Below are 57,671 nucleotides of genomic sequence, written 5' to 3' on the forward strand. Positions count from 1 at the left end.
TCGAAGATATGATCGAGCTGATGCTTCGGGATACCGTAGCCGTTGTCGCGAACGCTGATCTGCACATGAGCGTCATCGATCACCTCGCTGGCGAGACACAACTTTCGTTCAGGGGTCGGCGTCCGGTCCATCGCCTCCATCGCGTTGCGCATCAGGTTCAGCAGCACCTGTTCGATCTGCACCGGGTCGGCGGCGATCTGAGGCAAGTTGTCCATCAATGCCAGATCGATCTGGACCGATTGATGTCGCAGTTCGGGCTCGATCAACTCGATCGCGCCCCGTATCAGCTCATTTACGTCAACGAGGGTGCGCTGCGGTTCGCGTTTACGGACGAATCGGCGTAGCCGACGAATGATCTGGCTTGCACGGTCGGCCTGCGCCGCGACGCGGCCGAGCAAGTCGCGCGACGCCTCGGGGTCGAGCGGCGTATCGCCGATGCGGTTGAGAGCTCCTTGCACATAGCTGCTGATCGCCGCTAACGGCTGGTTCAACTCGTGTGCCAGTTCCGAGGCGAGTTCGCCCATCGTGCTCAGTCGGCTGACATGAATCAGCTCGGCCTGGCGTTGACGGGCGAGTTGCTCGGCTTGCTTCTGGGCGGTGATGTCGCGTTGGATCGAGACCCAGTGCGTAATTCGGCCGTGCTCGTCGCGTACTGGACCGATGTGCCAGCTGAGCACATACTCGCCGCCGTCTTTGCGGTAGTTGAATGTCTCGCCCTGGAACGGCTTGCCTTGTGACAGCTGCGTGCGGAGTTGGTCGAGCACCGCCCGGCTGGTACGCGAGCCCTGGAGCATACGCGGCGTCTTACCGATGACCTCCTCGCTGGTGTAGCCGGTCATCCGTTCAAATGCGGGGTTGGCGTACTCGATCCGCGGGCCTGGCCTTTCGAGTTGCGCGTCGGTGATCAGTACGGCTTCGTCGGCCTGCTTCACGGCCGACTCGATCAAACGCAACTGTTGCTCGGCCCTTCGCCGCTCGGTGATGTCGCGGGTCACGGCGATCAACTCCGTGACTGCGCCCGTCGCCGGGTCATTCACCGCCCGGCCGGTCACTTCCGCCCAGATGTAGCTGCCGTCGCGCCGTCGCTTACGAAACACCGCCGGCCCACCGATACCGGTGTCCTGCAACTGCTGGCGGACCTCGCGGAGGATCGGCTCGTCGTCTGGGTGAACGCCGGCAAACGCGGACTTGCCCAGCAGCTCTTCCGGCTTGTAGCCGAGCATCGGCAGGCAACTCGGCGAGACGTAACGGTACGAGCCATCGGGCCCGTGGCGAGAGATCATGTCGCTGGCGTGCTCGGCCAGCAGGCGATACCGCGCTTCGCTCTCGCGCAGCGCCTGGGCGACCGCCTCATGCGCGGCGAGCCGTTTTTCGAGCGCGTCGCGTGCGTCGGTCAGTTCCTGTGTGCGTTCGCGAACCCGCCGCTCGATTTCCTGCTCGACCGCCTCCGCATCCGTTAGCCGACCTTTCGACTTGACGCCCTTGCCCCCACCCGGTTCGTCGCGCTTCTGCGACATCAGTCTGCCCTTTCCACCCCCCCGTTAAGACCCAGGCTCGCTCGCCAGCGGCATTCACCGGCCAACTGCTTTGGCTCCACTGACGACATGCTGGCGTGCGCCAAACCTGAGAATACAAAAGCTCACTTTTAAATAACACTAGCACGCGCGTAAGGGTCGCACAACACGTGACGAATAAAGGTTTTCAGCAATAGCGATGGCGAAGCGTTATCATCCGCAGCCGGGGAAGCTGGCAAGCGAGGCACGGGCGAGGGTAGCCTTTCCGGAGCGATGGCATCATGTCAAACATGCCTGAAATCGAAGAGCCGGTGTGGCGGAAACAGTGGTTCCAGCGGCTGCTGGTGGTGCTGGTGGCAGCGGCGACGGCGGTGCTGGTCGTGCCGCCGGTGCTGGCGCTGCTGTATGCCGTGCGACCGGTGCTGCTGCCGGTGATGATCGGCCTGGCGCTGGCGTACACGGTGAATCCGCTGGCGACGTGGCTGCATCGGCGTTGGCGCGTGCCCCGGCCGGTAACGGCGGTGGTGACGATGGCGGCGGTCGTGGTGGCGGTGCTCGGGCTGAGCGCGTATCTCGTGCCGAAACTGGTGACGCAGACAAGGCAGTTCATCCGCGACTTGCCCGGCTATGCCGAGGCACTGGCAAACCATCTGGCTGGCCGATTCGAATTGGATCTCGAACAAGTCGTGGCCCGCATCGAAGAGCGAGCACGCGGGCTGCTGGCGGGCGATGGCCAGGAACTGGACTTTGGCGCGATCGGCGCTGCGGTGTGGCAGTGGCTGGACGTTGGGCTGGGCGTGATCGGCACGACGATCGGCCTGGCGACATATCTCGTCGTCGCGGCGGTGGTGGTATTTTTCTGCTTTTTCTTCTTCGTATGGAAATTTGACGGCATTGTGCGTTGGTTCGCACCGTTCGTGCCGGCCAGGCATCAGCCGCGCACATTCGAAATCGTGGGCATGATGGACAAGTCGGTGTCGGCGTTCATCCGTGGTCGGCTGATCCAGGCGACGGTTGTGGCGGTCGTGTTGAGTGTGGGGTGGTGGATCGTGGGCGTGCCCTACTGGTTGCTGCTGGGCATCGGGTCGGGATTTCTCAACCTGATTCCCTACGCGGCGGTGGTGGGCTGGCCGGTGGCGGTGGGGTTGACCTGGCTGGACAGCCTGACGGCGGGCGGGGCGAGCGAGGTCGCCAACGGAGCAGCGGCGGCGGGCGACGCGGCGGCGAGCGGGTTTGACCTGTGGGGCATTGTGATCTGGCCGAGCGTGGTGTACCTGATCGCACAGGGGCTCGACGGCTGGGTGATCGAACCGGTCGTGCAAGGCCAGGCGACAAACCTCGACCCACTGACCGTGCTGCTGGTGGTGCTGCTGGGTGGGTCGCTGCTGGGGCTGCTGGGGTTGCTGATCGCGATCCCGTTGGCGGCGTGCATCAAAATCCTCGCCAAGGAGGTGCTGCTGCCGAGGCTTCGGCAGTGGGCGGCGGCGGAGGCTTAGCAAGACAACGCGGTTTCACGGCTACAACATTTAGCCGCGGGCCTTGGCCCGCGCTCTTTGGGGCGATCGACCGAACGCGCGGGCCAAGGCCCGCGGCTAAATGGGGCCAAGCTGCGTATTCGCGACTAATGCGGTGAATGCATCATCGGCGGGCATCGACGTCGGCTTTGACGCGGGCCTAGAATCATGCATGGCCGAGGCGCTGACGATTGATTTTGACAGCCCGGTGCCGCTTTTCCCGCTGGCGAACTGCGTGCTGTTGCCGCATGCGGTCGTGCCGTTGCACATCTTCGAGCCGCGGTATCGGGCGATGACGCGCGAGGCGTTGGACGAGGCGGGGCTGGTTGCGATGGCGGTGTTTGCCGGCGATGGGTGGAAGCAGGACTACACGGGCAACCCGGCGATACGCGAGCATGTCTGCGTGGGCTACCTGGTTCGGCATGAGAAGCTGCCGGGCGGCCGATTCAATGTGTTGATGCAGGGCATTTGCCGAGCAAAGGTGGTGCGCGAGTTGGAGCATGAGCCTTATCGGCTGGCGATGCTTGAGCCGACGGAGGTCGAAGCACCGATGGAGATTGATCTGTCGGAGCATCGCACGCGGATCGAGTCGATGCTCAACGAGCCGGCGCTGAAGTCGCTGGCGTCGGTGCACGCGATGCACCGTTGGCTGAGCGAAGACCTGCCGACGTCGGCGATGATCGACCTGGCGGCATTGACGCTGAGTCAGATGGTGGACGAGCGTTACGCGATGCTCGCAGAGCCGGACGCGGACAGGCGGGCGCTATGGCTGGAGCAGTATCTGCGCAAGCTGCGCGAGCTGGTCGAGCAGGCGGATCGGCTGGGGTCGGGCAAGATGGAGGGAGAGCGGTATACGGTTTATCTGAACTGACCGCGGAGGTGGAATTGCTGATTGCTGATTGCTGATTGCTGATTGCCGGCGGAGCGTATGTGTGGGCATCAGTGAGGGGAAGGTGGGCTGGCCCGCTTGCCGGCGAGAGGCGACCTATAATGGTCGTCTATGCCTGCTTCCACTGCATTGATCGTCGGCTGCGGCTACCTCGGCCGTGGGCTTGCCGCCCGGCTCGTTGAGTTGGGGCAGGTTGTTTATGGCACGACGCGTTCGCCGGACAAGGCCCGCCAGCTTGCGGCGTTGGGCGTACGGCCGATGCTGGTGCACATCACACAGCCCGTCACGCTCGCAGCGCTCACGCCGGCGATCGAGGCGGAGTCATTGGACGTTTACCACATGATCCCGCCCGGTCGGCCGGGCCAGTCGCCGTCGCCGCGACAGGTCGTGCTCGGCGGGATTGCCCACGTCGTCAAGGCGCTGCGGCGGGCGAACGTGCGGCGGGCAGTGCTCGTCAGCTCATCCGCGGTGTACGGCCAGCGCAACGGTCAACTGGTGGACGCCGACACGCCGGCAAAGCCGATCGACGAACGGGGCCGGCTGTTGCTCGAAGGTGAGCAGCTCTGGCTCGCGGCGGGCGAGGCGTTTCACGTCGTTCGGCTGGCTGGGCTGTACGGGCCCGGCCGAGTCGTCGGCCTCAAGGCGGTGCACGACGGCTCGCCGCTGGTGGGCAACCCGCAGGCGATGCTGAACCTGTTGCATGTGGACGACGCGGTGGCGTTGCTGCTGGCGATGCGTGACGCCGAGCAGCCGGGGCGGGTGGAGCTGGGATGTGATGGTCATCCCGTGCCGCGCGTGGACTATTACGGGCATCTGGCGAAGCTGCTGGACGTGCCCCCGCCACAGGTGCTCGACGATGCCACAGCAGCGCGGATGCTGGGGCTGAACCTCGATCGGCTACGTCGCAGTTCGTCCAAGGCGCTGGACAACATCGCGACGTGTCGGCGGACGGGCTGGTCGCCTCGCTTCGCCAGCTATCGCGACGGGCTGGATGATGCGCTGAGTCGCAGCCGATCGTGATCGGCGGTGGCGGTTGTGGTTTGGGCGATCGGAAATCGAAAATCGACCGTGTTACACTGACGCGTTGCATGAGTGAACTCCCCCCTGCCAACTCGCCGACGACCGTTGAAGACGCCTTGCTGGACGGCTTGACGCCGCCGCAGCGGGAGGCGGTGACGCATGTCGACGGGCCGATGCTCGTGCTGGCCGGGCCCGGCTCGGGCAAGACTCGGGTGATCACACGGAGGGTGGCGTACCTGGTGCGCGGTGTGGGGATAGCACCGTGGAACGTGCTGGCGATCACGTTCACCAACAAGGCCGCGGGCGAGATGCGCGAACGCGTGAGCGAACTGCTGAGCGAGCGCGAAGCCCGCGCCGCCACGATTGCGACATTTCACAGCCTGTGCGCCCGGCTACTGCGACGGTACGCCGATCGGCTGGGCCTGCCGGCCGGCTATTCGATCTATGACAGCTCCGACCAGCAGCGCGCGATGAAGCAGGCGCTTAACGATCTGGAGATCAATCCGAAGAACTTTCCGCCGAACTCGATGCTGCACACGATCAGCAATGCGAAAAATGAGTTGGTTGATGCGGAGGCGTTCGCGCAGACGGCGGGCGACTTTTACAACCGCACCGTGGCGAAGGTGTACAAGAAATACACCCAGATTCTTACGCGAAATCATGCACTCGACTTCGACGACCTGCTGCTGAAAACCGTGCAACTGCTCAAGCAGCACCCCGAAGTGCTCGCCGAGCTGCGCGAACGTTACCAGTACGTTCTCATCGACGAGTATCAGGACACGAACCACGCGCAGTTCATGCTCGCCAACGCGCTGGCCAGCGGACATCAGAACCTCTGCGCCACCGGCGACCCCGACCAGTCCATCTACGGCTGGCGCGGCGCGAATATCCGCAACATCCTCGAATTCGAACAGCACTACCCCAATGCGAAAGTGGTCCGCCTCGAGCAGAACTATCGCTCGACGAAAAAGATTCTCGCGGCGGCGGACGGCCTGATCCGAAACAACAGCGCCCGCAAGCACAAGCAGCTTTTTACGGACAACGACGACGGCGATCCGGTGCAGCTTGTCACGATGCAGGACGAGCGACAGGAAGCTCATTGGCTGGTGGAACGGTTTCGCGACCTGCACGTGAACGAGAAGCTCGCGTGGGGCGAGATGGCAGTGTTTTACCGCATGAACAGCCTGTCGCGCGTGGTGGAAGATGCGCTTCGCGACGCGGGCATGCCGTACCAGATCGCACGGGGGACGGCGTTCTACGATCGCGCAGAAATCAAGGACGCGGTGGCGTACCTGCGCGTGATTGCGAACCCGGCCGACGAGGTGAACCTGCTGCGGATCATCAACACGCCGACGCGCGGCATCGGCAACCAGTCGATCAAGGCGATGCAGGCTCACAGCCTCGCGAGCAACCGCGCGGTCGATGACATCATCCGCGATCCGATGAGCGTACCGGGCCTGAGCAACCGGGCACAGAACGCGGTGGCGAAGTTTGCGAAAATGGTCGACGAGTGGCGCACCGCGGCGGGGTTGAATGAAGCGCCCGACCTGCTGTTGGGACAGCAAGGCCTGAGCCCCGCGGCATCGGATGATGAGATTTCGTTGCGCGAGTTGGTGGAGCGCGTTATTACTGAGTCGACGCTCGAAGAGCATTATCGTAAGGACAAGTCGGACCCGGACCAGGAACGGCTTGCCAACCTCGGCGAACTGATCAGCTCCGCGCAGCAGTTCGAGGAAGACTACCTCAACGAAGCAGCGGAAGACGGCAACGATGCGCCGACGCTGCGCGACAAGCTGCTGGCATTGCTGGAACGCATCAGCCTCGTCAGTGATGTCGACAGCGTCGACCAGGGCGAAGGCGCGGTGACGCTGATGACGCTGCACGCCGCGAAGGGGCTTGAGTTTCCGATCGTTGCCATGGTCGGCGTGGAAGACGGCCTGCTGCCGCATCAGCGTTCGCAGAACGAAGGCGAAAAGGGTGAAGAAGAGGAACGGCGGCTGTGCTTTGTCGGCATGACGCGGGCGATGCGTCGGCTATATATGACGAGCACGCGTTACCGCACGATCTTCGGCCAGACGATGCCGGTGATCCCCAGCCGATTCCTCAATGAACTGCCAACTGATGCTATCGAAGTCTGCGACGTGTCCGAAGACGGTGATGACCCGTTCGGCGATGACTTCGAGCCACATACCTCTGCACGCGAACAAGCGGGCGAGTTCCCGCCGGGCACGCGCGTGCGGCATCCGCAATTCGGCATCGGGCGTATCATCACGGTCGCACGGTCGGGTTCGCATACGCGGGCGCGGGTGGAATTCAACGCGGCGGGCGTCAAAACGCTGATCCTGCAATACGCCCGACTGGAAAAGGTTTGAAACACATGCCCCGCACGCGCATCAAAATCTGTGGCATTCACGATCTGGCCTCGGCGGACGCCGCAGTCGAGGCCGGCGCTGACGCGGTGGGGTTGGTGTTTGTGCGCGACTCGGCAAGGCGGGTGACGGTGAAGGTGGCGCAACAGATCGTACAACGCTTGCCGGCTTTCGTTGAACCGGTGGGTCTGTTTGCCGATGCGCCGACGCGGCACATTCGGGAAGTGGCGTCGGCGGTGGGGCTGCGGACCGTGCAGTTGCATGGTGAGGAACACCCGGGCGACGTAGCGGCGCTAAACGATCTGCGTGTGATCAAGGCGGTGGCGTTTCATCCAAGCCTGGTGGTGGAATCGGTCGGGCCTTGGCAGCGCGAGCGATTGACGAATCTGGCAGCGGTGTTGTTCGACACGCCGCCGCCGTTGGCGGTGACGCGTGAAGGTCAGTCATCTGCGGCGGGGAAACCGGCGTTGCTCGGCGGGTCCGGCCGAGCGTTTGACTGGCATGCGCTGGCGGAGCGTTGCGCGGACGAGACGCTGTCGGCGTTGCCGCCGCTGGTACTCGCGGGCGGGTTGACGCCGGAGAATGTGGCGAAGGCGATATCGGTGGTGCGCCCGTATGCGGTAGACGTATCAAGCGGGGTGGAGTCGTCGCGCGGGGTGAAGGATGTGAGTCGGATTCGCGCGTTTGTCGAAGCCGTGATGGGTGCGGATGCACAGCGCGGGGCGGTGGGGCATCGGCAGGGGTAGGCGCAACAAAGCCCAGGCATGCCATGCCTGGGCTTTACTGTTTGGTGTGCGTTGGCAAATCAGGCGTTCGATTTCGCCAGCACGCGTAGGCTCACGGGGAGGTTGAAGTGCATGTTTTCTTCGACCACGTGGGACTCTTCCGCCTCGCCGCCGTGCGTGTCGATCAATTCCTGAATGATTTCCTGCACGAGGTACTCGGGTGCGGACGCGCCGGCGGTAACGAGCACTAAATTGACGCCGTCGAACCATTCGCTTTGCAGTTCGCGTTTGTCGTCGAGCAGGTGAGCCCGCGTGCCGGTGGTTTCGCTGATCTCGGTCAGGCGGACGGAGTTGGAGCTGTTCTTTGAACCTACGACGAGGACGAGGTCAACGCTCTCGGCCAGGGCGCGGACGGCATGCTGGCGATTGGTGGTCGCGTAGCAGATATCTTCGCTGGGCGGCTGCTTGACCTGCGGGTAGCGGGCCTTGATCGCGTTGATGATGCGGTTTGCGTCGTCCATGCTCAGCGTGGTCTGCGTGAGGTAGACGAGTTTGTCATCCTGCGTGAACGGGAGCTTGTCGACGTCTTCTGGGCTTTCGACGATGGTGATCGCGCCGGGCGCTTCGCCGACCGTGCCTTCGACTTCGTCGTGGCCGGCATGTCCGACGAGCAGGATGTTGAAGCCCTGCCTTGCATAGCGAACGGCCTCCATGTGGACTTTGGTGACCAGCGGGCAGGTCGCGTCAATCATGGTGCAGCCACGGTCCTTGGCGGCCTGGCGGACAGCGGGGCTGACGCCGTGGGCGCTGAAGATGACGGTGGCGCCGGCGGGCACTTCGTCAATGGTGTCGACGAATGTGACGCCTTCATGGACGAAACGGTCCACGACGTGGCGGTTGTGGACGATCTCGTGATAGACGTAGAGCGGCGTGCCGACGATCTTGAGCGCCTCTTCGACGGTCAGAATCGCCATGTTCACGCCGGCACAGAATCCGCGGGGGTTGGCGAGGACAATTTTCATATTGCTCCATGGTAGCGGAGCGCGGGGTGGGAGATCAAAAAATTTGGTGATTTGGTGATCTGGCGATTTGGTGAAGCGCCGGAACGGAAGGCGGGCGGGGGTCGGGCCTCGAGCGGTCTTCGGCGTGCCTTTCACTTCACCAAATCACCAGATCACCAAATCGCCAAATCGCCAAATCAGATCTCGTACGCCCATTCTTCGGTTTCTTCGACTTCGGTGAGCTCGCGGTCGACGTCGAGGCTGGCGCCGACGAGGATTTTGGCGCGGTGCATGGCTCGTTTGGCGCTGGTGAACACGCCATACTCGGCGGGGAAGACGTTGTCCTCACCGATGAGTTTGACGAGGCCGAAGGCTTTGAGGCGGTCGTAGAGTTCGGGTCGCAGGCCGCAGAGCAGGACGTGGCCGCCCTTTCGCTGCATCTGCTGGACGAAGCGTTCGAGCACGCTCAAGACGGTGGCGTCGAGCGAGTGGGTGCGTTTGAGGCGGAGGATGACCACCCGTGCGCCGCTGTTGGCGACGCTGGTGAGGCGATCCTGCAACTCGTCGGCGAGGCCGAAGAACAGGTCGCCTTCGACCTGGAGGAACATGACTTTCTTCTGGCCAGCTCGATCGCGGACGGGGCGTTCGACGAACGGGCCGCCTGGCGTGCGGACCATCTCGGCGATGTGCAGTTGGCTGGCGCGGCGGAGGTAGAGGGCGATGTTCAGGAAAATGCCAATGAACACCGCATAGGCCAACGGCACGATCAGCGTCGCGACAAGCGTGCCGAGGCAGACCATCGCGTCGGCACGCTGGCTGTGCAGCAGACGGCGGATGTAGGCCCAGTCGATCAGACTCCAGGCGATGACGAACAACACGGCGGCGATGGCGGTCATCGGCACGTATCGCGCTGCCGGGGCGAACAGCAGAAAGATCACCAGCACGAACAAGCCGTTGTAAATACCCGCGAAGGCGGTGCGAGCGCCGGCATACTCCGCCAATGCCGTTCGCCCGAAACTCGCCGAACCGGGAATGCACGAAAGGAAACTGCCGGCCGTGTTGACCACGCCCTGCGCGAACAGTTCCTGGTTCGCGGAGATGCGTTCGCCCCCACGTCGGGCCGCGGTGGCTTTGCCGATGGCGTAGACCTCGATCAGCCCGAGTAGCGCTAGCGCAAGCGCCCCGGCGAACAGCGTTTCGACGTCGCTCAGCGAAAAGCTGGGCATGCTGGGCGCGGGCAGGCCGGCGGGGATTGCGCCGATCAACGTCATGTCAGCCTCGGTCCAGCCCATCGTCCAGACGATCGCAGCGGTGATGACAATCGCAAGCAACGGCCCCGGCATGAGCACGGAAATCGCCCGCGAGCCGATCACCACGGCCAGCGCCAGCAGGCCGAGCGCGACCGCCCACGGATTGATCTCATGCAGATGATTGGAAAGCCCCTGTGCGATGCCCAGCAGCCCCGGCCAGGTCACTTCGCCGCGATCGACACGAAAGCCGAGGAAGCCGCCGATCTGTCCCGCAGCGATGAGGATGCCCGCGCCGGCAGTGAAGCCGACGATCACACTCTGGCTGACATAGCGCACCATGTTGCCCAGGCGCGCCCCGGCCATGGCGAACTGGAGAACACCTTTGATCAGCGCCAGCGCGAGCACCATCTGCACGTAAAGCGCTTCGTTGCCGGGGTCGACCAGCCGCATGACGATGGAGGCGACGAGCAGGCTTTGCGTGTTGATCGGCCCGAGCGCAAGCAGCGGCTGAGAGCTGAGCAGCGAGCCGATCAGCGCGTAGAAGATGAGCGTATAGATGCCGTAGACCGGCGGCACGCCGGCGATGATGGCGTAGGCCATCGACTGCGGAATGGCGACCACGGCAACGGTCAGCCCGGCGAGGCCGTCGGCGCGGGCGGTGGCGAGACTGTAGTGGCGCACGGTATGACTTAGCCGATGGATCGGCCGCAGGATCGGTGTGATCAGGCTATTGCGCAGATTCGTCATGATCGCTACAACCCGGCGGTGTTCACGCTCATAAGACCCGTACGCCAGCGTAGCAAGTCGCGTGTGGGGATGCAGGTTTAACAATCGGCTCGTTCATCTCAAGCCGACCGGCGATCGGGCCGACCATAAGAGCAAGCCTCAGTCGACGACACGTTCACCCGCCACAGGAGGCGCAGCCATCGATCGGCTGGGCATGGCGAATTCAAGGCATGGGGGGGGGAAGCTCGCACGATGAGATCCAACGGCGTCAAGAACGACCTCGAACTGTACTTGCGACAGATCGACCAGACGCCGCTGCTTACGGCCGAGGAGGAGAAGGCCCTGAGTCGGCGGATCATCGAACACAACTGCCCCGAGGCACGCGAGCGGATGATCCGCGCCAACTTGCGCCTCGTGGTCAGTGTCGCCAAGCGTTACAACAACCGCGGCCTGCCATTGCAAGACCTGATCGAAGAGGGCAACCTCGGTCTGCTGCGCGGCGTGGAAGGCTTCGACCCCGACCAGGGGGCTCGCTTTTCCACCTATGCCTGCTGGTGGATCAAACAGGCGATCAAACGGGCGCTCATTAACGCGGTGCAGCCGATTCACATCCCCGCGTATATGGTGGAGCTGATCGCCCGATGGAAGCGTGTGTCGCGCGAGTTCGAAGAAGAGCATGGCCGATCGCCGAGCATTGACGAACTGGCCGTGGCGATGGATTTGCCGCCGCGCAAGGTGCGGTTTATCCGCAAAGCGGTGCGTGCATACCAGCGGCCGGCGCAGTCGGACGGCAATGGCGAAGACGCGCCGATGCTCTCAGAACTGTTGCAGGACAACAAAAACCTGCCGCCGGACGAGCAGGCTTTGCATCATGAAGACCTGGCTACGATCAGCCTGTTGCTCGAAGCGATCGACGACCGCGAAGCGACCATTCTCCGCCTTCGCTACGGCCTGGACGACGAGGAACCGCTGACCCTGAAAGAAATCGGCGAGCGTGTCGGCCTGACACGCGAGCGCGTACGGCAGATCGAGATCGCAGCGCTGCGCAAGCTCAACCAGCGCCTCAGCAGCGATCGACCGCTGGCCGCGATTCGTGCCATGCGGAACAGTGAAAAGAATCTGACCCAGTCGGCCTGACCGCCCCGCTCAAAGCGTGAGCGTGTACGGCGCGTTCACTCCAAGATGCGGCGCGAGCAACTCGACCGTTTCCACCCGGGTCACCACGGCCTCGAACTGGTAGTGGTGCGGGTCGGTGAGAACATTGACCGCATACGGCCGAGCGAACTCCACCAGCCGATCGTAGATTGACGCGGGCATGTCGGCCGTGGGCTCGATGCCCGCCTTGCCGTGCAGCGTGACCACATCCTGGTAATTGCGATTGGCAAAGACCCAGCACACCTCAGGCTGCTGACGGATGTGCTCAACTTTGTGCGTCGCGTGCGCGCTGAGGCTGTAGACCCAACCGAGCCCGTCATCGGCGGGCGCCGCGCCCATATAGCGGGCATACGGCCGACCGTCCGGGCCGATCGTCACCATGCAGCCGACGCCGACCTCGTCGATCAACTGGCGAGCGAGGTCCAACATGTCCTGATCGCTGGTCATTGCTGCTCCTTCCCAAGCATGCGTTCTCACGCCCCACCCGTCACAAGACTATAGCACGCTCGCATCATTCCTTGCCGTGGCGTTGCCACGAGCGATCACGGTATGATGCCGCGGATGAAGCAGATGCAGACGCTGACGTGGGCCGACGGCCCGATGACACTGGAAGGCGCGGTGTCGGTCGAGCCGATGGATGAGGGATGGGTTCGGCCGTGGCGGGTGTTTTATGATCGACTGCGCCTGTACGAATCGGCACTGCTCACACGGGCGTGCTTTGCCGCGGGCATACGGCTGACGCTGATCAGCGACACGTCGCAACTCGCGGTGCAGGTCCACACGCTGCCCGACCAAAGCCAGACGCCCGACTGCACGTTCGACCTGCTGGTCGACGGCCAACGCCACGAGCGGCAGCGTCTGTCCGCCAATGATCTCGAACAGCCGCGGACCCTCACCTTCGCTAACCTGCCCGCCGGCTCGCATCACCTGGAGTTGTACCTGCCCCAGAGCACGACCGTCTGCCTCGGGCCCGTGCAGATCGACGCCGACGCCACGGCCGACACATGGCGCGACACTCGACCGAGGTGGGTCGTCTACGGCTCATCCATCACCCAGTGCTCCGCCGCCGACGGCCCCAGCGAAACCTGGCCCGCCATTGTCGCCAACCGACTTGGCCTGCACCTGACCTGCCTGGGCTTCGGCGGGCAATGCCACTTCGATCCCATGGTCGGCCGAACCATCGGCCAACTGCCTGCCGACCGCATCAGCCTCTGCCTCGGCATCAACACACATGGCGGCACTTACAACGAACGTACGTTCCGCGCCGCGGTCATCGGCCTGATTCAACTTATCCGCGATCGCCACCCCGATGTGCCCATGGTCTGCGTGTCGCCCATCTGCTCCCCGCCGCGCGAAGACTCCCCGGGCGGCACGGGCATGACCCTCCAGCTCATGCGGACCTGGATCGCCGACGCCGTCGACGCGCTCCGCGCCCACGGCGACGACCGCCTCGCCTACGCCGACGGCCTGTCGCTGTTCGGGCCTGAATTTGTTCACCACATGCCCGACGAGTTGCACCCCGACGCCGAGGGTTGCCGCGTGCTCGCCGAGCAATATCTCGAACAGGTCATGCCCCGGTTCAACGCCGCCGCGGCGACGTCGACGGACTGACATATCGACAATGTGGCCTCATTCCTCCTCCCCATTTAGCCGCGGACCTTGGCCCGCGTGCATTCGGCCTGCGTGCCGAAAACGCCGTGCAAGCACCGCAGCCAAACGCTGCAAGCGTGAAACCGCATTGTCGTACACGAAGGTGAGACAGTCCGCTGTCGTGCATCACTGCCGTGGCACAATGTGGTTATAAACCGTAATCACAGGTCGGGCGATGCACCTTTGAGTGTATCCGGGTAACGCGATACAATTCATCAGCATGAAGCACAGGCGTTGGGTGATTCCGTGTTCCGCAACAGTGATGATGGCGGTGATTCTGCTCACCGGCTGTCAGGATCCGCTGTTCCCCACGGACGCACCACGCACGCCCTATGACCGGTACCGCACTTTACGGGGGGAAGAGCGGCCCATGACCGACGAGATGGCTCGCGGCACACCCCGTTCCGGTCGGCCTGCCTTGCGGGAGCGATTGCGCCCGCTTGACCAGTATTAACGGATTAATCGGTACAGACCACCAAAGGCTCCAGGCCACTACGGACAGAAATTCAAAGTTCACAGCAACATTGACCGATGACCAGAAGGTCGTCGGTCCACCGTTTGTGAACAACACCGGCTCGGGCGGACCACAGCGACGGCCAACGGTGCACGGAAGCAAACCCTTCGAGAGGGGGAGGCAGCTTGGTCCCGAATCAACGAACATTCATCGTGCTCGGCGCACTGATCGTGGGCATGTCCCTGGCAAGTAGCGTGCTGCTGCTGCTCGAACCCGGACCGATGGCCCCGTTCGCCGGCGTCACGCTGCAGTCCATCGACCGCGGCCCCACGTCCAGCAACGACCGCCTCTTCGACACCGCCAGCCCCCAGCATGACTGGCAGGCCATCGTCATTCACGACTCCGGCCAGCCGGAGGGCAACGCCCACACACTCGACCGCCTCCACGACCAGCAGGGCCGAGGCGGCCTCGGCTACCACTTCGTCCTCAACAACGGCCGCGGCGCGGACGACGGCCTCATCGAGCTCGGCTTCCGCTGGCAGCACCAGTTCGCCGGCGCTTACGTTGAAGGCGAGGACGCCAGCTGGTTCAACCGCAACGGCATCGGCATCTGCCTCGTCGGCGACGCCGACAACCAGCGGATGACCCGCGCTCAGCTTCGTGAGCTGGTCTGGCTGGTCCGTCAGCTCCAGCAGGCCCACAACATTCCCCGCGATGCGATTCACATCGACGTCGGGCAAGCGGCCGGCGACGAGGCGTTCCCCTTCGCCTGGTTCCGCCAGCAGTTGCTCGACATCCCCACGCCCTGATCGCTCAGCCGCTCATCCCACCCCCGTAAGCCCGCAGCCGGACGCTGCGAATCCGTCGTAGCACCTACACAACGCGCTTGACAACATCGGTCACGCGGGTGACGCTTTGGGCAGTATCGGCCCGCAGTCGGCCGACGGTGTGGCTCGTCAACCGCTTTCTGGTAAGGACCTGCACATATGGCTGAGGCGTCGGATGGCCGAGTCGCCTGCCCCAACTGTGGCAAGCAATATCGCTGGAAGCCCGACCTGGCCGGCCGGAAGGTGGTGTGCAAGTGTGGCCAGAAGATGCAGCTGCCCGGCAGCCCCCACGGCCAGATCGAGGCGATCGGCCCCCCGCCCGCGCCCGTCGACCCCAACGAAGCAAGCACCTACGACCTCGAATTCACCGAAGAGCCCGGTGCCGGCGATGCTCCCGCCCCCGCCGCCTCCGCCAGCCGGCCACGCCGACGCAGCAGTTCCGCCAGTTCATCCGGCTCATCCTCCTCCGGTGTCTCGCTGCTGAAATGCCCATCCTGCAATCAGCCGCTGAAGCCCGGCGCGATTCTCTGCGTCAAATGTGGCTACAACCTCGAGTTAGGCAAGCAGTTACAAACTGACATCGTCGAAGACCCCGACCCTGACGATCAGCCCCCCGCCGCATCCAAAGCACCCCCCGAGGCCCCTGCCGACATCGCGGCCATGGGCGGCAACAGTGCCGTCAGCCGGGCGTTGGAAGATCGCGAAGACGAGGTTCAGCCCAGCAAGCTTTTCGACCTGTACCTGCCGCTGGGCCTGATCATCCTCGGCCTGCTGACCCGTTTCGCGCAGGCGATGTTCTTCGGCGACGATGCCATCGACGGTGCGCTCCAGGCCGCGATCGTCACCGCCATCGACGTCGCGATTTCCATTCCGCTGCTGCTGCTGGCACTGATGGTCTCGGTTTATATTCTGAGCGTAAGCTTCGGCCCGCTCGGCGCGGCACTGTTCAAATTGCTGGCCATCCTGCTCGGCCCCGCAGCGCTGGGCGACATGGTCGCCTACATTACTGCGGTCCCCCTGGGCAGCAGCATCGCCGGCGGGTTTGCAGGCTTCCTCTTCGTCGTCGTGTCGATGTGGTTCCTGCTCTCGAAGTTCTTCGACCTCGATGGCTCGGACGCGTTCTACGTGTTGATCATCATGTACGTGGTGAACTTCATCGTCACCATCCTCGTCGCCATCTTCGCGTTCGGCATCATCCTCGCCTGACGCCAAGGCCGAACCGCCAACGCCTCACAACGCGTCGATCACCATCTGCGTGATCTCGTCGGTCGACCACTTCGGCCGATCCAGCCGCTGACCCTCAAACTGCGGGCAGACCTTGCGGATGGCCTGCTCAAGCTGCTGGCCCACCTTCGTCGCGGCGGGGTCGTTCTTGATTCGGCCGGTCTCGATCAGCAGCACGCTAAGCGACAAAATCGTCGCCAAGGGGTTGGCCTTGTTCTGGCCCGCGATGTCCGGCGCTGAGCCGTGCACCGGCTCGAACATACTCGGGGCGACCCCGTCGGGGTTGAGGTTGCCCGACGCGGCGATGCTCATGCCGCCGGCGATCGCAGCGCCGAGGTCGGTGATGATGTCGCCGAACATGTTGGGCACGACGATCGTGTCGTATCGCTCGGGGCTGGCGACCATGTACATGCAGCACGCATCGACATGGTGGTACACCCGCTCGATTTCCGGAAAGTCGGCCTTGCCGATCTCTTCAAACGCGCGAAACCACGTGTCGCCCGCGTAGGTCAGTACGTTCGTCTTGTGCACCAGCGTGAGTTGCCCCGGATACCCCGCCGCCTTCCGCTCGCGGGCGAGGTTGTAGGCGTATCGCAGGCAACGTTCCACGCCGAAGCGGGTGGTGATCATCTCCTGCGTCGATATTTCCTGGGCCGTGCCCTTCCGCGCGATACCGCCGTTGCCGCAATAGAGGTCTTCCGTATTTTCGCGGACGCAGACGAAGTCGATATCCTTCGGCCCCTTGCCCGCGAGCGGCGTGGGTACGCCCTCGTACAGCTTCACGGGACGAAGGTTGATGTACTGATCCAGTTCGAACCGCAGCTTCAGCAGCAGGCCCTTTTCGAGCACGCCGGGCTTGACGTCGGAGTGGCCCACCGCGCCGAGGAAGATCGCGTCGTAGTCGCGTAGCGCAGCGACTTCGTCGTCGGAGATGACTTCGCCGGTCTTGAGGTAGCGAGCCCCGCCGTAGTCGAGGTCGGTGGTGGTGTAGTTGAGGTTATGCGGCCCGGCAGCGGCTTCGAGCACTTTCAGCGCCGAGCCAACGACTTCCGGACCCACACCGTCGCCGGCGATGACCGCGAGTTTCAATGCCATGTCAATCTGTCCTCCGCGCGACCGAGGCGCTTTGATGAGCGTGCAACGTCAAAGCGGCTACATGTAGCACGACCAGCGGAAGACGGCAAATGCATGCCCCCAGCCCCCAAGCCCCACGCCCCAGCCTCCCCCCTACCCCTCACCGCCCGCCGGCCATCGCCAGTCGTGCCGGGGCATACTTCTGCTGAGCCAACTCCATCGCCCGCTCGAGTTCGCGTTGCTCGATCTCCGCTCGCACGATCGGCGACTCGCCCATCATCGCCTGCACCATCGGCTGCGGGCTCAACGACACCACGCCCCCAACGTGCAGCAGTACCGCCAACACCCCCACCATCGCAAACAACGAAATCGTGTCGAGCATCCGCATAATCGTTCTCCCGTGCTTCGAGTCAGTAGCTCCTCAGTGCACTGGTGATATCGTCGCCGACTTGCGTCAGCTTCAGCTGCACATCACAACATTGCCCATTCTGGCCGCTTCCACCCACGCACAGCCCGGCCAGATTCACCGGCTTAACACCTCGCAACGTCCATCTGCCGTTATCATCACGACATGCCACACCCCCCCGCCCTGCCGTTGCGTTGGCTTACCCTCCTCGCCGCAGCCTGCACCCTCGCCGCCTGCGCCGGCCCGTCGATCTACCGCCACGCCGACGACGCCACCGCAGAGCAGTTCCAGACCTACGTCGATCACCTCGCCCACCCCGACATGGAAGGCCGAGGCGTCGGCTACGCCGGCCTCGACGTCGCACGCGACTACCTCGTCGACTACTACACCACCCTCGGCCTCGAGCCCGCCTACCGCACGGCCGACGACGGCGAGCTCAGCTACATCCAGCCGTTCTCCATGGCGCACCACCCGCACCTCGACCACGGCGTCGAACGCGACCACGACGCCGACGACGTCCCCCACGACCTGCTCCAGACCACCGCCCACAACGTCGCCGGCTACATCCCCGGCCGCGGCGCGCTGGCCGACGAAATCATCGTCATCGGCGCTCACTACGACCACCTCGGCTACGGCGAAGTCGGCAGCCTCCTCCGACAGGACGATCTACCCGCTCTACACCCCGGCGCGGACGACAACGCCTCCGGCACAGCCGGCATGATGCTGCTCGCCGAACGCGCCATGCAACGCGCCGCCGACCACCCCGAACACGACCGCCGAACGCTGCTGTTCGTCGGCTTCTCCGGCGAAGAGTGGGGGCTCATCGGCTCGATGCACATGGTTAATCACCCCGACGAACTCGCTGTCGACTTCGACCAGATCGTCGCCATGATCAACCTCGACATGGTCGGCCGACTCGACCGCGAACTCACCGTCTTCGGCCTCGCATCAGGCGACCGCTGGCGGGAGCTGCTCATCACCGCCAACCGCGGCCTGGGCATGCACCTGATCGACGGCGGCGGCGGCATCGGCATGAGCGATCAGACCAGCTTCTACGTCCACCGCATCCCCGTGCTCCACTTTTTCACCGGCATTCACGAAGACTACCACCGCCCCACCGACACCGCCGACCGCATCAACGCCCCCGGCGGCGCGCTGGTCGTTCAGCTCATCGACCGCCTGACCACCCTGCTCGAACGCGAGCCTGAACGCATGGCGTTCACCGGCACCGGCGACCCTCACGCCGGCATGCGCGACGCCCACGGCCAGCCCATGCAAGGCATCGGCCGGGCACAACTCGGCGTGATCCCCGACTACACCACCCTCGACGGCGAGCAGGGCGCGGGCATCACCGCAACCATGCCCGACAGCCCCGCTGAGCGAGTCGGCCTCGAACCGGGCGACCTGATCAAACAATGGAACGACGAGCCGGTGCACAACGTCCGCACGCTCACCACCCTGCTGCGCGACGCCGAGCCGGGCGATCCCCTCACGCTCATCATCGAACGCAACGGCGAAACCCTCACGCTCGAACTCGAACTCGGCGAACGCTGATAACCACTGCAGACCCGGGGCGGATGCCAAACGGCATCGCAAGTCAATCGTCCGCATCATCATCAAGATAAGGCGACCCCGGCGGATGCGGCAGCGGACGCAAGCCCTCCGCATGACGCAACGTCAGCCCCGCCTCCGGATGCGCCGCCGCCAACGGCTCGAACATCGCGTGCCCACGAGCTTGAAACACCGCCACCGACTCGCCGCCTTCATGCGCCGGCCAGCTCTCGCCCGTATCGAAGTCATACAGAAACAGCACCTCGCTCGGCCGATGCTCCACCGCGAAGCCCACCAGCGACTTGTCGTCCATCTCATACCACTGAAACGTCAGCATCGGCGAGCCCGGCGGCAAGCTGCCGAAAAACGCCGGCTCGGCAATCACCTCGCCGCCCTGCTCCACCTGGTAGTAGTACGCCTGCCGATGGTCGCGCAGCAGCCGACCCATGATCCGTACCGTGCGGTCCTCGTCGATTTCGAGCACGCGCAGTTCACCCACGTTCGGCCCCGGCCGTTCGCCGCTGCGCGGGCGCAGAAACGACACGGCCGTGATGATCACGAGCAGGAAGATGATGATGCCAATCCAGCGACTGTCCATGGTTAACCCGACATCATAACCCCCTTTGCAGTTGATGTGGCGACCGAAGCGCACGGCGTCACGCCGTGGGCTTCCTGACGTCATAACATCGCCCACCTTGGCATCTTCCCTAGTCGGAAGTAAGATTTTCACCTGAATCAACTAAGGGATTTTCTTATTTTTCCGAAAGGGACTTCTGTGATGCAGGCACGCAGCGTGCAGTACGGGCGGGCGGGCGGCATTGAACTTATCGACGTGACCGTCAGCGACCCCGGCCCCGGCGAGGTACAGGTGCAGGCGCTGGCTTGCGGGATCTGCGCCTGGGACGTGCATGTGTTTCAGCACGGCTTCGCGTGGGACGTCATGCCAGGCCACGAGGGGGTCGGGCGGGTGGTTAAGATCGGGCCCGGCGTGACGGGGCTGGCCGAGGGCATGCGGGTCACGGGGCATGGGTTGGGTTTTACGGAGTATGCGAACCTGCCCGCGGCGCAGCTCCATCCCCTGCCGGTCGGCGGACATGCGGATGAGCACTGGATCGTCGAGCCGGTGTCCTGCGTGGTGACGGGGCTAGACCATTGCCAAGCCAAGGCGGGCGAGCGGGTGGCGTTGGTGGGCTGCGGGTTTATGGGGTTGCTGATGTTGCAGGGGCTCGGCCGATCGATGCTGGAGCAGGTCGTGGCGATCGATCTGGATGCCGGCCGACTGGCGCTGGCCCGGCAGTTCGGCGCGACGGAAACATTCAACGTCAGCGAATCGGACGCCGACGCGGTGGCCGAGGCGCTCGCCGACCGCGGTTTCGACACGGTCGTCGACACCACCGGCTCGCAGGCGGGGTTGAACCTCGCTTCCCGCCTCGTGCGGCCGGGCGGTCGGCTGAACCTCTTCGGCTGGAACCACGGCACGGCCAGCTTCCCCGGCGACCTGTGGCATATGAACGGCATCACCGTCGTCAACAGCGCGCCCAACGCCGCGCTGCGCGATCCGTTTCCCCCCGCGATCCGCCTGATCGAGCGCGGCCTGCTCGACCTCAAGCCGCTGGTGACGCACGTCGTCCCGCTGGATGACTACCCCGACCTGCTCGCCACCGCAGCATCGCGGAACGACGGCTACATCAAGGGCGTCGTCCGTCTGCATCACGACTGACCTCGTCCGGCGAGGTTTCGATCGGCTGACCAAACGCGTACACCATCGCCCGCTTGCTCGCCGTCTCGCGGAAGCCCGCGCCGCGGTACAGCCGGGTGGCAGGCTCGTTGCGTTCGTCCACGGCGAGGATCATGCTCCCCCGGCCAGCCGCGTGCACCAGGTCGAGCGCGTGTTCAAGCAACTGCTTGCCAAGCCCCTGGCCGCGGTACGGCACGGCCAGCCCGAGATAGACCAACTCGCAGGCGTCCATATGCGGCAGGTCGTTGATGAGCATCGCACCCACGGGCGTTTGATCGTCGTAGATCGCATGCCAGAGGTCGGGCCGGAAGACGCCGGCCGACTGGTGGCCGACGATGACATCGTCGATGCTGCGCAGCCCGCGCAGCCCCGGGCAATCGAGCGTCTGTTCATAGCTGTCGAGGATCGGCCGGGCGAAGTCGTCAACCGGGCCATCGTCCCAATGCAGCACACGATAGCCGGGCAAACGCCCGGCGAGCGAGCGCGGCCGTGGACGTCGGTTGAGGCGTCGGCTCATGTATTTCAACGTCGCCAGATCATGGAAGCCGGCGTCGCGCATCGCCCCCGCCAACCGGCGCTGCGGCGGGTCGAGCAGGCATTGAATCAGCCGCATCCGATCCGTCGACTGCGCCCGGCAGGCCGTCCGCAGCAGTTCGACCGCCAGCTGCTCGCTCGGCCAACTCGTCGCAGGCGAGCAGAAAAGCATGCCCGACCGCCCACGGCAAGGTACGATCAGCACCGCTGCCTGGAGCGTCTCGCCTTCGACCGCAACCCAGAGATCGTCAAGCACCAGGCTCTGCTGCCGGGCATAGTCGAGGAACGGCTGCACCGCCGCCTCCCGCCCCGACGCCCGGCCGCTGAGCAGCAGGCCGATCGCTTCGCGTTGCCGATCGGGGTCGACCCGCACAAAGCGAGGCCCGTCGGTTGGTTCGGGATTGCGAATCGCCTCTGTCATGTCGCCATGAGCCCCGTTCTTAAGAGTGAAGGGCGCATTGTAGCCAGTGCCGTCGGCGCTGTTGATGCTGATTTGGTTTTGAGCCGACGCGATCACGCCCCTGTGATGCGGATCGGGCATGAATCTCGGGTGTGCTCGAAGCCACGGATTCAATCCGTGGGCTTCGGCCTCATACACAAACCCCGTGGCCTGCCAAAGTCAAATTTTCCACTCTGGCACTTTGCCGTGAGCCGGGGTACAATGTGCGGCTTCCCATCGGTCGCGGTGCGCCCTGCGCGGGGCGTCGGTCGAATCGGGACAACCGGACAAGGCGGTCGGCGTGAGGCACGTCGGCGGCGACCCGTTTCTGCCTGGTGTGAGCCAGGCCGGGTATGTGCAGAAGCATTGGAACATTTTCTTTATGGTAGATCAGAACCTGATCGCGGAGCTGGAACTCGAAGGCAATGAGGCGGAGGCGATGCTCGCCGACGCGTTCGGCCAGGACGTGGCCGAGGGCAACCTCGACCAGTTGCTCGAGGGACAGATCGCCGACTTCAAGCCCGGCACGATTCTCCAGGGCAAGATCATCGGCAAGGCCGGCGACGACTTCATGGTCGAAGTCGGGCTCAAGAGCGAGGGCATCCTCGACAAAAACGAATTTGACGAACCGGAAAACGTCGACATCGGCGATACCGTCGAAGTCCTGCTCGAGCAGGTCGAAGGCGAATCCGGCACGGTTCAGATTTCCAAGCGGAAAGCTGACCGCATCCGCGGCTGGGAACAGATCGTCACCACCAAGGCCGAAGGCGACACCGTCGAAGGCCGGGTCATGCGAAAAATCAAGGGCGGCCTGCTCGTCGACATCGGCGTGCCCGTCTTCCTCCCCGCCAGCCAGGTCGACATCCGTCGCCCGAGCGATATCGGCATCTACATCGGCCAGACCATCGACGCCCAGATCCTCAAGATCGACGAGCAGCGGCGAAACATCGTCATCAGCCGACGTAAGCTCATCGAAGAGGAACGCGCCGAGAAGCGCAAGAAGCTGCTCGAATCCGTCAAGGAAGGCGACATCGCCACCGGCGTGGTCAAGAACATCGCCGACTTCGGCGCGTTCGTCGACCTCGGCGGCATCGACGGCCTGCTGCACATCACCGATATGAGCTGGGGCCGCGTCGGACACCCCTCCGACGTCGTCAAGATCGACCAGAAGATCGAAGTCAAGATCCTCAACATCGATTACGACAAGGAAAAGATCGCCCTCGGCCTCAAGCAGAAAGAGTCCTCGCCCTGGGAGGACATCGAGAAGAAATATCCGTCCAACACGCGCGTCAAGGGCACGGTTACGAACATCATGTCCTACGGCGCGTTCGTCAAGCTCGAAGAAGGTGTCGAAGGCCTCGTCCACATCTCCGAGATGTCATGGACCAAGCGCATCAACCACCCCTCCGAGATGGTCAGCGTCGGCGAAGAAGTCGAAGTCGTCGTGCTCGACATCAACAAGGACAAGCAGGAAATCAGCCTCGGCATCAAGCAGACCGAGGTCAACCCCTGGGAACTGGTCGCCGAGAAGTACCCCCCCGGCACGGTCGTCGAGGGCAAGGTCCGCAACCTGGCCAGCTATGGCGCTTTCGTCGAGATCGAACCTGGCATCGACGGCCTGCTGCACGTGTCCGACCTCTCCTGGACCAAGAAGCTCACGCATCCCAACGAGCTGCTTAAGAAGGGTGAAACCATCAGCTGCGTCGTGCTCGAAGTCGACCAGCAGAAGCAGCGCATCGCGCTGGGCCTCAAGCAGCTCACCGAAGACCCGTGGTTCGAAGCGATCCCGACCCACTACCAGCCGGGCATGATCGTCCGCGGCAAGGTGACAAAGATCACCAACTTCGGCGTGTTCGTCGAACTCGAAGACGACCTCGAAGGCCTGCTCCACATCTCCGAACTCTCCGACCACAAGGTCGAGAACCCGCAGGAAGTGGTGAAGGTCGACGAAGAACTGGAAGTGAAAATCCTCCGCGTCGACGTGGACGATCGCAAGATCGGCCTGTCGCTCAAGCGGGCGCAGTGGACCGCGGACCAGGAAGAAGCAGTCGCCAAGCAGGAAGCCAAGAAGGGTCCGGCAGCCGGCGGCGGCGGTGGACTGGGCGGCCTCGGCGACGGCGGCGCACTGGGCACGGACAAGATCACCTTCGGCCAGGGCGGCGTGAAGCCGTCGGGCGACTGATCGCGTCCATCCACAACTCGCAGTAACAACCCCAAGGGCGTCGGTGACATCACCGACGCCCTTTTTCTATGGGCATAGATCGCTTTCGGTTTAACCGGGGCGGGTCCCACACCGCATTCCGAAGGATGTCGCCCGCCAATCGAAACGTCCCACCAGACAGTCGCCGAGCGTGAGCATCAGATGACAGCCTCACTGGCCCTTCGGGACACCAGCGGTACGCGCGTGTCGCCAGCCACGCGAGAACGCGTTCGGCGGGCGGCGGTGGATCTGAATTATGTGCCGTCGCTTGCGGCAAGGTCGCTGGGCCGGGGCAAGACTTACTCACTTGGCTTTATCTGTGGCGATATATGTACGCTGTCATGCTGGTTATGGCTTTGGTGACAACCGCCATAGCGGATGACATCCGTTTCCGGGAGATTTTTCCGCTTCCACGCGTGGGGCATTACCAGGACGAGATCGTTCCGATCGGTGCGAACGTCTCACTTCAGAGTGCGGCCACATTCGACAGCGACAAGCTGGCGATGGCCGCTGAGGACATGAGCGACTACCTGACGCGCCGATATGGGCAATCCATTTCAATCACACATGGCGAGCCAGCCGATTCGGATGCCGACTTTCGCATAGCCGTGCTTCATCTTGACGCGTTGAGTTCGGAACTTCGAAAGAAACTGTTTACCGACACATACGACCCGGCATTGCTTCCGTCGGGCAACCTATCTCGACAACTTCTGGGAAAATCGTGATTCGATCGACCGCGAAAACTATCCCGACGCGCCGAGCCCGGCCGAGATCGACGCCAAGCGTTTCCGCCTGATGATGGACGCGATCTCGGAAACGAATCCCGAGGCGCATGTCACCCCGACGCTGCCGGTCTACTACGACGATCCGGACTGGTGGGAACGGCCGTTCGCCTTCGATATCACGCCCTATGTGAAGTGGGACGAGCCGAACGTCATCACCGTGCTGGTTAATGATTTTCACCTGGATGGCGGCATCTGGAAGTCGGTCTTTCTACACCTGATGGGTGGGCCGGGCATGTTCAGCCCGGAGCAGTGACGATGTCAATGCGACGCTCGAAGGGGGCAAATGGTCGCCGACGGAGTGTGTCACAAATCAGATCCGAAGGGTTGCCGGTTCATGCGGGCGTCCGGAACCCATCAATCTCAAACGCCCACTTTCAATGAACGTGACAAGGAGAAGTAAGATTATGATGAAACGCAACAGCTTTACCGCCCTGACCGCCGGCGTGTTGGTAACCGGCAGCCGTCTCAGACGAACTCGTCTATTTCGGGAGCCGTGACCAGCGGCTTTATGCCGTGGATCGCGACACCGGCAAGCGGCGCTGGATTTTCAAAACTGAGCACCGGGCGTTCTCATCGGCTGTGGTCTCTGACGGCATGCTGTTTTTCGGCAACCAAGACGGCCGCCTTTACGCATTGAAATGATTGTCGATTCGCCGCGCAACCCGACTCATCGGCGCCGCAGCGTTAAGGTACGGCTCGGGCGGCGTCCACGTGTGGAAGCATCACCCGGCGAAGGCGTGTAGGCAAAAGCCCACTCACCGCAAAGATTGATGAAAGGCGAAACAGGACTGTTACGCATCGACCTGTTCACTTTTTAATTGTGATCCATCACCGCGCCCACGTCGATCGTGTACATCGCCCGCCGTCCCTCATGGATCGAATCGATGCACACCGCACGCCCCTCAGGGTGCCAACGCGGATGCAGATCGCAACGGACCTCTATATCGAAGTGCTACATGGCCCCGGCGGTGTCCTTCGCTCGGCATAGGCCTATGGCTGCGGCTGCGGCCCATGCCGAGGCACCATGACCAAGGAGCGTCAAAGCTCGTATCTGGAGTGGGCCAAGGATGGGGCCAGGACCACCCCATGCACGCCCCCTTAAATGTAAATGGCGGGCCAAAGTGTATGGCCCGCCATTTGTTCGTGTTTGCAGGTTGTCTCACCTGTCGGTCAGCTTGTCGCAATTCTCGACTTGCGGCGACCCAGAAGCAGCATCGCGCCGCCGGTCAGCGCCAGCATCGCCGACGATGGTTCGGGCACGAGCGCACTCGTATGCCAGATCTCGTTACCGTTGACACTGAACATCAGGTGAAGATAGTCATTCCCGTCAATTGCGGCTTTGATATTTTGGACGTCGTACGTGCCTTCGGTGAGCAGAACGTTGTCGCCCAGCAACTCGCCGGTCTCGTCGACCCGCTGGAGCCAGAGCGCGTTATTTGTCGACTCATCTTCCGAATCGTACGGCGCGACGAAAAACACATAGTGCACGCCCGCCGAGTCAATGACCATGCTGACTTCACTGGCGTCGGATGCGTCGTAAAGGCGGATCGGTGTACTGTCGCCCTCTAAAACGTCGAGGTAAAGGGTGACATAGCCCGTGACCGAACCGCTATTGGTTGACGAGCCCCACTGCTGGATGGCGGCCAGGTCGATCGCGTCCCCGCGGAAGGCGGCGGACATCAGGTCAGCCGAGTACAAGCGCGATTCGCCGCCAAAGAGGCTCACCTGTCCCGTCGAATCGTTCCCGCCGCTGTGGGCGAAGTATTCCTCCGGCGGTACCGTGCTGCGGTCGAAATCCCCGGACGCCGTCTTTGCCCAGACGTACGGACTGTTGCCGGCCGCTCCATCATTATGGCTGGCGGCGAGGCGCGATTGCGTAAAGATATAAGCTTCGGAACTGCTGGCAGCGAGCAACGAGGCCCCCGCTCGCGTACGGAAATCGGTGGTACTGTCGAACATGATGCGTTCACTTTGCCAGTTTCCGTCATTGGCGAGCATTCGATACCGATGGTTGCGGGCCTCGCCGTTGGTAGCGGTCTGCCAGGACACGTGCACATTATCGTCGGCGTCGATGGCAAGATCGGTGGTGCCCCGGGTGTCGCCGATTTTCGTAGCCCCTTGCCAGTCACCGTTCTGCTGGTGGTTGTGATAGAGGTCGTTGTCCCCAGCCTTGTAGTAGGTGATATGTGCTTGGCCGGTGCTGTCGTAGGCAAGCCGCGGCGCGAAATTGTTCCATGCGCTGTGCGAGACGGTAGTCCCGCCGCTTACGCCGAGTTCGCGGTATTGGATGCCCTGCGCATCGTTGGTCGTGTGGACATAGCCAAGGGTGCCGTCGGGTTTCACGGCGATATCCAAGCCATAGAAGCGGTTGCCAACGCTGTAGACCGTGTCGAACGGTTCGAAGACTACATCCGCCGTGGCGATGCCGCTGATTCCCAATGACATGATCGCTGCAAGATACGCCTTTTCCATTCCTTCATCCTTTCAGAAAGTTCTACGAGGTGGATCTGCACCGGACGAGTCATGGCCCGAGACACTGCTCCGTGGGCCGAAGTAGTAACGCATGCCATACGGCACGAGGAGGGCACCCCCCTCCGCAAGCTTAACGTTAATCCTACGAAGACGAGATTAGCATAACGTTTAGCCTTGTCAAGGAAAAAACGCCCGCTGAGTCGGCCGCGGCCGCCGCCGTCAACCGCGATTCCGTTGGACCAGGGTCAGCCGACAAGACCGCAGTGGATCCTGTCGCACAAGCCGACGTACCTGGGAGGACGACACGCCTGAATCAGTTTGACGAGGACTCGCGAACGATCAGCTTGGGTTCGATGATTCGGACCTCGGGCTCCTCGTTCGCCGCTTCACCTTCGATCAAGGCAAGGACGCGTTCAACGATCTGCCCGGCGAACTGCTCGATGTCATAGCCGATGGTCGTCAGCGAGGGGCGGGCGTACTGAGAATCGATGTCGTTGTCCATACTGACGATGGCAAGGTCGCGTGGGACGACATATTTGGATTGATCGAGAGCACGAAGGACAATTCGGGCGCACAAATCGCTATGGACGATGAGGGCATCCGCGCCGCCTTGCTGAATTACACGGAGCACGATTTCACGCGTGGTGTCGAGCGACGGCAGCATGTCGTTGGGCAGCACGCCGATGAGGGCAGGGTCGGCCGCGTGGCCATGCGTTTTCTGTGCCTGCCGGTAGCCTTCGAGCTTTTCCTGAGGGGAAAGCGCGTTGCTGTCGAGCGTGATCATGCCGATGCGCTTTCGCCCGGTGTGAAGCAGGTGGTCATAAGCCATGTGGATGCCTGCGGTGTAGTTGAACGTCACGCAGTTGTATGGCTGTTCAAGACGTGCCCGCCCGACAAAGACGACATTGCTCATCTGGGCGAGAGCCTGGGGCACATGCCTGGCCAGGGTCGGGTCGGAGTAATCGTGGCCGAAGCCGATAACCCCATCGACGCCGCGCATGGAGAAGTCGTTGATGTAGTCGCGTACTCGCTCGAGGCTGTCGTGGAACTGGCCGACCATCATGCGGTAGCCATGCCTGGCGAGCGCCTGCTCGACCGCAGCGACGATCGCCATCTTGGCGGACGGAGCATGGGTGTCGAGGAACGCCCCGATCATCTGGGACTTGCCGCCGCGGAGAATGCGGGCGGCCATGTTCGGCCGATATCCCAGCTCGCGTGCAATGCGTCGGATCTTCACGATCGTCTCAGGGCTCACGCCCTGAGTCTTGTCGCCAGTGGCGTTTAGCGCTTTGGAAACGCTGACCATGGACACGCCGGCCCGCTGGGCAATGACAGCCAGCGAAACGGGGCGACCGCGACGTTTCGTCTGTTGTTCCACCATGCCAAGACCCCTTTTCGAGCAACCAGCCCATCAATCGCCACGGCCGCGCCCGCCGTAGATAATGCTTGTAACACAACTTACATTCATCATAAACAGCCATGCTTGACAAGGCTTAACCTTAAGCTTATCCTAGCAGAAAAGGCTCGGCGAGAAAAGGCTTAGGCTTGATTTTAAGCTTTTCAAGGCAAGGGCAGTCGCCCTTAACAGTACATATTTGCATCGATCCCTTTTGATCCCGAAAGGATAATAGCATGGCCAACAGCTGCGGTCCTGGGCACTTGGGCGGAGCCGTGCCGGTCGGCGACGTCATGCTGCGGCGTAGATTGCCATCACCCAAACACCTGCTCGGCGGTCGCTTGGACAGGCAGCGGGCCAACGCTCTCCAAGCCGGCTTCACACTCATTGAACTGCTGGTGGTGATTTCGATCATCGCGCTATTGATCGCCCTGCTACTGCCCGCGTTGCAGTCGGCACGGGAGTCGGCGCGAAACGTCCAGTGCGGGACACATCTGCGATCGCTTGGCATGGGGTTGTTCTTATATGCCGACGATTACCGGGACACGTTGCCGCCCGGGTTCGGCTTTCGCGAAGATGGTAGTGCCCGGGGGCCATGGCAGGACGCGCAGAACCCGCAGAATGTCGCGAACTGGGCCCGCGGCGTGTCGGGTTACGCCGGGTTCAACCACAATACCAATCTATGGTCCGGCAATCGCACCACAACCGGAATATTTGAATGCCCGACTGCAGCACCGGAGCATCATCTGCCAAACACCTGGTATGCGATGCCCCGTGCGCTTTCGACGACCTCGGCGTTTGGTGGCCAGTGGCGCCCCCTCGCTTCGCTTGAGCAGCCTGGCGCCACGGTGGGCTTACTCGATGGATTTCGAAATCTGCCCACGCTCGATTGGTGGGTTTCGGAACTTGGCAACGTCGTCTCCGACGAAACGAACCGCCGCATCTACCGCCATCGCGGTATGACGGACAACTTTCTTTTCCTGGACGGACATGTCACCCCGCTTGGGGAAGGTTCGGAGGGGGAAGGCGAAGAACTCGAAGGCCATTACATCGCCTGGTATCGCTAATGTCCGTTGATCATCATCAGGCCGAACTGCACGCGCGGTCGTGAAACACCGTCGTCGCGCGGTCGTGCATAGACAGTCAGCCGCAATAAAAAAGGAACTTCGACCGATGAGAAAGATTCGCCTCGACATCATGTGCATGGCCATCGTGACTGCGACGGGAACCTGGGCCGCGAGCACGTCGGCTGACACACTGGCGTCGCGCATCGCCATCGTCGTCGCGGAGCAGGCCACGCCGGCGGAGCGAAATGCAGCGGATCAATTGCAGCGATACCTCGGCAAGATCTATGGCGTTGAATTCGACGTGATCGCAGAGCCCGCGGAAGAACGGGACCACATCTTCGTCGGTCGTTCACAATGGACGCAAGGTATTGACTTGGGACCGTTGGGGACCGAGGGGATCGTGATACAGACGCGCGAGCGAGACATGATCCTGATCGGCGGTCCGCCGAGGGGCACGCTGAACGCCGTGTTCACGTTTCTTCAGGACGAGATGGGCTGTCGCTGGTATGCGCCAGACGAGCAACTGATCCCCGAAAGGAAGTTGAGCGAAAGCGATCTTTCGCAAGGGCTTCGTTCGCTCGTGGGTGAATTGGACGTGCGGTATATGCCGCCTTTTACGCATCGACAATATTTCGGACAGTCAACTCAGGACGTCGAATTCGCGGTAAAGAACCGGCTCAACGGCCGTAACTGGCAACGCCCGATTCCAGAGGAATGGGGCGGGAATGTCTACATGGCCCAACCCACCGGTGGGCATACGCTGATTCGAAGTTTCCTCAAGCCGGACGATCACTTCGACACCCACCCCGAATGGTTTGCCTGGCGGGAGGAGGCCGGTGAGCATCAGACGAGCCAACCTTGCCTGACCCACCCCGAGGTGCACGAGCAGGTGACGGTTGAGGTGTTGGCCTATCTTGAGGAGCATTATCCGACGTGGGAAGCGGGGCCGAAGATCGTTTCGGTCAGCAACGCTGACAATGACCGGTATTGCGAATGCGAACGTTGTACGGAGGTGTACGAACGCGAGGGCGCGAAATCCGGCGCTCTGCTGGAACTGGTGAACGCGGTCGCGGACGCCGTTGCGGAAGATTATCCCGATGTGCTGGTGAGTACGCTAGCCTACTGGAAGACATCGACGCCCCCGGCTCGCTTGCGAGCACGGCCGAATGTCCTGATCCATCTAGGCACCATGCAGCGTGATCATAAAGTGGGCGTGGATCAAACCAAATATGGCGACTATCTGCAGCGGTGGGGTCGGGTAGCGCAACATCTCTACATCTGGGACTACGACACCAATTATCACAACTACATGCGCCCGCACCCGAGCTATCGCGCGGTGCCGAGGAGTTTGAAGTTCTTCCGTGTCCGAGGCGTGACGGGCGTATTCGTCCAAGGCGGTTGGGGCAAGCCGGAGCTGCACAACATGCGTGCATGGGTCAACGGCCAACTGCTCTGGGACCCAAGCCGCAACCCGCGGGCGTTGATGCGTGAATTCGCAGAAGCGTACTACGGTGAAGCCGCGTCATACGTCCTTGACTACATGGAAACCATCTATCGCGCCGTACAACGAGCGGAGAAAAGCTACCTGAGTGTGTATGGCACAACCGATACGTGGCTGAAACTCCCAGACATGAACCGGGCCCAGGAACTGATCACCCAGGCTCGAACAGCCGTGGAAGACGACGAACGTCTTCGTGAACGGATCGACCTGCTGCAGATGGGCCTCGACATGATCTGGCTGGAGCGTTACGAGGAACTCCGCAACGCCGCTGAAGAAACGAACGCGCCGTTTAACGGACCTGACGACCCGCTCGCCCTCGTGGACCATTACGCGGAGAATCCGCTGAATGTGGCGACGATGAGAGAAGGCCAATCGGGTGATTACGGCCAGTTTCTTTCCCGCATCCGAGAGACACTGACTTCGGAGTGAAGACGTCGGCCTCAAAAATAGTTAAACAACGGATCAGGGATATGGGACATGGCGACCAGGATGTGACGGCGGCGATTGCAACAGGCGTGAGGCTCGCCGATAGTCATGCGATGAAGGTCGCAGTCCGTTGGATCAGCGACGTGAACCTCGACGCCGCCGCCGGTTGGTTCTCCATGTATTGAAATTCAACCCGCCCCTGCCAGCCGACCCGCTGGCGGGGTCGCGGCCGATCGGCCGCGGTTAAATGCCAACAGGATATCGAGCCGCTGCCGGTTGCTGGCCTGACTTTCGTCACGACCGAGTCGAAAGTTCTTCGGCTCGACCTTGCCGTCGGAGGCTGGGTGCTTGCCGAGGCATCTGCGGCAGCTGCCGTCGGCCACCTGTGAGATAGTGGCTTGCAGGCAATCGGTATCCATCCGGCTTTTACAGCTCGACATATTGCATGTCAGTCAGCTGCTTCAGCGCGATCGGCGGGTGGTGCACGTCGGTCACGAATGCATCGCCCATCTCACGGCGAAGCGCCTTCACGTCATATCGCTGACGCTCAGCCGCACCCACCGCGGCCAGCAGGTCGAGGGCGATCTGCCCCTCGTTCTTCGCCAGCTCAATCACGGGGATCGCCTGGTTAAAGCTCTGCAGTCGATGCTTGTGGTTCTCGAACGTGCCGGCCTTCTCCGCCCACGTCGCACCGGGCAGCATCACGTCCACCTTCTCGTACAACCCGCTCGGCAGCGTGTCGATCAGGACGTTGTAGCGATCACCACTGGTCAACGCCTCGACGAATTCCGGCGTCGTCCAGTCGCTGGGGTAGTTGCCGGTGATCAGCGTCGCGGCGATCTTGCCAGTCTTGAGTTGCTTGAGCAGATCGTCGTACTCGATGACGTTGTCCGAAAGTTGGCCCAAGGCTCGGCGGACACCGCGAGCGTTCGGGGCTTTCTCCGCGAGCACGGTGTAGCCGCCGGGGAAGGTCTTGTCCTGGCCCTTCGTGGGCACGGGGCCGACGGCGAGCGTCGCCTGCGGATCGACCGCCAGCGCCAGCTTGCCCAGCAGGTACGCTTCTTCGCAAGGCAGCATCGGGCTGACCATGACGGCCAACGAGCCTTCGCCCTTGTCTTTGACGATCTGCTGATACTTTTCGATGACCTGCTTGTACGCCTGGTTCCAGTCGCATTCTTCGTGCGTCCCCTGGACCTTGTGCGTGGGCGAGCGGAAGCGGTCTTCGTGGTTGATGAACTTGTAGCCGAAGCGGATTTCGTCGCTGATCCACCACGTGTTCACGTCCATGTTCGTGCGTGGCTTGATGCGATAGACCTTGCCTTCGAACTTGTTGTATTCGATGGAGATGTTGTCGCCGCTGGCGGTGATGCCGTCGATGCTGGCGGCCTTCTCCAGGTTCCACACGCGCATGGACATGAGGAAATCTTTGTCGAGCAGAGCGCCGACGGGGCAGAGGTCGACGACGTTGCCGGACAGCTCGTTTTCGAGCGGGTTGCCGGGGAAGACGTCGATCTGTTCGTTGTTGCCTCTGCCGAACACGCCGATTTCGTTCGTGCCGGTGACTTCGCGGGTGAAGCGGACGCAGCGGGTGCACATGATGCAGCGGTCGGCGTAGAGCAGCACGTGCGTGCCGAGGTTTTTCTTCGGCTGTTTGATTTTGGTTTCGTCGAATCGGCTCTTGGCCCGACCGTACTTGTAGCTGTAGTCCTGAAGCGAGCACTCGCCGGCCTGATCGCAGACGGGGCAGTCCAGCGGGTGGTTGATCAGCAGGTACTCCATCACCGCCTTCTGGTTGGCGACGGACTTGGGGCTGGACAGGTGGACTTCCATGCCGTCGGCCGCGGGGGTCTGGCAGGTGGGCACGAGCTTGGGGACCAGCTCTACCTTGTTGTCATTGCGCGGGTTAGGCTGCGAGATCTCCGCAAGGCATATGCGGCAGCTCGCCACCACCGAGAGGCCGGGGTGGTAGCAGTAGTGAGGGATTTCGACGCCATTGTCCAGGGCGACCTGGAGGATGGACTTCTTGCCTTCGAATTCGTATGTCTGGCCGTCAATGCTGAGCTTAGGCATGGCGGAATGCTTCCAAAGCGGATCGTTGTAATCAGAGGGAAATCGTAAGGTGAACGGGGGCGGGCGTCCAATGAGGGGGTGGTTGGGTTTCTGGTTTGTGGTTTCTCGTTTCTGGTTTAGGGAAGCGGATCTCCAAGCCGAGCCCTGAGCGAGTCCGCGAGCGAAGGGCCAGGTCGGGCGGAATTGCAAATCGCTGATTTCTAATTGCTGATTGCATCGGCGAGGCTCCCCCAGATTAGCGATCCGCAATCAGCAATTAGCAATCCTCCCCCTTACGCCCGACTTTGCATGATCTCGCCGCAATGTGCCGATAACGGGAAACGTGTCTCGTGACCCGGACCATCCTGTGGAACGTCTGTTCGCCGCCCTGCCGGGGTGGATGTTTCTGCTGGGAGCGTTGTCGCTGATGGCGATGACGCTGATCACGCCGCCCTGGTTGCACGGCCGCGACCTGGCGTGGAAGCAGGAACTGATGCACGCCCAACTGGATCGGCTGACACGTCAGCAGGATCGCTACAAGCAGTTTCACGCCTCGCTGGTGGCGGACGATCCGATCCTGCTCGAACGGCTGGCGTTCACACAGCTTCGGCTGAAGCCGACCGATCGCGAGCTGCTCGATCCGATGGGCGGGCGATCGGTCGCCGGCGTCCCGCTGGGCCACGGCGAAGCCGGCGGCGCGACGATCGAGGCCTGGCTGGCCGAGCCGATGCCGGTGGTCGGCGTGGACGTGCCGGCCCGGACGCCGATCGAGACACGGCTGACCCGACTGACGCAGGGCCGCAATCGGCTGGGCCTGCTGGCGGCGGCATTGCTCTGCCTGCTCGGAGCGCTGTGGTACGGGCCCGCGTCGACCGGCCGCAGGTCACGCGACTGAAGCCAACGGGCGTGCTTCGAGATGTTTCGTGACTACCGATAAAAACTTTCGTGTCAATTGTGTCAATTTCCCTAATCCTTCCGCGACGTCAGGCCGATGGACCGTTAAAAGTTGTTTGACCACCCCAGGTCCATGGTGCTGGAGTCATTGAATGGAAAGCCAACAAGTCGGTCGGTTTCTGGTCGAACGCGGTGTATTGACGCAGACGCAGCTTCAGCAGGCGAACCGCCGCAGCGGACTGGACCGCCGGCCGATCTGGCAGCACGCCGCCGAGTTGAACAATCTCACCGAATCCGAGGTCTGGAACCAGTGCGCCGCCGAGTTGGTTCGGCAGTGCCCGCACGGAAACCTGTTCCGCGAACGACGCGAAGACAACTGCATGGCAGTACTGTCCGCCCGCGATGCGTGGGAGAACCTGGTACTGCCGCTGCGGGTCGAAGACGGTCAGATGGTCTGTGCTACAACGGAAGAGACACTGGCCCAGGCGCTACCGCTGATGATGCGGGCCAGCGACCTGCCCTGCCGGTTCATCCTGGTGGCGGTGCACTCGATCGAGCAGTTCATCGCTGAGCTGTACCACTACGAGGGCATCGAAGTCGAAGACTGACCCCTCGCCACGCGAAGGCGGCATGGCCGGCCCGAGCCAATCAAAAAAAGACGGGGCCTGCCGCCGCAAGCCCCGCCCGATGCCACAACCCGTCGCCGGGTCACGGAGACTGCCCCCTCGCCTGGCTTTCTCCCTCCGGTCCCAGTCCGCGATTCCTTTCGCGAAGCATTCCGCCGAACCACTCCCCTGCCGCCCCGGCCCCAACCTCACGGCCCGTCGGCTGCTGTCGGGAGCTACTTTGCAAAAACCGTGCCACATCTCCAGCAACCCGCGATCGCTGATTTTGATGCGATCAACGCCTACGCGATAAGCGTTGCGGCACCTATATGCCTGCAAGTAGGGCAACGATGGTGAAGGGGGTGGCGGGGGTCGCGAAAAATGCAAGTCGGCTTAACGACAACGCTGAACCGTCGCCGTCAATGCACCTGAACAGTGCCGACGGCCACTTCGCCGCTGGTCGGGTCGACCGTGAGCGTGACGGAGCGGTTGTCCACGGAGAGGGTGATCGGCAGCGGCGTGTCGTCGGCCTGCTGGATCTGGCCGAAGCGTCCGAAGCGGAGCACGGGTTCGCCGTCGATGGTGGAGCTTTCGATGGCGGAGCTGTCGACGGTGACGCCGACGAGGTGCTTCGCCTGGCCGACGCCGAAGCGTACTTTGTAGGGGCGGTGGTCGATCGGGTGGCCGATCGGCTCGTCGGTGTCGTGTGCGTAGGCGAGTTGGTAGCCCTTGCCTTCATCAATAAAGACCACGACGGTCGGCTGGTCGGCCCGGGTGATCGAAGCGACGCGGGCGTGGTCGATGTCGGCGGCGAGCACACGTGCAGCGGCGGCGAGCCGACTGTTGGCCGTGCCGCCGAGCATCGGCACCGCGAGTGCTGCGACGATCGCAACGGTCGTCACCACCATGATCAGTTCGATCATCGTGTAGCCGGGGCCGACGGTACGGAGGCGGGTATGCGGGCGTGTGTCTGTCATCCTCGCCTTCATCGGCCGATCGTCACCGCGACTTCGCAGCAGAGGGCGACAGATCACGCCGACTGTTGCATCCGTGACGGTTGTAGCGATTGCGTCGGCAAACCATCATCCCAAACACCCTGACACACAAGGGTGCGTTAACCCCACCCCCCTGCACGGACGATGCAACGGGTGATGATCGCCGATCACACGTCGGCGTCGTCATGGGGAGAACGTATGCCCGACCCGTCCGCGAATGCGAATCATGCCCACCGCGCCGCGCCGCCGGCCTTGCGCCGTCGTTGTCGACGTATGGCAGGCTTTACGCTCACCGAGGCATTGCTCGCATCGACCGTGCTCGCATTCGCAGTGGCGGCGCTGATGCAGGCGATCGTCGCCGGCCAGATGCAGACCTACCACGCGTTGCACGAAACCCGCGCTACCGCCCTCAACGAAGCGCTGCTCGACGAACTGCTCAGCGTGCCCTACTCCGAATTGCCTTCATGGGACGGCTTCAGTCAGTCGGCCGGTGAAATTCAGGACACGCACGGCAACCCGCACGCCGACGCATACCAACGCTTCGAACAAAACGTCGAAGTCAGCGCGGAAGGCTCGATCACACTGCCCGGCATGGGAACAGTGGTTGGCCGAAGCATCACCATCACCGTCAGCGACGATCGCGAAGGTGAGTGGCGCGTGCAACGGTTCGTCTTCAACCCCGCCGCGGCCGGCCCCGGCGACGAGATGGAGGAGATCGACCCGTGATAGCCAACCGTCATCGTGGCATGACACTCATCGAGCTGATCCTGGCGGTGGCCATCACCGCCGTGGTTGGCATGGCGGTGGTCGCCATGCTCAGCGCGGTCGACTACGGCACGAACTCCAGCCGTGACCTGCGCGAGCTGGTTGTTCGCAGCAAGACGCTCACCGAGCGTATCAACGACCTCGTCCACCAGGCCGACGAGGTGCTCGCCGTCGGCGAAGACTACATCGTGCTCTGGGTTCGTGACGTTGAAAACCTCGACGGCGACACCGTCTACCGCCACGAGTTGCGTCACCTGGCCCATGATTCAAACACCAACGAGCTGCACCTATACATCGCCGCGGACACCAGCCCGAACACGACCTACGACGCAACTGCCGACTTCAGCAACCTGCTCGCCACCGAACAATCCAGACGGCTGGCACGCGGCGTGGCGAGTTGGCAGGTCGAGCTCGATCCGGCCGAACCGGCCGACGCCCGGCTGGTGACATATCGGCTTGCCCTGACCGTCGGCGGCCTGCAGGAGTCCATCATCAGCTCCGCCGCGCTGCGCAACCGCTAACTTTCCGGAACGCCCCGCTATGCACCACGCCACCACAACCCGATCAGCCCGACCGTCGCCCGCCACACACCAGCGCGGCGTCGCGTTGATGCTGGTGGTGGTCGCGCTGGCGATGGCGACCATGCTCGCCGTGCCGTTCCTCATCGCGCAGGGCACGTCCGCCGCGGTGGGCAAGAACATCAGCGACCACCACCGCGCCCGCGCGATCGCCGAGTCGGGCATCGAAATGGGGCTGGCGTACATCCATCAGCATTCAGACTGGCGTAACGCCCAGACGCCCGGCGTCTGGCTGGCCGAGATGCCATACGCCAACGGCACCATTCACATTCACGTACAAAACGAAGATGACGACGCGTCGCCCGACGCGCTCGGCGATGTGGTCATTCTCATCAGCACCGGGCGATACAACAGCACAAGCCACACCGCCCGCGCCCGCGTGCAAGGCCAACCCCCCTCACCCGGCGGCTCGCCGTTCACAATGCCCTACGGCATCGCGCTGAAACAAACCTTCAACCTCGTCGGCAATGCCGAGGTCAACGCCATGGACTCCCGCGTTGACAGCTTTAGCCCGCATGTGAGTGCGGACCAAGCCGCGACACACGACGCCCTCGTCGCCACCAACAGTAGCGGCCAAGGCCATGTCCAGCTCACCGGCAGCGCAACGCTATACGGCAACGTGCACGTCGGCCCCGGCGAACATGTCAACCCCGACCAGGTCGTCAACGTCACCGGCAACACCAACGTGTTCCGCGTGGGAACCAAAGAAAAACTCGAACAGGCGATGGAGATTCCTGACATCACCATGCCGCCGAACATGCCGCCTTCCCAAGGCGATTACGTCATCAACAACTGGGCCGGCACGGAACAAACCATGACCGCCGGCACATACCGGTACGATGATTTCGAGATCGGCGGCGACTCAACGCTCTACATCGAAGGCGACGTCACCATCATCGCCGACGGCACGTTCAAAGCAGGCAACTCCGGCCGCATCTTTCTCAAGGAAGGCGCACGCCTGAACATCTACACCGAACGCCTCTACGTCGACGGCAACGCACGCATCAAGCACACCAACCACTACGACCCCACCGCCATCACCGTCTTCCAGACCGGCAGCGACTCGGTCTGGATGCGCGGCTCCGCCGAGGTCGCCGCGGGCATCGTCGCCCCCAACGCCGGCCTCGACATGCGCGGCAACACACGACTGTTCGGCGGCTTCTACGGCGACAGCGTCCAGATCCACGGAAGCTCACGACTGACGCAGGACATCGCCCTATACGAAACCAGCCAGACAGGCGGCGGCCCTGGCACCGGCGGTTCAGGCGGCAACTATCGCGTCCGCTGGCTCAGCACAACCCACCACCACTGAAGTCACCCCACCCCCATCCCCATCCCAAAGCCGAGCCCCGAGCGAGTCCGCGAGCGAAGGGCCGGATCTTCGGAATTGCTAATTTCTGATTGCTGATTGCTAATCGCTGATCGCATCGGCGTGGGGCCCCAATTAGCGATCAGCAATTAGAAATTAGAAATCAGACCCCCTTGCCCCCCACGGCAAATGCGGTAACACTGCGCACCATGTTCGTCTACGCCGGTATTGATGAAGCGGGCTATGGCCCCCTGTTTGGACCGCTGCTCGTCGGCCGAGCGGTGTTCGTGCTGCCGGACCATCCCACCCCGAACGAGCCGCCTGCGTTGTGGCAAACGCTCGCGAAAGTCGTCTGCCGTAAGCCCAACGACAAACGAAGACGCATCGCTGTCAACGACTCGAAAAAGCTCACCACCCCCGCCGCCGGCCTCCGCCATCTCGAAACCGGCTGCCTCGCGTTCGCCGGCGCAGCGGGCCATGCACCAGCCACGCTCGACAACTGGCTGGCCTGCCTCGGCGAGCGATGTCACGAAACGCTCGACCACTTGCCGTGGTATGCACCCTGCAACGATCGGCCGTGGAACGCGATACCGACCTGTGTCGACGCGGGCGAGCTAGCCATTGCGCGCAACATGCTGACCGCCGGCTGCAAACATGCGGGCGTCACGGTCGCCGACGTCGGTGCTGCCGTCGTGCTCGAAGATCGCTTCAACAAAATGGTCGCCGCCACGCGATCCAAAGCCGCCACCAGCTTCACCTTCGTCGCCAACCATCTGCAACACATCTGGCAAACGCATGGCCAACACGCGCCCTTCGTCGCCGTCGATCGGCAAGGCGGCCGAACGCATTACCGCGAACTGCTGGCGATCAACTTCCCCGACACCGCCATGACCGTGCTCGAAGAAACGCCCCGCCGCTCGGCCTACCGCCTCCAAACCGGCGACCGGAGCATGACCGTCACCTTTGAGGTCGACGCGGAACAGGCCCACATGCCCGTCGCCCTCGCATCAATGATCAGCAAGTACACCCGCGAGTTGCTCATGACCCGCTTCAACGCTTACTTCACCAGCCACCTGCCCGACGTCGCCCCCACCGCCGGCTACGCCACGGACGCCAAACGCTTCTACCGCGACATCGAACCTGCGCTCGCCACACTCGGCATCACCCGCGAAATGCTCTGCCGCCAGGCGTGATGCTCATCCCCGAAAATGTTTAGCCCCCGCGCCCACGCGGGGGTACTGGGACGAGGAGGCGCGGGCGTGCCCCGCCGTGGGCGGCGGGGCTAAACGTTCCCGTTCACAGGCAGCCGCTCATACTTCCAGCAGCACCTTCACCACATCCGACCGCCGCGCGGTCCGCAGCGCGTCTGCACCATCGCTGAGGCGCATCCGCCGACTGATCAGGCTCACCACATCGATCTGCTGCGCACTGAGCGCAGCGAGTGCATCGGGAAACGGCCCGCATCGACTGCCCACCACGTTCACTTCGTTGATCACCAACGGCGAAAGGTCGATCTGCTTCCCGTCCACCTGCGGCGCAACGGTCGTCTTCAACACGATCGTCCCGCGCGGGCGCACCATCTGCATCGCCATCGGCAGGCCGGTCGCCGAGGCAGTGCAGTCCACGACAATGTCCTGATCCTGTCGCAAACCCACTTCGCTGACCAGCCGATGCTTCACGCCCCACTTTTCGCAAAGCTGCAACTTTTCAGGATGCTTGCCGAGGCAGCGCACCGTCGCGTTGAGTTGGCTGAGCACCTGGGCGCACAGCAGGCCCAGCCGACCATCGCCGAGCACGGTGATGTAAGGCCTGCCTTCGACCGTCAACTGTCTTACGATCTGGTACGCCGCCGCCAGCGGCTCGGTAAACACCGCCTGGTCGTCGTCGACGTGTTCGGGCACTTCCAGCAGATTGCGAGCCGGCAACACGAACTGCTCAGCAAAGCAGCCGTCGCGGCCGGCGATGCCGAGCACCGTGCGATCCCGGCAATGTTCCTTGAGGCCTTTGCGACACATATCGCAGCGCCCGCAGGTGCAGTTGATCGTGCCCACCACGCGCTTGCCCACCCACTGCCGAACCTCCCGCCCGGCCTTGGGCGCGACCGACTCGACCACGCCGACGAACTCATGCCCCAACACGCCGGTGAAGCCCATGTAGCCGCGGCAGATCTCCAGATCTGTCGAGCAGATGCCCAGGCGCGTCGGACGAATCACCACCTCGCCGCTCGTCGGCTCGGGGTGGGGGCGGTTGGTGACGAACTTCGGCTGCTTGCCGTCGAAAGTAATGGCTTGCACGCGTTGGGGTTCCTGGGCAGGGCTGCTGCGGCGGGGTTGATAAACGATACCTATCGTTACTGTCGGCTGTTCCGGGGCATGGCCTTTGATCGCAACCGTGCATCGGCCGTCGCCGCCGCGCCCGGGCCTGCCTGCTCCGGTACACTGGAGCCATGACCGAACTGCCCATCGCCGACGCATCGCCGCTGCCGCGGCCGATCCAGCACGTGCTGATCCTGGCCAACAAGGGCAAGCCGCTGGTAACCCAGGCGCTGCGCGAGTTCCGCCCCTGGCTGGACGAGCGCGTCAACATCGCCGCCGAGGTCGACACGGACAAGCTCCAGCCAAGCGATGCGCAAGACCTGCCCGAAGCGGACCTGGCCATCGTGCTCGGCGGCGATGGCACGTTTCTCTCGCAGGCCCGCGCGTTCATCAATCGCGACATGCCGCTGCTCGGCGTCAACTTCGGCAAGCTCGGCTTCCTCGCTGAGTTCACCATCGAAGACCTCAAGCACCACTGGCCCGAGATCGCCGACGGCAGCTGCCGGATGAGTCGGCGAATGATGATCGACGTGTTCGTCTACCCCGAAGGCGCACCGGAATGGGGCGGCAACGGCGCGACCATGCCCGCCCCGTCTTTTTACGCCATCGCCATGAACGACGCCGTCATTACCGCCGGCCCGCCTTACCGCATGATCGAACTCGAACTCGCCATCGAGCCCCGACACGCCGGCACGAGCGCCACCACCTTCACCGGCGACGGCGTCATCGTCTCCACCCCATCCGGCTCGACGGCTTATAACATCGCCGCCGGCGGCCCCATCGTCTCACCAGGCATCGACGGCCTCTGTCTCACCGCCATCTGCCCCCACACCCTCGCCTTCCGCCCCATCGTCTTCAACGCCAACTGCGAAACTTGGCTCGCCCTGCGACGCGCCAACGCGGGCACATCCCTCGTCATCGACGGCCAGGTCTCCGCCCACCTCGAAGCCGGGCAGCAGATCCTCGTCAAAAAACATCCCCGCGCCCTGCAACTCGTTCACAACCCCGACATCAACTACTGGAAGATGCTCGCCCACAAAATGCACTGGGCAGCCCGGCCGCGGTCGGTCTGATAGCAATCACTGATTCCTAATCGCTGATTGCTGATTGACAACGTGAGGTCATCGCGCAAATACCAATCAGCGATCAGAAATCAGCAATCAAAACCCTTCCTGCACCACCACCATCCGCTCGTCCGCATCCATCGGCACATGAACGGTCATCTCCACCGACCGCCCTTCGCCAAGCTCAGCCGTAATGCGATGCGTCCCGGCAAACACCCGCGTTCGCGCGTTGCCCAACTCATCGGTGTGCAGTGTTTCATCCGTCCACCACAACTCACTGAACAGTCGGTCCACCAGTTGCCCCCCGTGCGTCAGTTCGCCGTCCGCATCAAACAGCTCGGCGTAAGGCGTGCCCACCTCCTCGGCCGACATGTCGCCGAACCAGATACCGCCCACGTTCTCATCCGCGAACAGCAGCCGCAACAGGGTTTCCAGATTCATCGCCGCCGCCGCGTCACTCACCCCACCGACCTCCAGCCCCACGAGCACCACCTGCACATCCAGTTCGCTCAACCACGACAGCGCCCGCTCCACCGGCGCTTGCGCGAGCGTGCCGCGAACGCGCTGCTCGATCGCCACAACGTCCACCGGCACGAAGCTGTGCCGCCAGTCGGTGATCGCCCGCACCAGTTCCTGCAAGCGGTCGCCGACGAGTCGATCGTGCACGCGTACGCCCAGCTTGAGGTTCGGGCTGTCCGCGCGGGCCTGTTCATACAACCCGCGCAGCGCTGGCAAGCCGAACCGCCGTTCGATCAGGTCATGATCGAGGGCATGGGTGTAAAGGTCGAGCTGATCAACCTGCCAGCCGTAGCGTTGCACTATCTGTCGCGCGTGTGCTTCGATGGCAAGCCGTTGATCGTCGGCCGCCACATCCGAAAGCCAGTCCGGGTTGCGCGCCATGTCCGCCGCGATGCCGCCGCCCCACCGCACGAACATCCCGCGCTGGCGTGCTTCTTGAATGACCTTCGCCAATGCATCGCGGTCGGCCTCGTCATAAGCGGACCAGCCGGTCACGCCGTCGATCGCGATTGCATTAAAAACCCGCCACAGCGGCGCGTCGGCGTTGTACGCGCTCGGCCACGTCGTGTCGCGCAGCGTGAAGCCGACCGGAAAGTCATGCCGCACCTGCTCGACGCGCACCGGTGCGTCGACCACCGCTCGATCGTTTGCATCGAGCACGACGACACGCAGGTCCGTCTGCCGTGCGTCCGCGATGCGCTGCTCGCTGCGTCGCACCCACTCGCCGTCGAGCACCTGTGCCGTAGCCGGCGTCGCGACAAGCCATGCAACAACGATCCACATCCAGCGCACGCGAGTCATATTGCTTTCCTTGGTTCAAATCGGTCGACGACACACAGCCCGTCGGCCGCTTCAATGCAATCGTCAAACCAGTTCCTGCAACGCGCGGTCCAGCGTCGGCACGGCGACGAGTTGCGTGCCGCTCGGCGGTTTGATGTCCGTCGGCGGGCAATAGATCAGGTTGAACCCAAGCCGAGCCGCTTCGTGTATGCGCTGATCGAGTCGTTGGACGTGACGCAGTTCACCGCCGAGGCCGATCTCGCCGATCGCCGCCACGCCGCCACCGAGTTGCCGGTTGTGATGCGCCCCGGCGATCGCGAGCGCAACGCCCAGGTCAGCTGCCGGCTCGACCACACGCATACCGCCGACGCTTGAGGCGAACACGTCCTGGTCCGCCAGCCGCAGGCCCGCCCGTTTTTCCAGCACAGCGATCAGCATCGCCAGCCGGTTCGAGTCCAGCCCGCTGACCTTCCGCTTCGCGGCGCCGAGCACACCGGTGGCGGTCAGCGCCTGCACCTCGACGAGCAGGCATCGCGAGCCCTGCATCAGCGGGCACACTGCCGAGCCCGGCCGCGACTGATATTCCGCCGCCGCGACACCCGCGCCGTCTTTCACTTCGCGCAGGCCGTCTTCGCCCATCTCGAACAGGCCGACTTCCAATGTCGTGCCAAAGCGGTTTTTCGTGGCGCGGATGACGCGATGGCTGTGATAACGATCGCCCTCGAAATAGAGCACCGTGTCGACCATGTGTTCGAGCAGGCGCGGGCCGGCCACCGTGCCCTGCTTCGTAACGTGGCCGACAAGCAGCATGGCTGTGCCGCTCGCCTTGGCATAGTAGACCAGTTCGAGACAGCACGAACGCAGTTGCGTCACGCTACCGGGGGCGGCGGGAAGATCACCCTTGTAGATCATCTGGATCGAGTCGATGACCATGACGTCGGGCTTGACCTGCCGTGCCTGCTCGACGATGCGAGCGAGGTTCGTGTCGGCGAGCACGTAGAGGTTGTCGCCGTGATCGCGGAGTGCGCCGAGGCGTTGGGCTCGTACGCGAAGCTGCTGGCCGGACTCTTCGCTGGTGACATAGAGCACGCGCTTGCCGGTGCGGGCCAGCTCATGCGCAGCTTGCAGCAGCAGTGTCGACTTGCCGATGCCGGGATCGCCGCCAAGCAGTACGGCACTGCCAGGCACGAGCCCGCCCCCGGCCCCGTTCGGGTCGCTACTGGCGGTCATAGCACCACCGGTGGAGGCGATACTGCCGCCGAGCACGCGGTCGAACTCAAAAATATTTGTGCTGATGCGAGCCCCGGCGATGTCGTCGGCCACCTCGTGCAGCGGCACTGCCTTGGGCGCATTGACACTGTCGCTCTCACCCGCGACGCCACGCTGCGTGTCCCGTTTCGAGCCAACCGAGGCGGTGCGGTACTCTTCGAGCGTGTTCCACTGGCCGCAGTCCGGGCACTTACCCAACCACCGGGCATGCACGCCGCCACACGATCGACAGATGAATTGGACGCTGCTGCGGGCCATAGACCGTAAGCATAGCAGCCAGCGGCGCGGGGTTCCTGTCGATTGATTACGCTGATGGGATGGCTCGGCCACAAACGCGAAAACCCGGTTGGCGGCGGTCGCATCTCATCGCGCTGGTCATCAGCGTCATGCTGTCGCTGACGCTCGTGCTGCCGGGCGTGTACTGGTTCGGGCCTGATGTGCATCGGTGGATGATGCTCCGCGACCTGTCGGCCGACGATCTCGAACGACGCGAGCGGGCACTGAACTTCGTGTTTCGACGCGCTGCCGACGACGAGCGGGTCCGCCACGGGGCGGTGCGCGAGCTGGAGCAGATGACGGACGAGGACCACTTTCAGGCGCTTGTGCGGGCGCTGGATCTGGCAGGCGTGTGGCGGCGGCCGACGGTGACGGACGAGCCGTGGCTGCGGTGGTTGAAGTCGATCGCGGAACTGCCCGAGCCGACGTCACGGCTGCGCGCGGCGCAACGACTGACGGCGCTGGCGGACATGGCCGATGACGAACGTCTCGCCGAACTGCTCGAAACACTGGTGAACGATGACGATGCAAACGTGCGTTACAACGCCCTCGCAGCCACGGCGGAACTGGCCGGCGCGACAAGCTCCGCGGAGGCTCGGCTGCCTTACGAATCGCTTATCGTCGGGCGGACGCATGATGGTGAGCCTGCGATCGCGCGCGAGGCGTGGCTGCTGGTGGGGTTGCTAGACCCGGTGTTCGGCCGATCGGCAAACTGGCGTGACGCCCAGCCGAGCGTTGCCGAAGCGATGGTGTGGGCATCGGTCCAGACGAACCCGGATCGTCCGCTGGTCGCAGCCGAAGCCATGAACGACGTCGACGTGCCGGCGCGCGTACGGCGGGCGGCGGCGTATGCGCTGGCGTTTGCGGAAGCCGACGCCGCGGCCGAGGCGCTGCTGCCGATGATCGAGACAGCGGTGGCGGGCGAGCAGGTGGACGGCGTCGTGCTGTGGCGGGCCGTGCGGGGTGTGCCGACGACCGAACAGGCCATGGCGCTGCTGGCGGAACTGGCCACGCAACGACGAGAGTCGGGCAAGGCGGACCGCATCGAACTGGCGGCGCTGCATCGCGGCGCGACGAAGTCATTACATACAAGCGATGGGGATGACCAGGCCAACGCATTGCGCGAGTTGGCGGTGCTGGAGCATCATTGGCTTACGGGCACATCGCCTGACGCGATGCCCGACGCGCCACCGGCGGGCGATATGGTTCGACTGCTACGTGTGGCGACCGCGGCCGAGCCGAACATGAGCGACCTGCGCCCGTTGCTTCGGCATGGCGAAGCGAGGCTACGCGACCTGGCGTGCGTTGTCGCAGTCGAACGATTCGATAACGACGTGCTCGATGCAACGATCGCTGAGCTGCTGGTGGACTATCACGACGGCGCGAAAATCAGCGGAGCCATGCTCGCGGGCATGACGGGTTTACAATTAGAGTTGCTGCGCGAGCGGGCGAGTCGGCAGTCGAACTGGGCGGTCGGGCAGATGATGCGACTGGGGTTGTGGATGCAAGGTGCAGAGCCGACGCTCGACGGCCGAGCGTCGCGGTTGCTCGCTCGGCGTGAGCTGCCGAAGTCGAGCATGCTGCTGGCGCTGCTGCATCGCGATCCCGCAGCCGCGTGGGACGAACTGCTCGCGCCGCAGGGTGAGCCCACGATCGACCTGGTGCAGCTCTTCGATCATTATCGTTGGTGGTACATCGCCCGACGAAGCCTGCCCGACGACGCGCCGCCGCTGTGGTGGTGGGCCGACCGGCCGTTGCAGCAGATGCAGGTGGATGTGCTGCGTAGCTGGTACTTGTTGCACCGCCACACGCTTCGCAGCCCAGCGCACGAAGCGGCCCGCTTCACACCGTGAACCTTCGCCCTACACTGTGGCGACGAGATCATCGACCTTGAACTGATACGACAACCATGACCCAACACCCCACCATTCATCAGCAGCAGGAACGCGCCGGCGCGGAAACCATGAACTACGGCCCGCCGCCGGACCATGGCGGCATTGAGATCGTCGAAAGCTTCGGCCAGTTTCCGCTCGAATACGCCGCCATCCGCCAGCGTGTCGGCATCATGCACCTGCCGCAGCGCGGCATCCTCCGCTTCACCGGCGACGATCGGCAAGACTTCCTCCATCGCATGCTCACGCAGGACATCAACGGCATGACCGGCGGCGCGACCCGCCGTGCGTTTCAGTTGAACAACAAAGGACGCATCGTCGCCGACGTTGTTGTGCACCATGGCGATGCATGCACCTGGCTGGAGTTGGATCGCCTCGACATCGTTGCATTGAAAGAGCTGCTTGAAGCCAAGCTGTTCGCGGAAGACGTCACGATCGAAACATTTTCCGACGAGCGTGTAGCGATGGCGGTGATGGGGCCGGCCGCCGTGGCGCTGGTCGAGTCATTGCGTGAAGATGGCACGGAAGCCGGGCAGATCGAGCCGGGCACGCATCACGTGCTCAAGTTCGGCGACGCCTTGACAACCGTGTACCGTTGGGACGATGTCGGTGCGCCGGCGTTTCGCCTGTTCGTGCCCAGCGATGCAGCGGACGCGGTCTATGCGAAGCTGCTGGACGCCGCGGGCTACGACGCCGAGCGTGATGTCGAGCCGGACGAAGCTTACGCCCGCGAACGGCGTGAGGGGCTGCGTGGTCGGCCGGTCGGGTGGTCGGCATATAACACGACGCGCATCGAAGCCGGCTCGCCGCTGTTCCACATCGACTTCGGCGCTGACTCGCTGCCGGCCGAGACGGGACTGCTCAAAGAAACGGTCAGCTTCAACAAAGGCTGCTACCTCGGGCAGGAGATCGTCGCACGGATGCACAACCTCGGCCATCCGCGCCGCGTGTTGGTGGGGCTGAAAGTGATCGGCGAAGCGCTGCCGGTGGCCGGCGCACCGGTATACGAGCCGACGGCGAAGGGTGAGGGCATGGCCAAGAGCAACATCGTCGGCGGCGTGACCAGTTCGACGTTATCGCCCTTGCTGGGCAACGTGCCGATCGCGTTCGCGGTGATCAAGTGGGGCAACCACACGCCGGGCACAAAGTTGGCGGTGGTGGCCGAAGGCGAACTGGTTGACGCCGAGGTGCAGGCGCTGCGTTTCGTCGCGGGCGATGACGCGGGTGGTCAGTAGGCTCGCCGTTTCAGTTCACTTGATGGGCAAGCGTCAATCCTGAACCATTTCGTCCGCCGCTGCGGGCGCGGGTTTCGCCGGCGGTGTGGCGATGACGGGCACCTGCACGCGCTGCCGACATTGGCGACACCGCACCACCTTGCCGCGAGCCGCGGCCGGAACGGACAACACCGACCGACATTTAAGATTCGGGCAGATCATGCGAAGCGTACTGGAAGCCATCACTCATTCCCCAATGTGGTGTTCATCAATCCGTGGCCGCGTTGCCGCATGACACACCAGGCATGCTAAGCACCAACCACCGGGCCACATGCTGAATATCGAGCCGATCGGCCAACCGCTTTACCTGCACGACGCCTCCCTCGCGCGCAAGCCCGCACCGCAGACGTTACAGCCGGCACAAACGGGCAAGGCGGTCGCGCCTATACTGGCCGACCGTGCGTGCGATCAAGATCAACTACTTCCTCGGCTACGCGTTGATGGGCTCGGTGCTGCCCTACCTGCCCGTCTACCTCCGCGCCCAGGATCTCACCAACACGCAGGTCGGCTACATCCTGGGCATGATGGGCATCGCCATTCTGCTCAGCCCCGTGGCGTTGACGCTGCTGGCCGACGCACACCTTGAGGGGAAGACGCTGCTGGCGGCGGTTTTCGCAGCCAGCGGCTCGGCGCTGGCTGCCATGCTGCTGGTTGACGGGTTCTGGCCGATCTTCCTCGTGCACGCGCTGTTCTGCCTCGCGTTCGTGTCGATGATGCCGTTGCAGGATGGCTTGAACTTCCAGGTGCAGGCGCAGCGGCAGTCGGCCGGGCGCATGACCGTGCCGTACCATCGCGTGCGGGTGTGGGGCACGGTGGGCTTCATCCTGCCGTCGCTGATCCTCTACCTCGCGCTGGTCAACGGCGCGCCGATCGGGGCGATCCTCGTCGTCGGCGGCGCGTTCGGGCTCATCGGCATGCTTAACACCACCGCCCTGCCGCACACACGCTCCACGCCACGCGGCGGCGGGCCCGCCTCGGATGTGCCCCTGCCCACGAATAACAATCAACCCGAAGCAAACAACAACAAACCGCTCGCCAACGGCAACAACCGCCTGCCCACGATCGACGCCCTGCACGCGATGCTCCGCCCGCATGTACTGGTGTTCTGCGCCGCGATGTTCCTGGCCCACATCGCCAACAGCGCCTACTACGCCTTCTACCCGCTGTACCTCACCGAACAGGTCGGCGTGCCCAACGAATGGGTGGGCCTGATCACCAACCTCGGCGTGGCGATCGAAGTATTCTTCATGCTCGGGTTCGGCCTGCTGATGGCACGGTTCGGCATCCGCTGGCTGATGGCGATCGGCATCATCGCCATGGCGCTGCGCATGCTGCTGCTTTACACCTGGCCGAGCGTCGCGATGGCTGTGGCCACGCAGCTGTTGCACGGCCTGCATGTGCTGGTGATCCACGTCGCCCCGCCGATCTTCCTCAACCGGCAGGCCGACAACCGCTACCGCAACTCGATCCACGGCCTGTACGCCATGACCGTCTACGGCGTCGGCCGCATCATCGGCGCCGTGCTCGGCGGCTTTATCGCCGACATCTCACTGCTGGCGGTGTTCGGCTATTCCGCCCTGGTCTGCGCCGCCGCCGCCGTACTGTTCGCCTTGTTCTACCGCGAGCCGACTGCCCAGCCCGAGGTCAGCCGTTAGGCAAACACGCGAACGCCTCGACGATTCGCGGCTTCCTGCACCGCTTCAATGCCCAACGCCTTCAGCATGAACTGATGCAGATCGGTGTTTTTGGTGAACGGGCCGACCTGCTCCGCGCCGGGGCCGGTGGCCGCGAGTTCGACATAGTCCGCCGAGTGCGATCGGCCGATCCAGTTGAAATCCAGGTGGTTCGCGACAACTTTCGCGACCAGGCTGCGGATGTGGTTCGTACGGTGATAAGGCAGTTCATAGTCGCCACGGACGAAATCGTAGATCATGTCCGTTTCGCGGTCGCTGATCTCCAGTTCGAGCGTTTCCTTGAACCGATCACGAATCGTGTCACGGCTGACTTCCTCATTAAGCTCAGGGACAATGTGCGTGAGGCCGGTGCCCTTGAAACGCGAGAGCTTCTCGAACTGCCCATGCCCCAGGTCCGGGCCCGCCTGAAAGCCGGGGTTCGCATTGCCGTGGTCGGTCGTGATGATCACCAGCGTATCCGGGTGTTCCTGCTGAAACGCTAGCGCCACGCCGATCGCGTCGTCAAACGCAAGCTGGTCGAACAACAGGCCGCCCAGGTCGTTGCCATGTGCGGCGTGGTCAACCCGGCCGCCTTCGACTTGAAGCACAAAGCCGTCGCCGATGCGATTCAGCCGCTGCAAGGCGGCATCGGTCATCTCGGCGAGCGTGGGGACGGATTGCTTGCTTTGTTCATTGTGAAGCCGATCAATCTCGTACGGCAGATGCCAATTACTGAAGGTTCCAAGCACGCCGACGTCGCTGTCGGATAGTGCCAGCAGCGCATCGCGGTCACGGATGATTTCGTGCCCGGCCTGCTCGAACTTGCCGTACAGGTCCTCGCCGTCGTCGCGTCGTTCGGGGTCGAAGTAGTGGTTGCCGCCGCCGAGGATCACGTCGTAGCCGCGTTCGTAGTACTGCTTGGCAATGTCTGCCTCTTGCCCGCGGCTGGCTACGTTTGCGCCGAAGCCGGCGGGGGTGGCGTGCGTCACGGTCGTGGTGGTCACCAGGCCGGTTGCCTTGCCCGCTTCGCGGGCGATTTGCAGAATCGTCGGGTATTCTTCGTCATCGGGGCCGATGTTCACCGAGCCGTTGTTCACGCGGTGTCCGCAACCCCATGATGCGGCCGCAGCGGCGGAGTCGGTGACCATGGCGTTGCGCGAACTCATGTCCATCAGCCCGCGATGCACAGGCAAGTCGCGCTGCATGTAAAGGTCGATCCAGTGCGTGTGCCGCTCATCACGCCAGTAGAGGTACTGGTCAGCAGCGGTCAGCGTGCCCATGCTCATGCCGTCGCTGACAAGGAAAATCACGTTACGCGCCTTGCCGTTGCCGGACGAGCCTGCATTGCCCGGCTGACGCTGCTGCGCCCGCGCTTCGCCTGCCACCGAACCGAGTCCCAGCAGCAGCGGCGAGGCTGCGCCCAGTTGAAGAAAACGTCGTCGATCCATCGTGTGGTTTCTCCAGAAGTGAACAGGCCAAGTCGTTTACGTCAAGGCGATGGTACCAGCACGGCCCCTTCGTCGACAGCCTCTGGCGGGAAATCGGCCCACGCGACACCACAGGATTTCCTGCTTAGCTGATCGCATTGACGATCGCTGTGTCTACAGATACCGGCGTCGCTTGTGCATCGGATTGAGTCAGGCGGTCCTGCTGCGGTGCATTTTCTGTAAATGGCTGGCGGGTGCCTGCGACGTACGACGATCAAGTTGTGTGGCAAAGTGATTTTACGCGCGTTATGTGCGGTTAAGTCTTGACGCCCGAGCGGTGACGGGGTGTAATGAAGTAGCAGTCGGGTGCATGTTTAACGGGCTTCGGCCGGCGGGGTGGGTGATAGGGAGGCCCCTGCGTAGTTGCACTGCCGCCTCGGGTTGGCAGGCTTGCGGGGCCGCGAGATTCGAGAGCGGTTCTGGCACGTTGCGACAGAAGCGCTTCGGCGCTTCCTCGGGTAGCGGACGAAGTGTGGCCGCGTAATTCATCTGGCCGATCGACACTTCAGACCGTCGCGCCGAGCACCTCTTGCGCGAAAGGACATTTCGATGTTCGGGTTCAGCAAAAAGCCGGAAATGCGATTTTGGGAAGCCCTGCTCGCAGAAGATGTGAACCAGGTGCGCGATTTCCTGCAATCGGACGCGTCGCTGGCACAGGCGTGTGCGCCGTACAAGCTTTGCCGACGTGAGCCCGATTTGACTGATCAGATGACACCGCTGCACGCCGCGGCCGGGCGTGGCTGGGCCCAGCAGGTGAAGTTGCTGCTGGTCGCCGGCGCGGATGTGGACGCGGAGGCGGATGGCGCGACGCCGTTGCATGAGGCCGCCGAGGGTGGGCATCAGGAAGTGGTGGAGTTGCTGCTGTTTCGCCAGGCCAACGTCTACGCCACGGACAGCTCGGGCCGTACCGCCCTGCATCGCGCTGCCATGGCGGGCCATGACGACGTGGCGAACCTGCTGCTGGACAACGGCGCCCGGCTGGAGGCGACCGACGACGAGGGCAACACCGTGCTGCACTGCCTCGCGGCGGGCGGCTGCGAGACAGCGGTCAAGCGTGTACTCGAATCCGACGTCGAGACTGACCCGTGCAATACGACGCATCAGCGTACGCCGCTGCATCTTGTGGTGGTGCATGCCGACCACACCACGGCGAGTCGCCTTCACCCCGCGCAGCGACACCAGCGGGCACGAATGGAACGCTCCGCCAGGCTGTTGATCGAACACGGCGCGGACGTCAACGCTGTCGACGCCGGCGGCAACACACCGCTGGACCTGTTCAACTATCTCGAAGGCGACAACGAAAACGACCCGCTCGTCCGCCTGCTGCGCAAGCATGGCGGACGCTGGATGCGTTATCAGCATCGCCACGCCCACGCCAACGTCAACGCCAACGCCAACGGCGCCTCATCGAACGGCAGCCGTATGAGCTTTGACGAACAGCCGCAGGTCGATCAGGCCGTGCTCGCCCACGACAGCCACAACTCGCGTATGGGCACAACCAGCGGCTCGATGGCTGCTCGCAGTGCGATGGGCTTCGTGGGCGATCCAATTCCCCTGGACACCGGCTCGGTGATCATCGGCCGCAACCCCGACTGCGACGTTCGCTACCGCAGCCGAACGCTGTCACGCAAACATGCCCAGATCACCTTCGAGCAAGGCTCGTACATGATCAAAGACCTCGGCTCGCATAACGGCGTGATCATCAACGGCCGCAAGGTCCACGCGCCGCACCTGCTCAGCCCCGGCGAAACCATCACGCTCGGAACATACGAGTTCGAGTTCGACGGCGAAAACCTCCTTCCACTCCGCGAAGAACTCAGCGAAAACGAACTGCGCGCCGAACTCAAACGCTAACCAACCGCTCAATACGACAACGCCGCCTCTGCGCTTGCAACATTTAGCCGCGGTGCTCGCACCGCGCTCTTCGGCTCTGCGGGTCGAACGCGCGGGCCAAGGCCCGCGGCTAAATGGGAACCCGCGTTGTCGTGTTGAACCGCCGCACCCGCCCGCGAGCGCATCAGCTACCATATCCGCATGCCCCCGGACGCCCCACCGGACGCCCCCCGGAAGCCCCCGGCTCGACTCCGAGGCCCGCATGCACGCGACCCGAACAACCGATCATGATCCCCCATCTGCCGAACCGCCCGACGCTCGACCGCGCGTGTTCGAAGCACGCGGTCTGACCAAGGTCTACACCATGGGCGAAGTGCAGGTGCACGCGCTACGGGGTGTCGATCTCGACCTGCACGAAGGCGAGCTGCTCGTGCTGCTCGGGCCTTCCGGCAGCGGCAAGTCCACGCTCTTGAACATCCTCGGCGGACTCGACACGCCCACCGCCGGGCAGGTCCGTTACCACAACCAAGACCTCGCCCGCGCGAGCGACGCCGAGCTGACCCGCTACCGCCGGGATCATGTCGGGTTCATCTTCCAGTTCTACAACCTGATTCCGTCGCTGACAGCGCGGGAGAACGTGGCGCTGGTCACGGAGATCGCGCGCGACCCGATGCAGCCAGGCGACGCGCTGGCGATGGTCAACCTCACAGACCGGATGGATCACTTCCCGTCGCAACTGTCTGGCGGCGAGCAGCAGCGGGTCGCCATTGCCCGCGCGATCGCGAAGCGGCCACAGATTCTGCTCTGCGACGAGCCGACCGGTGCGCTGGATGTGCACACCGGTATCATCGTGCTCGAAGCGATCGACCGGGTAAACCGCGAGCTTGGCACGGCCACGGCGGTGATCACACACAACGCGGTCATCGCCGACATGGCCGACCGCGTCGTCTCGCTTTCCGACGGCAACATCGCCCGCGAGCACCATAACGACCGGCGGGTGCCGGCCAACAAGCTCACCTGGTAAACGACCCATGCGCGCCCTGGACCGCAAACTATTTCGCGACCTTCGCAGACTGTGGGGACAGGCGCTCGCGATCGCGCTGGTGATCGCTTCGGGTATCGCAACGTTTGTCATGTCGCTGAGCACGCTGGATTCGTTGACACTCTCGCAGGAAACGTACTACGAGCGTTATCGCTTCGCGGACGTGTTTGCTTCGCTGATCCGCGCACCGGACAGCGTGACCGATCGCATCGCGGACATCCCCGGTGTGACGCAAGTGCAGACGCGCACGGTGGTGGACGTAACCCTGGAAGTGCCCGACTTCCCCGAGCCGGCAACGGGTCGGCTGATTTCTATTCCGGAAGATCGCGAGCCGAGGCTCAACTCACTGTTCCTGCGTCGCGGGCGGTGGATCGAGCCGGGCGCGCGTGGGGAAGTGCTTGCCAACGAAGCGTTCGTCAATGCACATGGGTTGGACATCGGCGACAACGTCGACGTGGTGATCAACGAGCGATGGCAACGGCTGACCATTGTGGGCATCGCGCTTTCGCCGGAGTATGTGATGCAGATCCGCGCCGGCGATCTGCTGCCGGATGAGCAGCGGTTCGGCGTGTTCTGGATGGGCGAGCCGGAGCTGGACGCAGCGTATGACATGGAAGGCGCGTTCAACGATGTTACGCTCGGCCTGCAGCGCGGCGCGTCGGAAGCCGACGTCCTCCGCCGACTCGACATGATCCTCGAACCCTACGGCGGCCTGGGCGCGTTCGGGCGGGATGACCAGCTCTCGCATCGCTTTCTCTCGGACGAAATACAGGGTCTTTACGCGATGGGTTTCATCACGCCGATTATCTTCCTCGGCGTGGCGGCGTTTCTATTGAACGTCGTGCTCGCACGGCTGGTGAGCACGCAACGTGAGATCATCGCGGCATTGCGCGCGTTCGGCTACACGAAGTTCGAAGTCGCGATGCACTACTTTCAACTCGTGCTGATGATCGTCTTCGTCGGGGCGGTGCTTGGCACGTTGCTTGGCGCGTGGATGGGGCAGGGCCTTACACAACTCTACGCGCGGTTCTACCACTTTCCGATGTTCGAGTTTTCATTGCCGCCGGGCGTACTGCTGGCGGCGATGGTCATCGGTGTCGGGGCCGCGGGGGCGGGCACGATCGCGGCGCTGCGCAGCGCGGTCGCCCTGCCGCCCGCCGAGGCGATGCGCCCCGAGCCGCCGGCGACGTTCCGCCCGACGGTCATCGAACGCGTCGGCCTGCAACAACTGTTTTCGCAGACAGCACGCATGGTGCTCCGCCAACTCGAACGTCGGCCGGCGCGGGCATTGATCTCGATGCTCGGCATTGCCCTGGCGGTCGCGGTGCTGGTGATGGGACGTTTCGGCATGGACGCGGTGGATTACCTGATGCGCTTCGAGTTCGAGACGGCGCAGCGGTACGACATGTCGGTGACGTTTGTCGAGCCGACGGGCGGCGCGGTGATGTCGGAAATTGCACGCTTGCCGGGCGTGCAACATGTCGAGCCGTTCCGCGCGGTGGGCGCCCGGCTGGAGGCGGGGCATCGCTCGCAACGCGTGGGCGTGATGGGGTTGCCTGACAACCCGCAGCTTTTTCGCCTGCTTGACGAATCGCAGCGGCCGGTGGCGATGCCGGCGGAAGGGCTGCTGCTGTCGGAAAAGCTGGCGGAGTTGCTCGACGTTCGGCCGGGGCAGACAGTGACGCTGTATGTGCTGGAAGGCCGTCGGCCGGTGCGTGAGGTGCCGGTGACAGCGACGATCACCGACTATGCGGGCATCAACGCGTATATGAATCTCGAAGCGTTGAATCGGCTGCTGCAGGAAGGCCGTGTGTACTCCGGTGCGTTCGCGACGGTGGACTCGGCCTATGAGCAGTCGTTGTACGACACGCTACGACAGACGCCGCGCGTCGCGGGCGTAACGATGAAGCACGCGATGATTGAAAGCTTTCAGCGCACCGTCCAAGAGAACCAGCGGCAGATGCAAGTGTTCATCATCGGCTTTGCGATCGTGATCGCGTTCGGCGTGGTGTACAACCTGGCGCGGATCTCACTGGCAGAGCGAACGCGCGAGCTGGCGACGTTGCGTGTGATCGGCTTTACGCGCGGGGAGATTTCCGCGGTGCTGCTGGGTGAGCAGGCGGTGCTGACGCTTGGCGCGATACCGCTGGGGCTGGCTTTGGGGTACGCTTTTGCATGGCTGACGTCGTGGGCGGTCGAGACTGAACTGTTCCGTATCCCATTGGTTATCGAGCCGTTCACCTACGGCTTCGCAACGTTGGTGGTGCTCACAGCGTCGTTTGTTTCCGGGCTGATCGTGCGTCGCCGACTTGATCGACTGGACCTGATTGGCGTGCTCAAGGCACGGGAGTGATGGCAAGGTGAAGCTGCCGATTCGACGGGTTGTGATGATCGGGATCATTGTGGCGGTGGTGGCCGCGGCGGTGTGGGCGATGATGCCGCGGCCCGTGCCGGTGGATCTTGAGCCGGTGGTGCGTGGTTCGCTTCGTGTGACGGTGGATGAAGATGGTCGGACGCGCGTGCGCGATCGGTACGTGGTCTCATCGCCGTTGGCCGGTCGGCTAAGGCGGATCATGCTCGACCCGGGCGATGCGGTGCGGGCGAATGAAACAGTGTTGGCGATCGTCGACCCGCCTTCGCCGGCGCTGCTTGATGCGCGTATGCGTCGCGAGGCGCAGGCTCGGCTGGAGGCGGCCGAGGCCGGGGCGTCGCAGGCCCAGGCGCAGGTCGAGCAGACGCAGGGCATGGTGCAACTGGCGCGCAATGAACGACGTCGGCTGGAGCAGTTGGTGGAGACGGCGGCGGCGCCTCGCCGTGAGTTGGAAGATGCACAGCTCATCGAGCAGACGCGCGAGCGCGAGCTGGAGGCGGCGAGATGGGGGCAGCGCGTGGCGGAGCATCAGCGTGAGCTTGCGGAGGCGGCGCTGTTGCAGGTGGAGGCGGGGGATGATGCGGACGTGGCGCGCGAGCCGATGGCGATTGACTCGCCGGTGAACGGGCGGGTGTTGCGTGTGTTGCAGCGCGATGCGGCGGTGGTCTCGCCGGGCACGGCGTTGCTGGAAGTCGGCGATGTCGGGCAACTGGAAGTTGTGGTCGATGTGCTCTCGGCGGACGCGGTGCGGATTCGGCCGGGCATGGCGGTGCT

At 63.4% G+C, this 57,671-nt stretch carries 50 protein-coding genes and 1 pseudogene (2 of these 51 cut by a window edge); 34 read left to right on the forward strand and 17 right to left on the reverse strand.

What is annotated here, in order from left to right; translation table 11 throughout:
* A protein-coding gene (locus ACERK3_08305) for a PAS domain S-box protein (protein ID MFA9478296.1) crosses the window boundary here: on the reverse strand, positions 1–1,517 show its 5' portion. 160 nt of this gene lie to the left of the window's left edge; the window shows 1,517 of its 1,677 coding nt (coding positions 1–1,517); it begins with the start codon at positions 1,515–1,517; its stop codon lies off the left edge, out of view.
* Between the two features lie 287 nt (positions 1,518–1,804).
* On the opposite strand from ACERK3_08305, the gene ACERK3_08310 reads away from it, so the two are divergent.
* The 5 genes from ACERK3_08310 (at position 1,805) to ACERK3_08330 (ending at position 8,052) form a co-directional block, all read left to right on the forward strand.
* Positions 1,805–3,010 (forward strand): AI-2E family transporter, encoded by a 1,206-nt coding sequence (locus ACERK3_08310; protein MFA9478297.1) that lies wholly within the window; start codon positions 1,805–1,807, stop codon positions 3,008–3,010.
* A 133-nt stretch (positions 3,011–3,143) separates the two neighbouring features.
* Positions 3,144–3,899, forward strand: coding sequence for an LON peptidase substrate-binding domain-containing protein (locus ACERK3_08315; GenBank protein ID MFA9478298.1), 756 nt, complete (start codon positions 3,144–3,146; stop codon positions 3,897–3,899).
* 129 nt (positions 3,900–4,028) lie between these two features.
* A complete protein-coding gene (locus ACERK3_08320; protein MFA9478299.1) occupies positions 4,029–4,937 on the forward strand; it encodes an NAD-dependent epimerase/dehydratase family protein in 909 nt (302 codons plus the stop codon).
* 68 nt (positions 4,938–5,005) lie between these two features.
* Positions 5,006–7,309 (forward strand): ATP-dependent helicase, encoded by a 2,304-nt coding sequence (locus ACERK3_08325; protein MFA9478300.1) that lies wholly within the window; start codon positions 5,006–5,008, stop codon positions 7,307–7,309.
* Positions 7,310–7,314: 5 nt separating this feature from the next.
* Entirely contained in the window at positions 7,315–8,052 is a 738-nt protein-coding gene (locus ACERK3_08330; GenBank protein ID MFA9478301.1) for an N-(5'-phosphoribosyl)anthranilate isomerase, read from the forward strand.
* A 59-nt stretch (positions 8,053–8,111) separates the two neighbouring features.
* Here the strand turns inward: ACERK3_08330 and ispH are convergent, their stop codons facing one another.
* Both ispH and ACERK3_08340 read right to left on the reverse strand, forming a co-directional pair.
* Positions 8,112–9,053, reverse strand: coding sequence for a 4-hydroxy-3-methylbut-2-enyl diphosphate reductase (ispH, locus tag ACERK3_08335; protein ID MFA9478302.1), 942 nt, complete (start codon positions 9,051–9,053; stop codon positions 8,112–8,114).
* Positions 9,054–9,229: 176 nt separating this feature from the next.
* Entirely contained in the window at positions 9,230–11,029 is a 1,800-nt protein-coding gene (locus tag ACERK3_08340; protein ID MFA9478303.1) for a SulP family inorganic anion transporter, read from the reverse strand.
* Between the two features lie 231 nt (positions 11,030–11,260).
* Here ACERK3_08340 and ACERK3_08345 point away from each other — a divergent pair, with 231 nt between their 5' ends.
* A complete protein-coding gene (locus tag ACERK3_08345; protein ID MFA9478304.1) occupies positions 11,261–12,145 on the forward strand; it encodes an RNA polymerase sigma factor RpoD/SigA in 885 nt (294 codons plus the stop codon).
* Positions 12,146–12,154: 9 nt separating this feature from the next.
* Here the strand turns inward: ACERK3_08345 and ACERK3_08350 are convergent, their stop codons facing one another.
* Entirely contained in the window at positions 12,155–12,610 is a 456-nt protein-coding gene (locus ACERK3_08350) for a pyridoxamine 5'-phosphate oxidase family protein (GenBank protein ID MFA9478305.1), read from the reverse strand.
* A gap of 114 nt (positions 12,611–12,724) precedes the next feature.
* Between ACERK3_08350 and ACERK3_08355 the strand changes: the two genes are divergently transcribed.
* From ACERK3_08355 to ACERK3_08370, 4 genes are all read left to right on the forward strand, one after another.
* Complete coding sequence (locus tag ACERK3_08355; GenBank protein MFA9478306.1) at positions 12,725–13,774, forward strand: GDSL-type esterase/lipase family protein; 1,050 nt, start codon at positions 12,725–12,727, stop codon at positions 13,772–13,774.
* Positions 13,775–14,033: 259 nt separating this feature from the next.
* A complete protein-coding gene (locus tag ACERK3_08360) occupies positions 14,034–14,267 on the forward strand; it encodes a hypothetical protein (protein ID MFA9478307.1) in 234 nt (77 codons plus the stop codon).
* A 185-nt stretch (positions 14,268–14,452) separates the two neighbouring features.
* Entirely contained in the window at positions 14,453–15,076 is a 624-nt protein-coding gene (locus tag ACERK3_08365; protein MFA9478308.1) for a peptidoglycan recognition family protein, read from the forward strand.
* 177 nt (positions 15,077–15,253) lie between these two features.
* Positions 15,254–16,300, forward strand: coding sequence for a hypothetical protein (locus ACERK3_08370; GenBank protein MFA9478309.1), 1,047 nt, complete (start codon positions 15,254–15,256; stop codon positions 16,298–16,300).
* Between the two features lie 24 nt (positions 16,301–16,324).
* Here the strand turns inward: ACERK3_08370 and ACERK3_08375 are convergent, their stop codons facing one another.
* Both ACERK3_08375 and ACERK3_08380 read right to left on the reverse strand, forming a co-directional pair.
* Complete coding sequence (locus ACERK3_08375; protein ID MFA9478310.1) at positions 16,325–17,413, reverse strand: 3-isopropylmalate dehydrogenase; 1,089 nt, start codon at positions 17,411–17,413, stop codon at positions 16,325–16,327.
* 139 nt (positions 17,414–17,552) lie between these two features.
* Positions 17,553–17,774, reverse strand: a complete 222-nt coding sequence (locus tag ACERK3_08380; protein MFA9478311.1) for a hypothetical protein — start codon at positions 17,772–17,774, stop codon at positions 17,553–17,555.
* 189 nt (positions 17,775–17,963) lie between these two features.
* Here ACERK3_08380 and ACERK3_08385 point away from each other — a divergent pair, with 189 nt between their 5' ends.
* Positions 17,964–19,352 carry a M28 family peptidase gene (locus ACERK3_08385; protein ID MFA9478312.1) on the forward strand — a complete coding sequence of 463 codons (1,389 nt, stop codon included), beginning with the start codon at positions 17,964–17,966 and terminating at the stop codon, positions 19,350–19,352.
* Positions 19,353–19,395: 43 nt separating this feature from the next.
* Here the strand turns inward: ACERK3_08385 and ACERK3_08390 are convergent, their stop codons facing one another.
* Entirely contained in the window at positions 19,396–19,947 is a 552-nt protein-coding gene (locus tag ACERK3_08390) for a hypothetical protein (protein MFA9478313.1), read from the reverse strand.
* 180 nt (positions 19,948–20,127) lie between these two features.
* Between ACERK3_08390 and ACERK3_08395 the strand changes: the two genes are divergently transcribed.
* Positions 20,128–21,069 (forward strand): zinc-binding dehydrogenase, encoded by a 942-nt coding sequence (locus ACERK3_08395; protein MFA9478314.1) that lies wholly within the window; start codon positions 20,128–20,130, stop codon positions 21,067–21,069.
* Here ACERK3_08395 and ACERK3_08400 read toward each other — a convergent pair.
* Complete coding sequence (locus ACERK3_08400; protein MFA9478315.1) at positions 21,038–22,042, reverse strand: GNAT family N-acetyltransferase; 1,005 nt, start codon at positions 22,040–22,042, stop codon at positions 21,038–21,040. The two genes, ACERK3_08395 and ACERK3_08400, sit on opposite strands and share 32 nt — an antisense overlap.
* Before the next feature lie 400 nt (positions 22,043–22,442).
* Here ACERK3_08400 and ACERK3_08405 point away from each other — a divergent pair, with 400 nt between their 5' ends.
* The 5 genes and pseudogenes from ACERK3_08405 to ACERK3_08425 all read left to right on the forward strand — a co-directional run bounded on the left by ACERK3_08405 (position 22,443) and on the right by ACERK3_08425 (position 25,687).
* The gene (locus tag ACERK3_08405; protein MFA9478316.1) at positions 22,443–24,242 is read left to right on the forward strand and encodes a 30S ribosomal protein S1; all 1,800 of its coding nucleotides are present in this window, start codon (positions 22,443–22,445) and stop codon (positions 24,240–24,242) included.
* A gap of 180 nt (positions 24,243–24,422) precedes the next feature.
* Positions 24,423–24,623: a LacI family DNA-binding transcriptional regulator gene (locus ACERK3_08410; GenBank protein ID MFA9478317.1), complete on the forward strand. Its 201-nt coding sequence runs from the start codon at positions 24,423–24,425 to the stop codon at positions 24,621–24,623.
* The gene (locus tag ACERK3_08415) at positions 24,602–24,985 is read left to right on the forward strand and encodes a hypothetical protein (GenBank protein MFA9478318.1); all 384 of its coding nucleotides are present in this window, start codon (positions 24,602–24,604) and stop codon (positions 24,983–24,985) included. The genes ACERK3_08410 and ACERK3_08415 overlap by 22 nt, the downstream gene beginning before the upstream one ends.
* Positions 24,986–25,055: 70 nt before the next feature.
* Positions 25,056–25,298, forward strand: a complete 243-nt coding sequence (locus ACERK3_08420; GenBank protein ID MFA9478319.1) for a hypothetical protein — start codon at positions 25,056–25,058, stop codon at positions 25,296–25,298.
* 212 nt (positions 25,299–25,510) lie between these two features.
* A pseudogene (locus ACERK3_08425) lies at positions 25,511–25,687 on the forward strand (PQQ-binding-like beta-propeller repeat protein).
* 528 nt (positions 25,688–26,215) lie between these two features.
* Here ACERK3_08425 and ACERK3_08430 read toward each other — a convergent pair.
* The gene (locus tag ACERK3_08430) at positions 26,216–27,517 is read right to left on the reverse strand and encodes a hypothetical protein (protein MFA9478320.1); all 1,302 of its coding nucleotides are present in this window, start codon (positions 27,515–27,517) and stop codon (positions 26,216–26,218) included.
* A 313-nt stretch (positions 27,518–27,830) separates the two neighbouring features.
* Positions 27,831–28,898, reverse strand: a complete 1,068-nt coding sequence (locus ACERK3_08435; GenBank protein MFA9478321.1) for a LacI family DNA-binding transcriptional regulator — start codon at positions 28,896–28,898, stop codon at positions 27,831–27,833.
* Positions 28,899–29,149: 251 nt separating this feature from the next.
* Between ACERK3_08435 and ACERK3_08440 the strand changes: the two genes are divergently transcribed.
* From ACERK3_08440 to ACERK3_08450, 3 genes are all read left to right on the forward strand, one after another.
* Positions 29,150–29,980, forward strand: coding sequence for a type II secretion system protein (locus ACERK3_08440; GenBank protein ID MFA9478322.1), 831 nt, complete (start codon positions 29,150–29,152; stop codon positions 29,978–29,980).
* Between the two features lie 106 nt (positions 29,981–30,086).
* Positions 30,087–31,910: a DUF4838 domain-containing protein gene (locus ACERK3_08445; GenBank protein MFA9478323.1), complete on the forward strand. Its 1,824-nt coding sequence runs from the start codon at positions 30,087–30,089 to the stop codon at positions 31,908–31,910.
* A gap of 41 nt (positions 31,911–31,951) precedes the next feature.
* Entirely contained in the window at positions 31,952–32,092 is a 141-nt protein-coding gene (locus ACERK3_08450) for a hypothetical protein (protein ID MFA9478324.1), read from the forward strand.
* Between the two features lie 241 nt (positions 32,093–32,333).
* On the opposite strand, the gene ACERK3_08455 is transcribed toward ACERK3_08450, so the two are convergent.
* Positions 32,334–33,977 (reverse strand): molybdopterin-dependent oxidoreductase, encoded by a 1,644-nt coding sequence (locus ACERK3_08455; GenBank protein MFA9478325.1) that lies wholly within the window; start codon positions 33,975–33,977, stop codon positions 32,334–32,336.
* Positions 33,978–34,299: 322 nt separating this feature from the next.
* Between ACERK3_08455 and ACERK3_08460 the strand changes: the two genes are divergently transcribed.
* On the forward strand, positions 34,300–34,851 hold the full coding sequence (locus ACERK3_08460; GenBank protein ID MFA9478326.1) for a hypothetical protein: 552 nt from the start codon (positions 34,300–34,302) through the stop codon (positions 34,849–34,851).
* Positions 34,852–35,002: 151 nt separating this feature from the next.
* The gene (locus ACERK3_08465) at positions 35,003–35,458 is read left to right on the forward strand and encodes a hypothetical protein (protein MFA9478327.1); all 456 of its coding nucleotides are present in this window, start codon (positions 35,003–35,005) and stop codon (positions 35,456–35,458) included.
* Between the two features lie 416 nt (positions 35,459–35,874).
* Here the strand turns inward: ACERK3_08465 and ACERK3_08470 are convergent, their stop codons facing one another.
* Complete coding sequence (locus tag ACERK3_08470; GenBank protein ID MFA9478328.1) at positions 35,875–36,432, reverse strand: Tfp pilus assembly protein FimT/FimU; 558 nt, start codon at positions 36,430–36,432, stop codon at positions 35,875–35,877.
* Between the two features lie 216 nt (positions 36,433–36,648).
* Here ACERK3_08470 and ACERK3_08475 point away from each other — a divergent pair, with 216 nt between their 5' ends.
* From ACERK3_08475 to ACERK3_08490, 4 genes are all read left to right on the forward strand, one after another.
* Positions 36,649–37,176: a hypothetical protein gene (locus tag ACERK3_08475; GenBank protein ID MFA9478329.1), complete on the forward strand. Its 528-nt coding sequence runs from the start codon at positions 36,649–36,651 to the stop codon at positions 37,174–37,176.
* Positions 37,173–37,736 carry a type II secretion system protein J gene (locus ACERK3_08480; GenBank protein MFA9478330.1) on the forward strand — a complete coding sequence of 188 codons (564 nt, stop codon included), beginning with the start codon at positions 37,173–37,175 and terminating at the stop codon, positions 37,734–37,736. Before ACERK3_08475 ends, ACERK3_08480 begins: the two co-directional genes overlap by 4 nt.
* A gap of 19 nt (positions 37,737–37,755) precedes the next feature.
* Positions 37,756–39,105 carry a hypothetical protein gene (locus tag ACERK3_08485; GenBank protein MFA9478331.1) on the forward strand — a complete coding sequence of 450 codons (1,350 nt, stop codon included), beginning with the start codon at positions 37,756–37,758 and terminating at the stop codon, positions 39,103–39,105.
* 170 nt (positions 39,106–39,275) lie between these two features.
* Positions 39,276–40,295: a hypothetical protein gene (locus ACERK3_08490; protein MFA9478332.1), complete on the forward strand. Its 1,020-nt coding sequence runs from the start codon at positions 39,276–39,278 to the stop codon at positions 40,293–40,295.
* 117 nt (positions 40,296–40,412) lie between these two features.
* On the opposite strand, the gene ACERK3_08495 is transcribed toward ACERK3_08490, so the two are convergent.
* Positions 40,413–41,396 carry an alcohol dehydrogenase catalytic domain-containing protein gene (locus ACERK3_08495; protein ID MFA9478333.1) on the reverse strand — a complete coding sequence of 328 codons (984 nt, stop codon included), beginning with the start codon at positions 41,394–41,396 and terminating at the stop codon, positions 40,413–40,415.
* Between the two features lie 152 nt (positions 41,397–41,548).
* Between ACERK3_08495 and ACERK3_08500 the strand changes: the two genes are divergently transcribed.
* On the forward strand, positions 41,549–42,490 hold the full coding sequence (locus ACERK3_08500) for an NAD(+)/NADH kinase (GenBank protein MFA9478334.1): 942 nt from the start codon (positions 41,549–41,551) through the stop codon (positions 42,488–42,490).
* Positions 42,491–42,577: 87 nt separating this feature from the next.
* On the opposite strand, the gene ACERK3_08505 is transcribed toward ACERK3_08500, so the two are convergent.
* Both ACERK3_08505 and radA read right to left on the reverse strand, forming a co-directional pair.
* Entirely contained in the window at positions 42,578–43,801 is a 1,224-nt protein-coding gene (locus ACERK3_08505) for an endo-1,4-beta-xylanase (GenBank protein ID MFA9478335.1), read from the reverse strand.
* Between the two features lie 63 nt (positions 43,802–43,864).
* Positions 43,865–45,307, reverse strand: a complete 1,443-nt coding sequence (gene radA / locus ACERK3_08510) for a DNA repair protein RadA (GenBank protein MFA9478336.1) — start codon at positions 45,305–45,307, stop codon at positions 43,865–43,867.
* Positions 45,308–45,366: 59 nt separating this feature from the next.
* On the opposite strand from radA, the gene ACERK3_08515 reads away from it, so the two are divergent.
* Both ACERK3_08515 and ACERK3_08520 read left to right on the forward strand, forming a co-directional pair.
* The gene (locus ACERK3_08515) at positions 45,367–47,178 is read left to right on the forward strand and encodes a hypothetical protein (protein MFA9478337.1); all 1,812 of its coding nucleotides are present in this window, start codon (positions 45,367–45,369) and stop codon (positions 47,176–47,178) included.
* Between the two features lie 56 nt (positions 47,179–47,234).
* Entirely contained in the window at positions 47,235–48,452 is a 1,218-nt protein-coding gene (locus tag ACERK3_08520; GenBank protein MFA9478338.1) for a folate-binding protein YgfZ, read from the forward strand.
* Positions 48,453–48,485: 33 nt separating this feature from the next.
* Here ACERK3_08520 and ACERK3_08525 read toward each other — a convergent pair whose 3' ends face one another.
* On the reverse strand, positions 48,486–48,674 hold the full coding sequence (locus ACERK3_08525) for a hypothetical protein (protein ID MFA9478339.1): 189 nt from the start codon (positions 48,672–48,674) through the stop codon (positions 48,486–48,488).
* Between the two features lie 215 nt (positions 48,675–48,889).
* On the opposite strand from ACERK3_08525, the gene ACERK3_08530 reads away from it, so the two are divergent.
* Positions 48,890–50,146 carry an MFS transporter gene (locus ACERK3_08530; protein ID MFA9478340.1) on the forward strand — a complete coding sequence of 419 codons (1,257 nt, stop codon included), beginning with the start codon at positions 48,890–48,892 and terminating at the stop codon, positions 50,144–50,146.
* Here the strand turns inward: ACERK3_08530 and ACERK3_08535 are convergent.
* Positions 50,143–51,612 (reverse strand): alkaline phosphatase, encoded by a 1,470-nt coding sequence (locus ACERK3_08535; protein ID MFA9478341.1) that lies wholly within the window; start codon positions 51,610–51,612, stop codon positions 50,143–50,145. The genes ACERK3_08530 and ACERK3_08535 overlap by 4 nt on opposite strands.
* Before the next feature lie 615 nt (positions 51,613–52,227).
* On the opposite strand from ACERK3_08535, the gene ACERK3_08540 reads away from it, so the two are divergent.
* The 4 genes from ACERK3_08540 to ACERK3_08555 form a co-directional block, all read left to right on the forward strand.
* Positions 52,228–53,505 (forward strand): ankyrin repeat domain-containing protein, encoded by a 1,278-nt coding sequence (locus tag ACERK3_08540; GenBank protein ID MFA9478342.1) that lies wholly within the window; start codon positions 52,228–52,230, stop codon positions 53,503–53,505.
* 241 nt (positions 53,506–53,746) lie between these two features.
* On the forward strand, positions 53,747–54,508 hold the full coding sequence (locus tag ACERK3_08545; GenBank protein MFA9478343.1) for an ABC transporter ATP-binding protein: 762 nt from the start codon (positions 53,747–53,749) through the stop codon (positions 54,506–54,508).
* A 7-nt stretch (positions 54,509–54,515) separates the two neighbouring features.
* Entirely contained in the window at positions 54,516–56,879 is a 2,364-nt protein-coding gene (locus tag ACERK3_08550; protein ID MFA9478344.1) for an ABC transporter permease, read from the forward strand.
* Between the two features lie 34 nt (positions 56,880–56,913).
* Positions 56,914–57,671: the 5' portion of an efflux RND transporter periplasmic adaptor subunit gene (locus ACERK3_08555; GenBank protein ID MFA9478345.1), read on the forward strand. Its footprint extends 415 nt past the window's final position; the window shows 758 of its 1,173 coding nt (coding positions 1–758); it begins with the start codon at positions 56,914–56,916; its stop codon lies off the right edge, out of view.

It is taken from the genome of Phycisphaerales bacterium AB-hyl4, assembly GCA_041821185.1.
GTDB lineage: Bacteria > Planctomycetota > Phycisphaerae > Phycisphaerales > Phycisphaeraceae > Natronomicrosphaera > Natronomicrosphaera hydrolytica.

What these genes read in the sequence shown, in the direction of transcription:
- ACERK3_08310 (MFA9478297.1), top strand. Translation starts at nt 1,805, where the DNA reads ATGCCTGAAATCGAAGAGCCGGTGTGGCGGAAACAGTGGTTCCAGCGG.
- ACERK3_08320 (MFA9478299.1), top strand. Translation starts at nt 4,029, where the DNA reads ATGCCTGCTTCCACTGCATTGATCGTCGGCTGCGGCTACCTCGGCCGT.
- ACERK3_08325 (MFA9478300.1), top strand. Translation starts at nt 5,006, where the DNA reads ATGAGTGAACTCCCCCCTGCCAACTCGCCGACGACCGTTGAAGACGCC.
- ACERK3_08330 (MFA9478301.1), top strand. Translation starts at nt 7,315, where the DNA reads ATGCCCCGCACGCGCATCAAAATCTGTGGCATTCACGATCTGGCCTCG.
- ispH (MFA9478302.1), bottom strand. Translation starts at nt 9,053, where the DNA reads ATGAAAATTGTCCTCGCCAACCCCCGCGGATTCTGTGCCGGCGTGAAC.
- ACERK3_08340 (MFA9478303.1), bottom strand. Translation starts at nt 11,029, where the DNA reads ATGACGAATCTGCGCAATAGCCTGATCACACCGATCCTGCGGCCGATC.
- ACERK3_08345 (MFA9478304.1), top strand. Translation starts at nt 11,261, where the DNA reads ATGAGATCCAACGGCGTCAAGAACGACCTCGAACTGTACTTGCGACAG.
- ACERK3_08350 (MFA9478305.1), bottom strand. Translation starts at nt 12,610, where the DNA reads ATGACCAGCGATCAGGACATGTTGGACCTCGCTCGCCAGTTGATCGAC.
- ACERK3_08355 (MFA9478306.1), top strand. Translation starts at nt 12,725, where the DNA reads ATGAAGCAGATGCAGACGCTGACGTGGGCCGACGGCCCGATGACACTG.
- ACERK3_08360 (MFA9478307.1), top strand. Translation starts at nt 14,034, where the DNA reads ATGAAGCACAGGCGTTGGGTGATTCCGTGTTCCGCAACAGTGATGATG.
- ACERK3_08370 (MFA9478309.1), top strand. Translation starts at nt 15,254, where the DNA reads ATGGCTGAGGCGTCGGATGGCCGAGTCGCCTGCCCCAACTGTGGCAAG.
- ACERK3_08375 (MFA9478310.1), bottom strand. Translation starts at nt 17,413, where the DNA reads ATGGCATTGAAACTCGCGGTCATCGCCGGCGACGGTGTGGGTCCGGAA.
- ACERK3_08380 (MFA9478311.1), bottom strand. Translation starts at nt 17,774, where the DNA reads ATGCTCGACACGATTTCGTTGTTTGCGATGGTGGGGGTGTTGGCGGTA.
- ACERK3_08385 (MFA9478312.1), top strand. Translation starts at nt 17,964, where the DNA reads ATGCCACACCCCCCCGCCCTGCCGTTGCGTTGGCTTACCCTCCTCGCC.
- ACERK3_08390 (MFA9478313.1), bottom strand. Translation starts at nt 19,947, where the DNA reads ATGGACAGTCGCTGGATTGGCATCATCATCTTCCTGCTCGTGATCATC.
- ACERK3_08395 (MFA9478314.1), top strand. Translation starts at nt 20,128, where the DNA reads ATGCAGGCACGCAGCGTGCAGTACGGGCGGGCGGGCGGCATTGAACTT.
- ACERK3_08400 (MFA9478315.1), bottom strand. Translation starts at nt 22,042, where the DNA reads ATGACAGAGGCGATTCGCAATCCCGAACCAACCGACGGGCCTCGCTTT.
- ACERK3_08405 (MFA9478316.1), top strand. Translation starts at nt 22,443, where the DNA reads ATGGTAGATCAGAACCTGATCGCGGAGCTGGAACTCGAAGGCAATGAG.
- ACERK3_08410 (MFA9478317.1), top strand. Translation starts at nt 24,423, where the DNA reads ATGACAGCCTCACTGGCCCTTCGGGACACCAGCGGTACGCGCGTGTCG.
- ACERK3_08415 (MFA9478318.1), top strand. Translation starts at nt 24,602, where the DNA reads ATGCTGGTTATGGCTTTGGTGACAACCGCCATAGCGGATGACATCCGT.
- ACERK3_08420 (MFA9478319.1), top strand. Translation starts at nt 25,056, where the DNA reads ATGATGGACGCGATCTCGGAAACGAATCCCGAGGCGCATGTCACCCCG.
- ACERK3_08430 (MFA9478320.1), bottom strand. Translation starts at nt 27,517, where the DNA reads ATGGAAAAGGCGTATCTTGCAGCGATCATGTCATTGGGAATCAGCGGC.
- ACERK3_08435 (MFA9478321.1), bottom strand. Translation starts at nt 28,898, where the DNA reads ATGGTGGAACAACAGACGAAACGTCGCGGTCGCCCCGTTTCGCTGGCT.
- ACERK3_08440 (MFA9478322.1), top strand. Translation starts at nt 29,150, where the DNA reads ATGGCCAACAGCTGCGGTCCTGGGCACTTGGGCGGAGCCGTGCCGGTC.
- ACERK3_08445 (MFA9478323.1), top strand. Translation starts at nt 30,087, where the DNA reads ATGAGAAAGATTCGCCTCGACATCATGTGCATGGCCATCGTGACTGCG.
- ACERK3_08450 (MFA9478324.1), top strand. Translation starts at nt 31,952, where the DNA reads ATGGGACATGGCGACCAGGATGTGACGGCGGCGATTGCAACAGGCGTG.
- ACERK3_08455 (MFA9478325.1), bottom strand. Translation starts at nt 33,977, where the DNA reads ATGCCTAAGCTCAGCATTGACGGCCAGACATACGAATTCGAAGGCAAG.
- ACERK3_08465 (MFA9478327.1), top strand. Translation starts at nt 35,003, where the DNA reads ATGGAAAGCCAACAAGTCGGTCGGTTTCTGGTCGAACGCGGTGTATTG.
- ACERK3_08470 (MFA9478328.1), bottom strand. Translation starts at nt 36,432, where the DNA reads ATGACAGACACACGCCCGCATACCCGCCTCCGTACCGTCGGCCCCGGC.
- ACERK3_08475 (MFA9478329.1), top strand. Translation starts at nt 36,649, where the DNA reads ATGCCCGACCCGTCCGCGAATGCGAATCATGCCCACCGCGCCGCGCCG.
- ACERK3_08485 (MFA9478331.1), top strand. Translation starts at nt 37,756, where the DNA reads ATGCACCACGCCACCACAACCCGATCAGCCCGACCGTCGCCCGCCACA.
- ACERK3_08500 (MFA9478334.1), top strand. Translation starts at nt 41,549, where the DNA reads ATGACCGAACTGCCCATCGCCGACGCATCGCCGCTGCCGCGGCCGATC.
- ACERK3_08505 (MFA9478335.1), bottom strand. Translation starts at nt 43,801, where the DNA reads ATGACTCGCGTGCGCTGGATGTGGATCGTTGTTGCATGGCTTGTCGCG.
- radA (MFA9478336.1), bottom strand. Translation starts at nt 45,307, where the DNA reads ATGGCCCGCAGCAGCGTCCAATTCATCTGTCGATCGTGTGGCGGCGTG.
- ACERK3_08515 (MFA9478337.1), top strand. Translation starts at nt 45,367, where the DNA reads ATGGCTCGGCCACAAACGCGAAAACCCGGTTGGCGGCGGTCGCATCTC.
- ACERK3_08520 (MFA9478338.1), top strand. Translation starts at nt 47,235, where the DNA reads ATGACCCAACACCCCACCATTCATCAGCAGCAGGAACGCGCCGGCGCG.
- ACERK3_08525 (MFA9478339.1), bottom strand. Translation starts at nt 48,674, where the DNA reads ATGGCTTCCAGTACGCTTCGCATGATCTGCCCGAATCTTAAATGTCGG.
- ACERK3_08535 (MFA9478341.1), bottom strand. Translation starts at nt 51,612, where the DNA reads ATGGATCGACGACGTTTTCTTCAACTGGGCGCAGCCTCGCCGCTGCTG.
- ACERK3_08540 (MFA9478342.1), top strand. Translation starts at nt 52,228, where the DNA reads ATGCGATTTTGGGAAGCCCTGCTCGCAGAAGATGTGAACCAGGTGCGC.
- ACERK3_08545 (MFA9478343.1), top strand. Translation starts at nt 53,747, where the DNA reads ATGCACGCGACCCGAACAACCGATCATGATCCCCCATCTGCCGAACCG.
- ACERK3_08550 (MFA9478344.1), top strand. Translation starts at nt 54,516, where the DNA reads ATGCGCGCCCTGGACCGCAAACTATTTCGCGACCTTCGCAGACTGTGG.